Below are 56,353 nucleotides of genomic sequence, written 5' to 3'. Positions count from 1 at the left end.
GCGAGATGCGGGCGAGGAAGACCCCCATGAACGGAGCCCAGGTGACGGTCCACGCCCAGTAGAAGACCGTCCAGCTCGCCTGCCAGCCCCAGCCGTCCGGGTCCGTGTAGGCAGCGAGCGAGTCGTTCCAGAACGACAGCGGCAGGATGTTGCTGGCGTAGATGCCGACGCTCTCGACGAGCTGACGGAGCAGGAAGACCGTCTGCCCACCGAAGAACAGAACGAACAGCATCAGCCCGACGGCCAGACCGATGTTCAGGTTGGACACTCGCTTGATGCCCTTGTCCAGGCCGGCCGCCACCGACAGCGTCGCGATCAGCGCGACGAGGGCCACGATGCCCACCCGCAGGCCGGTCGAGTCGGCGATCCCGGTCAGGGAGCTGAGCCCGGCACTGATCTGCGACGTCCCGAGTCCCAGCGAGACCGCCAGCCCGAACAGTGTGCCGAGCACCGACGCGACGTCGATGGTGCGACCGATCGGGCCGTGGATCCGCTCGCCGAGCAGCGGGTAGAAGACCGAGGACACCCGCAGCGGCAGCTTGTAGCGGTAGATGAAGAACCCGAAGGCCAGCCCGGGCAGGGTGAAGATGGCCCAGGTGTGGAGGCTCAGGTGGTAGAGCGAGAACGCCATCGCGTCCTCGGCCGCCTGCGCGCTGAACGGGGCGACGCCCCCGAAGGGCGGATCGCTGAAGTGCGAGATCGGCTCTGCGACCCCCCAGAACATGAGGACGGTGCCGATCCCGCCGGCGAACAGCATCGCGAACCACGAGACGTTCGAGTACTCGGGCCGGTCGTCCTCGGCGCCCAGCTTGAAGTTCCCGTACCGCGACAACGCCGCCCAGGCGAGGAAGATCAACCAGGCCGTCACACCGAGTACGAAGAACCAGCCGAGGTTCGTCGTGATCCACTCCCGGCCGACGGTGAACACCGCACCGATCGGTCCGGGGAATATCAGCAGTAGGGCCAGGAGGAACAGCATCAACCCAGCCGACCAGAAGAAGATCTGCGGATTGGTCCGCAACCCCAGCTTGTTCGCGAGTTCCTGCACTCGGCTTCTCCTCCCCCATCCCGACGCCGCACCGCGATCACAGACGTGGGTCGCCGGGAGCGGCACGCAGCACGGCGTCGGCGCAGTCGCGCCAGGATGTCCGATATGGGTGGACGTGTCCACCCGCCCGGGTTCCGCGCAACGCCCCGGCGGCACCTCCGGGAGCCGCTGACCTGCGCCCATCTCAGCTCCGCAACGGTCCGCTCAGGGGGATCACCCGTCCGGTGCCGCGACTCGACACCTACCCTCTGCGGATGCGGCTCGGCTACCTCACCCACGTCACCGGGGACGACCCGGCGCGGGCCTACCGCGAGACCGTCGAACTGGCCGTGCGCGCCGAGGAGCTGGGCTACGACTCGTTCTGGGTCGCCCAGCACCACGACGGCCATCTCGGCGGACGCCTGCCGTCCCCGCTGGTGCTCCTCGCGGCGGTCGCCGAGCGGACCCGGCTGATCCGGCTCGGCACCGCCACCGTCGTCCTGCCGCTGGAGGAGCCGCGCCGGCTGGCCGAGGACGCGACCGTCCTCGACGCGCTGGCCGGCGGCCGGCTGGAGTTCGGCATCGGCGCCGGGGCCGATCCCGCCGCGTCGCACCGGTTCGGCCGCCGGCACGACGACCGGCGCACCGCCACACTCGCCTCGCTCGACATCCTGCTCGAACTGCTGCCGGCCGAGCTGGCCGAGCAGCGGATGTGGTGGGCCACGTCGTCCTCGGTGGACGCCGCCGCGGACCGCGGCCTCGGGGTGATCTCCGGGAAGCCCGCCGGGCCCGGGTCGGACGTCGTCCCCGATCTCGCCCGGTACTGGACCTACGCCCGCGGCCTCGCCCGGGTGGCGCTGTCCCGGCCGCTCCCCGCCGGGCACTCGCCGGGCCGGATCATCGACGACCTGCTCGCCGACCCGGCCCTGCGGTGGGCCGGGGAGCTGATCGTGCAGGCACAGCCGTCGACGGTGTCCGCCGACGTGCACCGGGAGACCATGCAGCGCTTCGCCCGGTACGTGCGGCCCTTCCTCGGGGTGGCCGGGCCGGCCCATCCGGCACCGGTGCCGCAGGCCCCCGAGCCGGACGAGGAGATCGCGCCGCTGCTGCGGCCGCGGCCGGTGGTGCGGTCGCACCGGTAACCGGACGGATCGGCGGCCACCCACTGCACGCCCGACCCGACGGCGACGTACGGTGACCCCGAGCGGACCGCCGGGCACCGGATCCTTCCGTCGCTGCCTCCACACCCGCACGCCGATGACGCGTGTCCTGTGGAGGTCTCCCCGTGGCCCTGGTGCGCCACAGTGCAGCCACCCTCCGCGCCAAGGCCGATGCAGGTGAGCTGGACGATCTGCTCGTGAGGCAGGCGCGGATCGTGTTCGACAGCGCCGTCGGGGCGGGCGAGGTCCGAGCCTGGCGGGAGAGCCTGCCTGCGCTGCTCGCCGACGTCCACGACGCCGGGCTCGATCACGTCGAGGTCCTGCTCGAGCACAAGCTGCCCTTCTCCCCGAAGCGGGTGGACGCCGTGCTCTGTGGCAACAGCCCGTCCACGGGGCGCCCGAGCTATGTCGTCGTCGAGCTCAAGCAGTGGACGAACGCGGTCCAGCGCGAGGACGGACTCGTCGACCTCCCGCAGTACGGCGAGCCGGTGCTGCACCCGGTCGCCCAGGTGAAGGGCTACTGCGACTATCTCGTGGACTTCGTCCCGACCCTCGCGCCCGAGCACAGCGATGTCCACGGCATCGCCTACCTGCACAACGCCTCGGCGGCCGGCTGGACGCTCGACAGGTTCGAGGTCGACGCGCACGGCCGGCTGTTCCGGGGCGACCAGCGAGGCGGGCTCGTGCGGGAGCTCCGCCGCCTGCTCGATCCCGATCCCGGCTCCGCCGACGCGGCCCGGCTCGCGGCCGACCACCTCCTCGATGCCGCCCCGCGTCCGTCGAAGCCGCTGCTGGCGGTGGCCGCCGACGAGGTCCGCAGGCGGGAACAGTTCGTGCTCGTCGACGAGCAGCAGGTGGCCTACACGCTGGTCGAGCATGCGGTGGACCGGGCGCACCGGCACAACACGAAGACGGCCGTGATCGTCCTCGGCGGCCCGGGCTCCGGGAAGAGCGTGCTGGCGCTCAGCCTGCTCGGCGAACTGTCCCGCAAGGGCCGAGAGGTCATGCACGCCACCGGGTCCAGCGCCTTCACCCAGACCCTCCGCAAGATCGTCGTCGGCTCCCGGTCCCAGCGTTCGCAGAAGGTCTTCCAGTACTTCAACAGCTTCGTCGGCGTCGAACCCAACACCCTCGACGTCGTGATCTGCGACGAGGCACACCGGATCCGGGAGACCAGCGTCAACCGCTTCACGAAGGCGGACAAGCGTGCCCGGGCCCGGCCCCAGGTCGACGAGCTGATCAACGTCGCCCGGGTGCCGGTGTTCCTGCTCGACGAACACCAGGTGGTGCGTCCCGGCGAGATGGGCACCGAGGCCGAGATCCGCGCGGCCGCCGAGCGGGCCGGGTGCCGGGTGGAGGTCGTCCGGCTCGCCGGCCAGTACCGGTGCGGCGGGTCCGAGTTCTACGAGCAGTGGGTGCTGCGGCTCCTCGGGCTCGACCCGCGACCGCCGATCCGCTGGTCCGATCTCGTCGGGTCGGCGCCGGACGAGACCTACCGGGTCGCGGCCCTGCCCTCCCCCACGGCGCTGGAGGGCTGGCTCCTCGCGCGGACCGACGGGACGTCGACGAGCGCGCGGCTGGCCGCCGGATACTGCTGGCGCTGGAGCGACCCGGTGACCGGGGACGGCGGCCGCCGGCTCGTCGACGACGTCGTCGTCGGCGACTGGTCGCGGCCGTGGAACGCGAAACCCGAGAAGGCCGTGCCGGGCGCACCGCCGTCGCACTTCTGGGCGAGCGATCCGCGCGGTTTCGGCCAGGTCGGATGCATCTACACCGCGCAGGGCTTCGAGTACGACTGGTCCGGCGTGATCATGGGACCGGACCTGGTCCGGCGGGACGACCGGTGGGTGGCGGACCGGTCACGCTCCTTCGACGGGCCGGTGAAGAAGGCGGGCGACGAGTTCGCCGCGCTGGTCCGCAACACCTACAAGGTGCTGCTGACCCGGGGCATGCGGGGCACCGGTGTCTTCTCCACCGATCCCGAGACCCAGGCGTTCCTCGAGGACGTGTGCCGCTGAGCGCCGACCCCGGGAACCGTGTCCGGTCCGGACTCGTTCACCCCGCATGTACGAGTACACGGTGGTCGAGCTCCGCGAGGGTCTCATCGGCGGCAAGATGTCCGGCGACAAGCTGGAGCGGATCCTCAACGATCACGCGGCCAAGGGCTGGCAGCTCAAGGCGATCACCTCGGTCGAGGTGAAGGGCCGGATCGGCCCGGGCGGCGTCGACGGCATCCTGGTCACCTTCGAGCGGCAGCGCTGAGGCCCCTCACCACGCCCAGGACCCGGTCACCAATCCGACCCCGGTCACCGCGAGCAGCGCGACGACGACGTGCTCGCCGCGCCCGCCGGTGCGGAACCGCAGCACGTCCGGCCAGCGGATCCGGGCCAGCGGCCAGAACGCGAACCGGTTCCCGGCCGACGTCAGCTCGTCGCCGATCGCGCCGATCCAGCATCCGGCGCCTGCGGCGATCCCGGTCCACACCGCGGTGCCGCCCGGCAGCACGAAGCCGGTCGCCCACCAGGCGAGCAGCCCGATCCCGGCGGCGAACACCGGCGAGTGCGAGAACCCGCGGTGCGAGACGCCGGTGAGCAGCCGCGACAGCCACCGGATCAGCCGGCACAGCAGCCAGGTGACCGGGGGCAGCGCCCGGGTCGCCGTGCTGTTCGGGTGGTCGAGATCGGGTGCGAACGCGGCCAGCGCGCACACCAGCACGACGACCGGGACCAGCGCGGGCGGCGGCGGCACCGCCGCGCAGACGGCGAGCCCCAGCACGGCCCCGGACAGCGCGTGCGTCCGGCCCATCACCTGGTCATCACGGTGTCGCGCTCCCCGGCGGTGTCGTCGAACGGCGGTCCCGGGGACGGCCGGGCCGGTGCCGATCCTATCGGCGGGCCGGGCCCGGACCCGGCCGTCGACACGCGTCGCGGACGGGATGATTCGACCGCCGCCGGCGAGGTACCCGGGGGCCGTGACCGACGGGCTTCCGATACCGGGCCACGGCCGTGTCCCGGGGAACGGGCCGGCCCGCCGGATCCGCTGAACGACACCCGGCCGAACCGGACAGGAGGGTTCCGATGACCTACCGCGACGATCTCCGCGTCGACAAGTCCCTGCAGGGCGCCGACTTCCCGCGCACCCGGCAGCAGGTGCTCGACTACGCCCGGGAGCGCGACGCCGACGACAAGACGCTGGAGGCGCTGCGCGCCCTCCCCGAGGGCACCTACGACAACGGTGCGCAGGTCGTGCGCGCCGTGCCGCAGGAGCCCGAGGGCGACCGGCCGGGCGGCTCCGACCGCTGAGCCGGGCTCAGAGCTCCGCGCGGACCTGGGCGGTGCCCCCGACGAGGGCCCGCAGCTTGCCCTCCGCCGTCGCCCGCGGGAGGTACTTCATCCCGCAGTCGGTGGAGGGCACGATGCGGTCCGGGGTGGTGTGGCCGAACGCCCGGCGCACCCGCTCGGCGACCACCTCGGCCGTCTCCACCTCCGGATCCGACAGGTCGATCACCCCCAGGATGATCGTCTTCCCGGACAGGTCCGCCAGCACACCCAGATCCAGCCCCGACTGCGCCGTCTCGATCGACACCTGGTCCACCGGACAGTCCGCCAGCTCCGGCAGGAACGAATACCCCTCCGGCCGCTCGTGGATGATCGCCGCATACCCGAAACAGATGTGCACCGCCGTCGTCCCCGACACACCCTCGAGCGCCGCGTTCAACGCCGCCAACCCGTACGCCCGCGCCGCATCCGGCCGCGCCTGCATGTACGGCTCGTCGATCTGCACCACGTCCGCACCCGCCGCGTGCAGGTCCCGGATCTCCGCGTTCACCGCCGCCGCATAGTCCATCGCGGCCGCCTCGGCGTCCGGGTAGTGGTCGTTCTGCGCCTGCTGGCTCATCGTGAACGGCCCCGGCACGGTGATCTTGACCGTCCGGTCGGTGTGCGCGCGCAGGAACCGCGCGTCCGCCACCTGCACCGGCGCCGGGCGCCGGATCGGGCCGGTGATCCGCGGCACCGGGTTCGGGTGCCCGCTGCGGTCCAGCGCGGTGCCCGGGTTGTCCACGTCCACCCCCTCCAGCGCCGTGGCGAAGTGGTTGGAGTAGCTCTCCCGGCGGATCTCCCCGTCGGTCAGGATGTCCAGGCCGGCCTCTTCCTGGGCCCGGATCGCCAATAGGGTCGCGTCGTCCTGCGCCTCCGCGAGGTGCTCCGGCGCCGGTCGCCACAGCTCCTTCGCCCGCACCCGCGGCGGGAACCGGTCGGCCAGCCGGGCACGGTCGATCAGCCACTCGGGCTGGGCGTAGCTCCCGACCAGCGACGTGGGCAGCACGGGAAGCGGCACGGGTTCTCCTTCGCGACGGGCCACGGTGGGGCATGCACCCCACCGCATATCGGACAGGTGTCCGATCCTCAGGCACCGTCGGGGACGGGTCAACCCGCCGGCAGGCCCAGCTCCACCTGCGCGAGCCGGCGGTACATCGGCTCCCGGAACCCGGTGTTGCGGTGACCGGCGATCGTCGACAGGTCCCGCCACACCCGTTCGAAACGCTCGCCGGCCCGCAGCGCGCTGGAGCCGACGACCGGGACCAGGCCGCCGACCGCCTCCCACGCGGCGACGATCGCCTCCCGGGCGACGACGGTGAGCCGCAGCTCGTCGTGCTCGCCGTAGGGCTTCCCGCCTGCAGCGCCCCGCGCGCTCAGCTCGGCGTGCTCCTCGGCGCAGCGCAGGACGACGGCGTCGGCGACCGCCAGCCGGCTCAGCGCGGTGCCGTACCAGCGCTGGAAGTCCGGGTCGTCGATCCGCGGCCGGACCGGTGGCACCGACGTTCCCCGGCTGCGCATCAGGCGTCCGAACTCGTCGAGCGCGCCGAGTCCCGCTCCGACGGCGAGCGCCGCCAGCGACACGGTGAAGGGGGCGAGGGCCCGTCCGGCGTAGAGCGGGTTGCCGTGCAGCTCCAGGCCGGGCGTGCCGCCCCCGACGTCGACCGAGACCAGCCCGGCACCCTCGACGACCTGATCGGCGGGCACCACGGCGCCGTCCAGAACGATCCCGTTGGATCCGCTGCCGCGCAGGCCGAGCGCGTCGCCCCAGTCGTCCAGCACGGTCCACGCCGACCGCGGCGCGACGAACACCAGCGGCCGCTCCGGGTCCCCGTCGGCGAACGCCTGGCCCATGAAGTGGGTCGAGTACCCGATCCCGGAGCAGTACCGGACCGTCCCGTCGAGCCGCCACCCGCCGTCCGCCCGGACCGCCCGCACCTCCCCCGACGCCGACGAGGCGCACCGGACGTCGCCGCCGGCGAAGATCCGCTGCTGCGCGGACTCCGGGAGGTACGAGCCGAGTTGCATCGCGTGGCTGGTGGCGAGCGCCCACGACCACGCCGTCGACGCGCACCCGCGGGCCATCTCCCGTTGCAGCCGGACGAACGTCGGCAGGTCCAGCTCCAGCCCGCCGAACCGGCGCGGCTGCAGCACCCGGTACAGGCCCGCGGCACGGAACCGCTCGTGCAGCTCGGGCGCGTAGCGGGTGCGCCGCTCGGTGGCGGCCTGCTCGGCGAGCAGCGTCGGCCGTAGGTCGACGACGGTGCGCAGCAGGTCGTCGGCGGTGCAGGTGGTCCCGGTCATCGGCGTCCCCGTTTCGCGTCGACGCGGACGCTAGGAGCCGGGACCGGTCCGGCGCGAGACCCGTCCCACCGGGCGGAAGCCGCCGGACGGACAGATGTCCGCGGTACCGGGGTGGTGTCGGACGATCTCCTCCGGCGAGGATGTGAGCGTGAACGGCTCCTGGCGCAACTGGGCGGGCAACCAGCGGACCCGGCCGGTCCGCACGGTGCACGCCCGGGACACCGGCGAGGTCGCCGACGCCGTCCGCGCCGCCGCCGAGGACGGCCTGCGGGTCAAGGCGATCGGCAGCGGCCACTCGTTCACCGGCGTCGGGGTCGCCGACGGGGTCGCGATCGCGGCGCCGTCCGATCCGGCCGGCATCCGGCTGGACGGCGAGATCGCGCACGTCCCCGCCGGGGTCACCCTGCGCGCGCTGAACCGGCGGCTCTGGGGGCTGGGCCGGGCCCTGCCGAACCTGGGTGACATCGACGCGCAGACCGTCGCCGGGGCGATCTCCACCGGCACGCACGGCACCGGCGCCGGGTACCGCGGCATCGCCGCGCAGGTCGAGGGCGTGCAGCTGGTGCTCGCCGACGGAACCGTCCGGCATCCGGGCGGCGACGAGCTCGCCGCCGCCCGGATCGGGCTGGGTGCGCTCGGCGTGCTGACCGGGGTGAGCCTGCGGACCGTGCCCGCGTTCCGGCTGCACGCCGTCGAGTCGGTGCGGCCGCTGCCGGAGGTGCTCGACGGGCTCGACGCGCTCGCCGCCGCGCACGACCACGTCGAGTTCTACTGGTTCCCGCACACCGACCTCGCCGTGCTCAAGACCAACGACCGCACCGACGCCGAGGGTCCCCGGCGCGGCCGCGCGGCCGGCTGGATCGGCGACGAGCTGCTCGGCAACGGCGGGTTCGGCCTCGCCTGCCGGGCCGGTGAGCTGGCCCCGCCGCTGGTCCCCCGGCTGAACGGCTTCATCGCCCGCCGGATGCCGGCGGGCGGGTACGTCGGCCGGTCCTACGAGGTGTTCTGCAGCCCGCGCCGGGTCCGGTTCCTGGAGATGGAGTACGCCGTGCCGCGCGCCGCCCTGCCGGAGGCGTTCGCCGGGCTGCGCGCCGCCGCCGACCGGCACGGTCACGGCGTCACCTTCCCGGTCGAGGTCCGGGTGCTCGGCGCCGACGACGTCCCGCTGTCCACCGCGTACGGCCGCGACACCGCGTACCTGGCCGTGCACGTGCGGACCGGACGGCCGCACGAGACGTACTTCGGCGCCGTCGAACCGGTGCTGTCCGCGCTGGACGGGCGCCCGCACTGGGGCAAGCTGCACACCATGACCGCGGCGACCCTGCGGTCCCGCTACCCGGCGTACGACGATGTCGTCGCCGTCCGCGACCGGCTCGACCCGGAGGGCCGGTTCCGCAACCCCTACCTGGACCGGGTCCTGGGAGTGCCGTGCGCGTCGCCGACCTGACCACCCCCGCGCTGCTCGTCGATGCGGGTGCGCTGGAGGCGAACCTGACCGACATGGCCGCCGTCCTGCCCGGACCGCGGTTGCGACCGCACGTCAAGGCGCACAAGACGACCGCGCTCGCCGCCCGGCAGGCCGCACACGGCCACCACGGATTCACCTGCGCCACCGTGCGCGAGGTGGAGGGCATGGCGGCGGCCGGCCTGGGTGCGGACCTGCTGCTCGCCAACGAGGTGCTCGACGCCCGCAGGCTGGGCGCCGTCGTCGACACCGGTGCCCGGGTGACCCTGGCGATCGACTCGGCGGACACGCTGCGGGCGGCCGTCGACGGCGGGGTGCGCGAGGTGCTCGTCGACGTCAACATCGGGCTCCCGCGCTGCGGGATCGCACCGGGCCGGGCCGGGGAGCTCGCCGACGCCGCCCGCGCCGCCGGACTGACCGTGCGCGGCGTGATGGGCTACGAGGGGCACCTGCAGATGCTCGCCGACCCGGCCGAACGCGCCCGGCTCACCATCGAGTGCACCGACCGGCTGCAGGCCGCGCACGCCGACGTCGGCGGCGAGGTGATCTCCGGCGGCGGGACCGGCACGCACACGATGAACACCGCCTGCACCGAGATCCAGGCCGGCTCGTACGCGCTGATGGACACCGCCTACACCGCCGCCGGGCTGACCTTCCGGCAGGCGCTGACCGTGCTGTCCACCGTGCTCTCGACGACCGCGCCGGCCGGCGACATGCCCAGCTGGGCCGTCGCCGACGCCGGGCTGAAAGCGTTCGGCATGGACCACGGCAACCCGACCGTGCCCGGCGGCGACGTCTGGTTCTGCTCCGACGAGCACCTGACCTTCGCCGCGACCCCGCTGCCCCGGCCCGGGGACCGGATCAGGATCGTGCCCGCGCACGTCGACCCGACCGTCGCGTTGCACGAGCGGATGCACGTGGTGGACGGCGACGGCCCGGACGCCGAGGTCCTCGACACCTGGGCGGTCGATCTCCGAGGCTGGTGAGCTGCGCCCGGGCCGACGCCCGCCGCCGGGCCGCGCCGGGCCGCACCGCACCGGGCCACGCCGCACCGGGCCACGCCGGGCCGCACCGCACCGGACCGGGCCACACCGGACCGGGCCATGCCGGACCGGGCCGCACCGGGCCGGATCGCGTCGCGCCGGACCAGGCCGCGTAGCGCCGGGCCGCGTCGCATCAGGCCGCGTCCCGCACCGCCCCGCCCCGTTCACACTTGCTCATCGTGGCCGCGGACCCAGCGCGTCCGCACCGGTCGCCACGTCCGCACGGGATTGCCACGTCCGCACGGGTTTGTGGCGTTCGCACGGGATCGGATCCCGTGCGAACGCAGTGAACCCGTGCGGGTGTGCCGGCTGCGCGGACACGCCCGCGAGCGCGGGCCCGGAACCGATCCGCTGCGTCGGGCTGAGGGATGCGCGTGCACCGCTGCCTCACGGCACACCGGTCATGCGTATGCACCCCAGCAGGCGTCGCGCCCCGGTAGCGACCCCGACGTCAACACCGACGCCGACACCGGCGCCGGAGCCGGAGCCGGAGCGGTGCCGGACCCGCGTTCGTGGCGGCGCACCGGACCGCGCTGGACAGCGGCCCGCCCCGGCGCACCGGGCCGAGCGCCGCACCGGACCCAGGCGACAGCACCACGCCGAGCGCAGCACCGGACCCGGGCTCGCCGATGCATCCGCACAGGTGCGACGCATTCGCACGCATTCGTCGCGTTCGCACGGGATCCGATCCCGTGCGAACGCCACAAACCCGTGCGAACGCCACAAACCCGTGCGAACGCCACAAACCCGTGCGAACGCCATGATCCCGTGCGGACGCCGGGCCCGGCGCGAGGCGCGCGGCCTCGCGCGGCGCGCACCTCCCGGTCCGGCCCGGGTCAGCCGTACCGCTGGGCCAGCGCGGTCAACCCGGTGGCGAACACCCCGTTCGCGAACAGCTCGACGAGGTCCCCCTCGGCGGCGGCGTCGGCGTCGAACTCGGTCCACCACTCGCCGAAGGTGTGCCCGGCCGTGGTGACCGGGGCCAGCCGCAGGGTGGAGATGTAGCGGCGCACCGGGAACGGCGACTCCAGGATCTCGTAGGTGACGGCATGCCCGCGTTCGTCGAGGGCGAGCAGCTCCTCGACGACGACGCCGCCGTCCCCCAGCACGAGCCGGCGCTGCGCCCCGATCTCGGTGCCGGACGCGCCGCGGATCAGCTCGCAGCCCTCGATCGCCGGGTGCCAGCGGTGGATGCCACCGAAGTCGCGCACGTGCGGCCAGACCTCGGCCAGCGGCGCACCGATCACGGCGCTGGAATAGGGACGGGGCATGGCGTCTCCTCCTCGGGAGTCGTCAGTTCTCGGTGCGCAGGTGGGGTGCCTGGGCGGCGAGCGTGTCGAGCTGGGCGCGCACCTCGGCGAACCCGGTGTCGGAACGCAGGTCGAGCGCGATCGACGCGGCCTGTTCGGTGGTCTGGCCGAACGCGGTGCGGGCCTCGTCGAGCCGTTCGGCGATCGTGACGGCGGTGGGCCCGCCCGGGGCATGCCCGGAGTCGAGGCTCTCCCCCAGCACGGCCAGCCGCAGCGCCTCGTCGAGCTGCCAGTCCAGCCGGCGTCCGACGTCGACCAACCAGCTGCGGGCCGGGCCGTCCGGGGTGGTCCGGACGACGGCGTGATAGGCGGTCACGGCGCGCACGCAGTCCTCGTAGGCGCCGGCCCACCAGCTGCCGGCGCGCAGGCCCGGCGGCAGCACCGGGCGGGCCTCGCCCTGCGCGAGGCGCATCGCGGCGAGCTCGTCCGCGCTGGGCGAGCGCAGCCAGGCGCGGGTGGCGAACTGCACCGGCAGCCCGACCAGCAGCCCGATCGGGATCCCGACGAACAGCACGGTCACCACGAGGATCGCCAGCATGCCCGGCACCCCGTCCAGGCCGCTGGACTCCTCCGACACCGCCACCCCGATCATGCCGAGGATCCCGAACCCGAGGGCCGCGAACCCCGCCGATGATCAGGGCACCGAACCTGGCCAGCGCGTGCTGCGGCCAGCGCCCGCGGACCCGCATCCGGCGCCGCCAGTCACCGCCCGGCGGCGGCGCGGGCCGCCTGGGTGCCATCACCGTTCGAGCGCGTTCTTGAAGGCGCGGGTCTGCGCGGTCAGCGCCTGCTCGGTCGGCAGCCGCTCCATCGACGACGCCCCGTAGAAGCCGTGGCAGGACGTCGCGCGGGAAAGCACGTAGGCGGCGTCCTCCGGCATCGCGATCGGGCCGCCGTGGCAGAGCACGAGCACGTCGTCGCGGACCTCGCGGGCGGCGGCGGCCCAGTCGTCGACCAGCTCGACGCAGTCGTCGAGGGTCTTCGAGGTCTCCGCGCCGATCGCGCCGCCGGTGGTCAGTCCCATGTGGCAGACGACGATGTCGGCGCCCGCCCGGGCCATCTCGCGGGCCTGCTCGGCGGAGAACACGTACGGCGTGGTCAGCAGCTCCTTCACCCGGGCCGCGGCGATCAGGTCGACCTCCAGGCCGAAGCCCATCCCGGTCTCCTCCAGGTTCGCCCGGAAGACGCCGTCGATCAGCCCGACGGTCGGGAAGTTCTGGATGCCGGCGAACCCGAGCGAGGCCAGCTCGTCGAGGAACCGGTCGGTGAGCAGGAACGGGTCGGTGCCGTTGACGCCGGCGAGCACCGGTGTCCGGCGGACCACCGGCAGCACCTCGGCGGCCATCTCGACGACGATCTCGTTGGCGTTGCCGTAGGCCAGCAGCCCGGCCAGCGAGCCGCGTCCGGCCATCCGGTAGCGGCCGGAGTTGTAGATGACGATCAGGTCGATCCCGCCGGCCTCCTCGCACTTGGCGGACAGCCCGGTGCCGGCGCCGCCGCCGACGATCGGCTCGCCGCGCGCCGCCATCCCGGCGAAGCGTTCCATCAGCTCGGAGCGGGTGAACCGCCTCATTCGTGCACCTCCCGCCACGCGGTGAGCACCGCGTCGGCGAACTCGGGGTCGTTGACGTGGTGCGGGATCCGCCGCACCCGGCCGGTGTCGGCCACACCGGACTCGATCGCGGCGAACAGCGCCGCGTCCGCCGCCGGATCGTGGAACGCCCGGCCCGGCGTGTCCAGCGCGGACACCCCGCCCAGCGGCAGCAGGAACAGCCAGCGGCCGGTGAAGGTGTTCAGCTTGCGTGCCAGCCACTCCCCGATCGCGCGGTTCTCCTCCACGGTGGTCCGCACGAGGGTGACGTTGGCGTTGTGCTCGTAGCGCAGCCGCCCGGCGAACCGCTCCGGCACGGTCGCGACCGCGCCGAAATTGACCATGTCGAGGGCCCCGCAGGACCCGACCCAGGGGATCCCGGTCCGGGCGACCGCGTCGAGCCGGTCCTCGCCGGCCGCCATCACGCCGCCGACGAGGAGATCCGCGATCTCGGTGGTGGTCAGGTCCAGCACCGAGTCGACCAGGCCGTCGTCGACCAGTTTCTCCAGCGACGCGCCGCCGGCGCCGGTGGCGTGGAAGACCAGCGCGTCGATCTCCTCGCCGAGCAGCTCACGGACCCGGGTGACGCACGGCGTCGTCACCCCGAACATGGTCAGGCCGACCGCGGGCAGGTCCGTCCCGGCCGGCGCGGCGGGGGCGGCGGCCGCACCGGCCAGCATGTGCGCGGCGTTGCCCAGCACCGCCCGGGAGATCCGGTTCAGCCCGGCGATGTCGGTGACGGCGTGCAGCATCGCGATGTCGCTCGCGCCGACGTAGGGCGCGGTGTCGCCGGACGCCACGGTGGACACCATCACCTTCGGCACGCCGACCGGCAGCGCCCGCATCGCCGGGGTGACCAGCGCCGTCCCGCCGGAACCGCCGAGCCCGAGCACCCCGGCGACGTCGCCGGCGCGGGCGAGCAGGAACGCGCGCAGCGCGACCGCCATCGCCCCCACCGCGGTCCCCCGGTCCCCGGTGAACACCGCGGCGGCGCCGTCCGGGTGGTGCGCGGCCACCTCGGCGGCGGACACCTCGCCGCCGGGCGCCAGGGCGGGCCCGGTGGACACGTCGACCCGGCACACCGGCACCCCCGCGGCGGCCACCGCGTCCGCCACGAAGTCGATCTCGGCGTGCTTGGTGTCGCGAGTCCCGATCACATACGCGCTCCGCACACCGGAGTTCTACCGGTACCCACCGCCCCGGGGCGAGGGCCGACGCCGGAACGACACAGGGCAGTATGGGTGGGCTCTCCCCGGAAGCCGGGCTCGTGACCTCGCGGCCCCCGACGTCGTTGGAGTGACATGCACGGTCAACCGGACGACCACCACGGCATCGTGCTCCCGCTCGAGGGGCGGCCCGGCGGCGCCGTTCCCGGCCCGCCGGAACGCAACGGCGGCCCCCGCCCCGGCCCGGCTGCGCCGCCGCCCGGGCCGGCCCTGCTGCTGAGCTGGGTACCGGCCGACGGCGCCGACGAGGCCCGGCACTGGGGCGAGCGGATCACCGCGTCCAGCGAACTGGCCCGCCATCTGGTGCGCCCGCGCGCGCCCCAGACCGATCTGGCGGTGCGGCTCGCGCTGCCCGAGGCGTTCGGCGCGGAACCGCTGCTGCGGGTGGTCGGCGCCGAGCCCCGGCCGGTCCGGCCCGGCCCGTCCACGCTGCTGCCGGTCGGCGCGCCCGGCTCCGGGCCCGCCCCGGGCGCCCCGCTCGGGGCGCTGGTCCTCTCGGTCGCCGTGGAGATCGCCGCCACCGGCACCCAGCACCGGGTGCTGGACGCGATCACCTCGGCGGCCGCCGCGCTCACCCGGTCCGGCGTCACCGGGCCGGACTCCCGGCTGCGGGCCGCCGAGGAGGCGCTGCGGGCCGCCCAGACCGACCTGCTGGAGCACGGCGGGGTGGGGGCGGGCTCCGGGCTGGAGACCGCCGTCGCGAACCTGTCGGTGCTGCGGCACCAGACGCACGCCCGGCTCTCGGGCTGGGAGCGGGTGGTCGCCGCCGCCGATCCGGCCGGGACCCCGGGGATCGCGCTGCGCGAGCAGCTCGGCGAGGTCGGCAGGCTCGGCTGGGACGGCTTCCCGGCCGCCGTGCACGGCGCCTACCAGGCGCTCGTCCTCGACGCGCGGCGGATCCTGCTCTCCGCAGGCGATCAGCTGCTGCGCTCGCCGAGCCGGCCGCTGGCCGCGCTGCGCCCGCTGGTCGAGCCGGACCTGGCCGGACGCGCGTCCGACATCGCCCGGCTGCACCGGCTGCTGACCACGCTGTCGGTGCTGCCGCTGACCGTGCGCAAGCGCTCCGGCGGGATGCTGCCGAACCTGATCGCCGAGCAGGCGACCACGAACGCGCGCACCCAGGCGCTGTTCACCAGGATGGCGAACGCGCTGCACCCGCCGTCGTGGTGCGGCCAGGTGGCGGTGGAGGTCCGGGCGCTGCCGACCGGCGAGCTGCAGATCCTGCGCCCGGCCTGAGCACCCGCACGAACGGGCCTCCGTGGCGGTCCGGCCCACGGAGGGCCCGTTCGTGCCGGTGCGGGTGGCTCAGTGCGCGGCGGCCTTGGCCCGCTTGCGGGCGTCCTTCGCGGCGCCCTTGGCCTGCTTCGCGGCGTCGGCACCGGCGCTCGACGCGCGATCGGCCAGGTCCGACCCGAAGCGGGCGGCCTGCGCCTGCGCCTGGCTCGCCAGGGTGCTCAGCCGGTCGGCGTACTCGGGGGCGCGCTTCTCGGCGCGGGCGACGGCCTTCTGGGCCTGCTTCTCCCAGCGGGCGCGCCGCTTCTCGGCCTCCTTGAGCCACCGGTCGCCGGTCTTGCCGGCCGCCTTGCGGTACTGCGCGCCGCGCTTGTCGACGGCCTTCTCCAGCTTGTCGCCCTGCTTCGCGGCGGCCTTGGCGAGCTTGGCGCCCTTCTTCTCGGCGGCCTGGGCCTTCTTCTCCGCCTTCTTCGCGGCCCGCTGGGCGGCCGCCGACAGCTGCTCGGACCAGGTGGAGGCGCGCTCGGAGGCGACCTCACCGAGGTGCGCGGCCTGCTCGGACGCCTTGCCGCTCCACTCGCTCGCCCGCTCCCGGACGACCGGGCCGTACTCCTCGGCGGCGTCGTGCAGCTTCTCCCGGGTGCCCGCGGCGGCGGCCGCGATCGAGGTCCCGGCACCGGCCAGGCCGGCCGCGAGCTGCGCCCCGGTGTCCGAGTCGGACGCGGACGACAGGCGGGCCTGGGCCTTCGCCGCGGCCTGGCGGGCGCGGTAGGCGTTCGACGGCTTGCCGTGCGTGTCGGACGCGGCGATCAGCAGCCCGCCCAGCAGCCCGACGTTCTTCAGGAAGTGGATCTGCTGCTCGGTGCGCTTCTGCTGGTCGGTCTCCTCCCAGAAGCGGTGCCCGGCGAGCGTGGTGGGGATCACGGTGGCGGCGAGCGCGGTCGACGCGAGCCGCGGGAACCTGCCCAGCGCGAGCAGCGATCCGGCGGCGATCTTCACGCCGGCGTCGACCTTCACCAGGGTCTCGTAGTCGGGTCGGCGGTCCAGCGGCGCGTTCTCGACGACCTTGTCGATCGCCGGTGCGGCCTGGTCCAGCACGGGCTTGGCGGCTTGCGCGTGGCCCTCGGACTGGCGGAGCGCGGTCACGCCGCCGTAGATGAAAACGGCCGCGAGCATCGGCCGGGCAACTCGTCGCAAGACTGGCATGGGTCACCTTTCCCCGGTTCACCGCGTCCGCAAACCCCGGGGTGCGCTGGCATCACAGCGGCTGTGCCGCAATCATGCCCGGGTGACGAACGGACGGCGGGCTATCGGGCTCGACATCGGAGGAACGAAGGTCGCCGGAGCGATCGTGGGCGAGGATGGCACGGTCCACGCGGAACTGCGGCGCAACACCCCGGACACGTCCGACGCGGGCACGATGAACGTCCTCCTCCAGGGGATGGTCGAGGAGCTGCGCTCCGGCGAGGCGGGCGAGGGCGTCTGCGCCATCGGCGTCGGCGCGGCCGGGACGGTCGAGTGGCCGGTCGGGCGGATCCGCTGGGCGCCGAACAACAACTACGAGAGCTGGGACGTCCGCGGCGACCTGGAGCGGACGACCGGGCTGCCGACCGTCGTCGACAACGACGGGAACGTCGCCGGGCTCGCCGAGGCCCGCCTCGGCGAGCGCCGCTACGACGACATGCTGCTGCTCACCGTCGGCACCGGGGTGGGCGCCGGGATCGTGCTCGGCGGCCGGATCTACCGGGGCGCGCACGGCCTGGGCGCCGAGGTCGGGCACATGAACGTCAACCCGGACGGCCCGCAGTGCGGCTGCGGCAACTTCGGCTGCCTGGAGTCGGTCGCGTCCGGCACCGCACTGACCCGGATGGGCCGCACCGCCGCCGCGCACGACCCGGACGGGATGCTCGCCGGCCTCGCCGCCGAGGACGGCGGCGAGGTCACCGGCCGGCACGTGACCACCGCGGCCACCGCGGGCGACCCGACCGCGCAGTCGCTGTTCCAGCGGCTCGGGCGGGCGCTGGGCACCGGGATCGCCGGCCTCAACGCGATCTTCGAGTTCGAGGTGGTGCTGATCGGCGGCGGCCTGGTCGACGCGGGCGAGCTGCTCCTCGGCCCGGCCCGGCGCGCCGCGCGCGAGTTCCACTACGGCCCGCCGCACGTCCGGCCGATCCCGCAGGTGCTGCCCGCCACCTACAAGGGCGACGCCGGGAAGATCGGCGCCGGGCTGCTCGCGCTGGAGGAGACCGTCGGCCCGGAGCGGGCAGGTCTACCCTCGATCGGGTGACCCTCCTGCTCGGGCCGGTTCTGCGGCACGTCGACGAGACCTCCGCCCTGGTCTGGGTGCAGACCGACCGGTCGTGCACGGTCGAGGTGCTGGGGTGCACCGCGCGCACCTTCGAGGTCGCGGGCCTGCACTACGCCGTCGTCGTCGTGACCGGTCTGGAGCCGGACACCCGGTACCCGTACGAGGTGCACCTGGACGGGACCGTCGTGTGGCCGCAGCCGCACTCCCCGTTCCCGGCGAGCGTGATCCCGACCCGCGGGCCGTCCACCGAGCGGCGGCAGCGGATCGTGTTCGGCTCCTGCCGCTACGTCAAGCTGTCCGACCCGAGGACCGCCCGCAGCTACGGGCTGGACGCGCTCGACGTCTACGCCGCCCGGATGGCCGGGCTGCCGCCCCAGGAGTGGCCGAGCGTCCTGCTGATGCTGGGCGACCAGGTGTACGCCGACGAGCTGACCCCGCAGACCCGGCGCCGGATCGCCGGGCGCGGGGACCGCCGTCCCGAGTGGCCGGACGACGAGATCGTGTCCTTCGAGGAGTACTCCGGGCTCTACCGCGACACCTGGTCCGATCCGGAGGTGCGGTGGCTGCTGTCCACCGTCCCCACCGCGATGATCTTCGACGACCACGACGTCCGGGACGACTGGAACACCTCCGGCGTCTGGCGGGCCCGGATGGCCGAGCTGCCCTGGTGGCGCGAGCGGATCCGGGCCGGTCTGGCCTCGTACTGGGTGCACCAGCACCTGGGCAACCTCACCCCGGCCGAGCTCGCCGCCGATCCGGACTGGCAGGCGGTGCAGGCGTCCGGCGGCGACGTGTGGCCGCTGCTCGCGGAGCGGGCCGACCGCTGGGACCGCGAGGTCGGCGACGGCGGGGACCGGCACAAGGACGAGCGGTTCTCCTTCTGCTGGGAGCTCGGCGGCACCCGGCTGATCGTGATCGACTCCCGGAACGGCCGGATCGTCGAGTCGCTGCCCCGCAAGATGGTCTCCGACGCGGAGTTCGACTGGGTGCGCGAGCGCGCGCTGGCGCCGGGCCGGATCGACCACCTGGTGCTGGGGTCGTCCATCCCGTGGCTGCTGCCCCAGGTCATCTCCGACCTGCAGGCCGGTGTGGAGACGAGCGCGAACCGGCCCGGCCGGATCGGGCGGGCCGCCGAGTTCCTCCGCCAGGAGGCCGACCTGGAGCACTGGCCCGCGTTCGGGCACTCCTTCGCGCGGCTGGCCGACCTGGTCCGCGACGCCTGCCTGCCGCGCGCCGGGGACCCGCCGCCGGCGACCGTGTCGGTGCTGTCCGGCGACGTGCACCACTCCTACGCGGCCGTCGCCGACGTGCACGCCGACGCGCCGGGCGACCGGCCGGGGCGCGGCGTCGACGGCACCCGGGTGCACCAGCTGACCTGCTCACCGGTGCACAACGTGGTGCCCGGCTTCATGCGGGTGCTGTTCCGCGTCACCTGGTCGCGGCTGATCGCCCGGGCCAGCAACCGGTGGGCCCGCGACCACGACACCGACCGGGCCGGGGTCTCCTGGGAGCGGACGGCGGGCCCGCTGTTCGGGAACCTGATCGCCACCCTGACCCTGGACGGGCGGCGCGCCGCGGTCCGCTTCGAGCGCCCGCGGTCGGCGTCCACACTGGACCTGGCCGCCGAGGTGGCGCTGACGCCACAGGCGCCGCCGGAGCGCTCGCCCGCGGAGGTCCCGCTGGGCGCGCGCCACTAGCCCCGGGCCGCCGCGCTCAGAAGTCCGTGCGGGACAGCCAGGTCGTCCAGACCGCCGGGTCGCCGAACACCTGCAGCCGGTCGTCGTCGGCGGGGATCCGGCGCAGCACCCCCTGGAGCAGGTCGACCGCGGTCCCACGGACGGCGGCCGCGCCCTTGCCGTGCCCGTTCTCCCAGACCACCCGGCCGCCGGAGGTCCGGATCATCCACTCCCCCGCGGCGCCCAGCTCGTCGTCCACCGCGTGCAGGTGCAGCGTCACGCCGTCGGGCAGCGGCGGCTCGGCGGCCGGCGGGCGGGCGGTCAGCAGGTCCAGCCACTCCGCGACGCCGTCCGCCGCGACCTCCGGCGCGATCTCGAACGGCGCGCCGAGCGCGATCGCCGCGTCGGCCCGGTGCACGGTCGCCTCGTGCAGCCGGCGCCGGATCCACCAGGCGGCGGGCCTCGGCCCGGTGAAGGTCCACACCGGAGCGTCCCGGCCGGCGGCCGTCACCGCGTCGAGCAGCTCGGTGACGCCGTCGCGCAGCCACTGAGCCCCGGCCTCCGGGCCGTCCTCGGCGGGCTTGCCGCCGGTGACGGCGCGCGGGTCCAGGATCTCGGTGGCCCCCGCGGCGATCATCTGCGCCGCCCAGCGGTGCCCGCGGCCGACGTGCCGCTCCAGCTGGAGCAGGCTCCATCCCGGGCAGGTCGGCACCGGGACGGACAGGTCGGCCGTCTCCAGCAGGTCGGCGAGCCGGTCGTTCTCCGAGATCAGGAGCCCGGCGTAGGGGTCGATGGTGCTGCCCTGGGATGTCCCCGGCATGAACTCGGGCCTCCACTCAAAGAACTGACGAGGTCGTACCGGCGAGTCGCGCATGACGATCTTGCCGGTCGGGTAGGTATAGATCATGCCTCCGCACCGCGACTGGACGCGACGGGGAGTCGGGCGCGCGCTGCTGTACTGGCCGCTGGTGGCCTTCCTGCTGGTGGCGGCCTTCCCTGCCGTCGCGGTGCCGCTCGTCATCGTATCCGGGTTCGCCCTGCTGTTCCTCGGCCTCGTCGGCGGATTCGCCGGGAAGCGCTGGCGCGCAAGGCGACTCGCGAAGGCGCGGCGTGCGCTGGCCGAGCTGGCCGACCAGGTGACCCCCGGGACCGACGAGCCGGCCGGACAGCCGGCCGATGCCGCGGCCGACGGCGCCGACCGGACCGGGGCCCGGCCGGATCCCTGCCCCGCGGCCTGGCCCACCGGCCGGCACGCCCGGCGCACCCGGCAGCCGCACACCCCGGCGCCCGCCCGTCCGGCCGCCGTCGCCGAGGAGCCGGCCGAACAAAGCGCCGCCTGACCGCCGCCACACCCCCTGGCCCCGCCACACACCTGTCGCAACGGGTGTGCGGCGGGGCCGTGGGGTGTGCGGCCGGCACGGGGAGTGATCGCAATGTGACCCGTGACCCGTTTCTTGTACGTCCAATACTAGGATGTCAAACTAAATGGGCCGGGGCCGTCGTCCGCACACCCGGCGGGAGGAGCGGGTCATGGCCGACAGCCGCGGAGCGAGCACCGACACCGAGCTGCACGTCCCCACCCATCCCGTCCGGTTCGTCACCGCGGCGAGCCTGTTCGACGGCCACGACGCCGCGATCAACATCATGCGGCGGATCCTGCAGAAGCAGGGCGCCGAGGTGATCCACCTGGGGCACAACCGGTCCGTCGACGAGGTCGTCACCGCGGCGATCCAGGAGGACGTCCAGGGCATCGCCATCTCGTCCTACCAGGGCGGGCACGTGGAGTACTTCTCCTACCTGGTCGAGCTGCTGCGCGAGCGCGGCGCCGGCCACGTCCGGGTCTACGGCGGGGGCGGCGGCGTGATCGTCCCCGAGGAGATCGAGCTGCTGCACTCGCGCGGCGTCTCCCGGATCTTCTCCCCGGAGGACGGTCAGCGCCTCGGCCTCCCCGGGATGATCAACATCATGATCCGGGAGTGCGACACGGACCTGGGCGAGCAGCCGCCCGCGTCGTACGACGGGCTGATCTCCGGGGAGACGGCGACGCTCGCCCGCGCGCTCACCCTCGCCGAGACCGGGCGGCTGCCGGCCGAGGTCCACCGGCGCATCGCCGCCCCCGAGCGGACGGTGCCGGTGCTCGGCATCACCGGCACCGGCGGCTCCGGCAAGTCGTCGCTGACCGACGAGCTGGTCCGCCGCTTCCGCCTCGACCAGGAGGACAAGCTGCGGATCGCGGTCCTCGCGGTCGACCCGACCCGGCGCCGGGGCGGCGGCGCGCTGCTCGGCGACCGGATCCGGATGAACGCGCTCTCCGGTCGCGGGCCGGCCGGCGGCGGGGGCCACGACAGCGTCTACTTCCGGTCGCTCGCCACCCGCGGCGGCGACGGCGGCTCGCTGCCCGAGCGGCTCGGCGACGCGATCGCGGTGCTGCGCAGCGCTGGGTTCGACCTGGTCATCGTCGAAACGCCGGGCATCGGCCAGGGCGACGCGGGCATCGTCGGGTTCGTCGACCACTCGCTCTACGTCATGACACCCGAGTTCGGCGCCGCGTCCCAGCTCGAGAAGATCGACATGCTGGACTTCGCCGACGTCGTCGCGATCAACAAGTTCGAGCGCCGCGGCGCCGAGGACGCCCGGCGCGACGTCGGCCGCCAGCTCGTCCGCAACCGCGAGGAGTTCGGCGCGAGCTGGGAGGACATGCCGGTCTTCGGCACCTCGGCCGCCACCTTCAACGACGACGGCGTCACCGCCCTCTACCAGCACCTGCGCGACCTGCTCGCGGCCGGCGGGCTGCCCGTCGGGGAGGGCAGGGTGCCCCGTGTCGACACGAAGACCTCGTCGCACCACGCCGCGGTGATCCCGCCGGAGCGCAGCCGCTACCTGGCCGACATCGCCGACACGGTGCGCGGGTACCACGCCGACACCGAGCGGCAGGCGCTCGCCGCGCGCACCCGCCAGCACCTGCGCACCGCCCGCGAGCTCGTCGGCGAGCAGGTCGCGCCGGCGCTGGAGAAGGCCGAGCGGGAGCTGCCCGCCGAGGGCGCCGCGCTGCTGGACGGCTGGCCGTCGGTGGTCGCGGACTACTCCGGCGACGAGTACGTCTACACCGTGCGGGACAAGGAGTTCCGCACCAGGCTGACCCGCGAGACGCTGTCCGGCAACAAGGTCCGCCGGGTCTCGCTGCCCCGCTACGATGACGACGCGCAGCTGCTGCGCTTCCTGCGCCGGGAGAACCTGCCGGGCCGGTTCCCCTTCACCGCCGGGGTGTTCCCGTTCAAGCGGGAGGGCGAGGACCCGGCCCGGATGTTCGCCGGCGAGGGCGACCCGTTCCGCACCAACCGCCGGTTCAAGTACCTGTCGCAGGACTCCGAGGCCAAGCGGCTCTCGACCGCGTTCGACTCGGTGACCCTCTACGGCCACGACCCGGACACCCGCCCCGACATCTACGGCAAGGTCGGCACCTCGGGCGTCTCGATCGCCACGCTGGAGGACCTGAAGGCGCTCTACGACGGCTTCGACCTCTGCTCGCCGACGACCTCGGTCTCGATGACCATCAACGGCCCGGCGCCGACGATCCTGGCCTACTTCCTGAACACCGCGATCGACCAGCAGACCGACCGCTTCCGCGAGGAGCACGACCGCGAGCCGGATGCCGCCGAGCGCGAGCAGATCACCGCCTACGCGCTGGCGAACGTGCGCGGCACGGTGCAGGCCGACATCCTCAAGGAGGACCAGGGGCAGAACACCTGCATCTTCTCCACCGAGTTCTCGCTGCGGATGATGGCCGACATCCAGGAGTGGTTCATCGCGCACCAGGTGCGCAACTTCTATTCGGTCTCGATCTCCGGCTACCACATCGCCGAGGCCGGGGCGAACCCCATCTCGCAGCTCGCGTTCACCCTCGCGAACGGCTTCACCTTCGTCGAGAGCTACCTGGCCCGCGGGATGAGCATCGACGACTTCGCGCCGAACCTGTCGTTCTTCTTCTCCAACGGGATGGACGCCGAGTACACCGTGATCGGCCGGGTCGCCCGCCGGATCTGGGCGGTCGCGATGAAGGAGCGTTACGGCGCGAACGAGCGCTCGCAGAAGCTGAAGTACCACGTCCAGACCTCTGGCCGCTCACTGCACGCGCAGGAGATGAACTTCAACGACATCCGGACCACGCTGCAGGCGCTGTGCGCGCTCTACGACAACGCGAACTCGCTGCACACCAACGCCTACGACGAGGCGATCACCACGCCGAGCCAGGAGTCGGTGCGCCGCGCGATGGCCATCCAGATGATCATCACCAAGGAGTGGGGCCTCTCGATGAACGAGAACCCGCTGCAGGGTTCGTTCGTCGTCGACGAGCTGACCGACCTGGTCGAGGAGGCCGTGCTCCGCGAGTTCGAGTCGATCGCCGAGCGCGGCGGCGTGCTCGGCGCGATGGAGACCGGCTACCAGCGCGGCAAGATCCAGGACGAGTCGATGCTCTACGAGCACCGCAAGCACTCGGGCGAGCTGCCGATCGTCGGTGTGAACACCTTCCTCAAGCCCGAGAACGACGACGAGCCGCAGGAGATCGAGCTCGCCCGCGCCACCGAGGAGGAGAAGCGCTCGCAGCTGGAGCGCCTGGCCGACTTCCAGTCCCGGCACCGCACCGAGGCCGAGCAGGCGCTGCGCCGGCTGCAGGACGTGGCGACCGGCGACGGCAACGTGTTCGACGAGCTGATGAAGGCCGCGCGGGTGTGTTCGCTGGGCCAGCTCACGACGGCGTTCTTCGAGGTCGGCGGGCAGTACCGGCGCAACATGTGACGGACCGGCCGGGCGGCGCGGCACCGGGTCCGGTGCCGCGCCCGTCCGCCGCGCCGGGGGCGTCCCGGCGCCCCAGTCGTTTTGCTTGCTTCAAGATAACTACCATGGTGGGCGACCCCGACGAAGGGCACGCCGACCGTGACCGAGAGCGTCCGCGACACGCCGCACACCGCCGCCGAGCCGCTCCCCCGCCGGCACGCCGTGTTCGCCGTCGTCGCGCTGGCGCTGCTGATGGCCGCCCAGGACCAGACCGCCGTCGCCACCGCGCTGACCACGGTCAGCGCCGACCTGCGGACCGACCTGGCCTGGACCGGCTGGATCATCACCGGGTACGCGGTCGGCCAGATCCTGGCGCTGCCGCTGGGCGGGCGGCTCTCCGCCCGGTTCGGCGCCCGCCGGGTGTTCCTGCTGGCGATCGCCGCGTTCACCGTCCTGACCTGCCTATGCGCGCTCAGCCCCGGGATCGGCCCGCTGATCGCCTGCCGGTTCCTGCAGGGCGTCGCGGGCGGGGTGATGCTCCCGGCCGCGAACGCGATCGTCGCCCACCACTACGGCCGCGACCGCGACCGCGCGCTCGCACTGTTCACCAGCGTGCTCCCGATCGGCGCGATCCTCGGCCCGCTGCTCGGCGGCCTGGTCCTGACGATCTGGTCCTGGCACGCGATCTTCCTGATGAACGCCCCGCTCGGGATCGTCGTCGTGGTCGCCGGGGCGTTCCTGGTCCTCGACCCGCCGCGGTCCGCACCCGGGCGGCTCGACGTGCGCGGCATCGCCCTGCTGCTCGGCACGCTGGTCACCGGGATGGTCGCGATCACCGTGCTCGGCGCGGCCGGGCTCGAGCCGGCCGGGATCGCGGTCGTGGTGCCCGCCGCGCTGCTCGCCGTCGCCGCCGGGTACCTGTTCGTCCGGCACGCCCGGCGGCGGACCGACGCGGTGGTGCCATGGCGGCTGATCGCCGGTCGCGGGCTGGGCATCATGAACTCGACGAACCTGCTGCTGGGCGCCGCGATGATCGGTTTCGGCGCGCTGCTGCCGCTCTACGCCCAGACCCGGTACGGGATGGCGCCGCTGGCCGCCGGTGCGCTGCTGGCCGGGCGCGCGGCCGGCTCGGTCGTCTCGTCCGGCGTGTCGGTCGCGCTGCTGCGCCGCACCGGGCACCGGCCGCTGCTGCTCTGCGGGATGGGGATCGTGGTGACCGGGCTGCTGCTGGCCGCCGCACCGCCGGTGGGGACGACGCCGGAGATCTGGCTGCTCGTCGCCGCCACGCTGCTCGGGATCGGCACCGGCCTGACCGCCCCGGCGGCGAACAACGCCGGCATGCACCTGGTGCCCGGCGACGTCGCGGCCATGTCCGGGCTGCGGATCATGTTCCGGCAGGTGGGCGGCATCGCCGCGGTGTCGGCGACCACGGCGGCGGTCGCCGCGGCGAGCTCGCCCGGGATCGCGGGCGCGGTCGCGCTGGTCGTGCTCGCGGCGCTGCTCGCCGGGATCACGCTGGTCGCGGCCCGCCTGCCCAACCGGCGCGGCCGCTGGTGAGGGTGCCCGCCCCGACCCGGGCGGGCACCGGCGGATCAGCGGCGGGACCGGGACCTGCTGCCGCGACGGCCGCGGTTCCAGCCGCCCAGGATGCCGATGGCCTCGACGAACGACTCGGCAGCCTTGGAGAGCTTTCGACCGGCCTTCTTCATCGGGTGTCCTCCACGCGGGTTCGGTACTGCTCGGGGTGGTGCTCGGGAGCGGGGTCCACCGTCTCAGAGCGCCGGACCGGACTTGGCGAGGGGGCATTGCTCCATCTCGGTGACACCGGCCGGGCCGGTTCGTTCCGGATCGGAAGCACCTCACCCGGCTGCCGCACCGGGCCCCGGCGTGTCCGCGCGACGACCGCCGTCCGGAGCAGCCGCTGCGTCCGCGCCGGGGCCGATCACCCTCGCCCGGGTGACACCGCCGCCGTGTGTGACACGTGCCGTGCGGTGGTACTCCGGCCGGGTCACCCGGCGGAGTGACGCAGGAATCGCCGCCGGGCACGACGGAACGAGGGGGCTCAGGTGACACCGGACGTACTGATGTGGGTCGTGATCGCGGCGGTCGTGCTGCTCGTGCTGGGCGCGGTGCTGGTGATCGGCGCACGGTTGCGGGGGCGGCGCCGCACCGCGGCGCTGCGCAGGCACTTCGGCCCGGAGTACGACCACGTGGTCGAGGTCTCCGGCAGCCGCACCCAGGGCGAGGCCGAGCTGCGGCGCAGGCTGTCCCGGCGCAACGAGCTCGACGTGCGCGAGCTCGACGCCGACGAGCGGGAGCAGTTCGCGGCCCGGTTCCAGCAGGCCCAGAACTCCTTCGTGGAGACGCCGCGTACCGGCCTGCGCGACACCGACCTGCTGGTGCAGCAGGTGATGCGCAGCCGCGGGTTCCCGGTCGAGCACTTCTCCGAGCGCGAGGCGATGGTGTCGGTCGACCATCCCGATCTGGTCGCGCACTACCGGGCCGCGCACGCGATCGCCGTCGCCGACACCCAGGAGGAGGCCGACACCGAGCAGCTGCGGCAGGCGATGGTCGACTACCGGTACCTGTTCGACGAGCTCATCGGGGCCGGGCACCCGGAGAGCACGCACCGCGATCTCCGGGCGTCGTGACCGGACCGGGCGAGCCGACGACCCGGTTCCCGGCCGTCGAGGGCGACCTGCTCGGCGGCCGCTACGAGCTGCGCGGGGTGCTCGGCGAGGGCGGCATGTCCCGGGTGCACCTCGGGCACGACCGTGAGCTGGACCGGCCGGTCGCGGTCAAGCTGCTGCACTCCACCGATCCCGACGACATCGCCCGGATCGGCGACGAGGCCCGCGCCGCCGCGGCGGTCGACCATCCGGGCGTGGTGACCGTGCACGACGTCGGTGGCACCGCCGACGGCGTCTACCTGGTCATGTCGCTGATCGAGGGCGAGACGCTCGGGCAGCGGATCGAGCGCGACGGCCCGCTCGACCCGGCCGAGGTGGTGCGGATCGGCGTCGCGGTGTGCGACGCGCTCGGTGCCGCGCACCGGGCCGGGGTGGTGCACCGCGACGTGACGCCCGGCAACATCGTCCTCGGCCCGGACGGCCGGGTGACCGTCACCGACTTCGGCATCGCGCGGCTCGGCGAGGGCGCCGGGCGCACCCGCACCGGGTACGTGATCGGCACCCCGCTGCACATGGCCCCCGAGCAGGGCCGCGCGACCGGCCGGGTGGACGGCCGGGCCGACCTCTACGCGCTGGCCTGCTGCCTGTTCACCGCGCTCACCGGACGCCCGCCGTTCACCGACCCGGACGCGTTCAGCGTGGTGCTGGCACACCTGCGCGACGCCCCGCCGCGCCCCTCCACGCTGCGCGCGGGGATCCCGCCCGCGCTGGAGGAGACACTGCTGTGGACCCTGGCCAAGGACCCGGACCGGCGCCCGCCGGACGCGGCCGCGCTGGCCGCCGCGCTGACCGCCGGGACCGGGGCGACCGTCCCGGTCCCGCAGCCGCGCCGCGGGTCCGGCTCGACGGTGGCCTCGACGGTGGCGCTGCCCGGCGACGGCGGGCCGGTCGCGTCGCACGCGCTGCACAGCACGCTCGACGACGTCGAGCACGACGACGTGGCCGCCGCCGACCGGCGGCGCCGGGTCGGCCTGGCGCTGATCGTGCTGGCCGCGCTGCTGGTCCTCGGGGTGCTCGCCGCGGCCCTGCCGCTCTGACCCGGCCGCTCCGACCCGGCCGCTCCGACCCGGCCGCCCGGCTCGGCCCCGCCCGGGCGGCACGGTCACGGGGTGGGCGGGGCGCCGGGCAGCCGGGTGTCGAGGGCGATGCCCGCCCGCAGGACCGGGCCGAGCAGGGCGGGTGCCCCGCGCCTGGGCAGCGCGGCGAGCCGCCCCGCCAGCCCGGGCAGGGCCCGGTGCGCGCCGGCCTCCACGATGTGCGCGACGTTCAGCGCGGCCAGCCGGTGGGTGTCCAGCGCGCTGTGGCCGTGCGCCGCGAGCGGGACCAGCACGGCGTCGGGCAGCAGCTCGGCGACCCGCTCGGCCACCGGTGGTGGCGTGCGCAGGTCCCGGTCGCCGGACACCACCGCCACCGGCCAGGTGAAGCGGCCCAGCTCGGCCGGGATGTCGTAGGGCGGGGTGCGCGACTCCGCGGCCGGGGCGAGCGCGAACAGCTGCTGGGGGTCGAGCGGGTGCCCGTCCGGCGGGGCGTCGAAGCCGAGCTCGCCCTGCCCGATCGGCCGGACCAGGTCGGGTTCGAACACCAGCGGCTGCCCGGTCGGCGACTCGACCTCGGCCCGGCCGAGCCCGGCGATCCGCGCCCAGCTGCGCCGGCCCCGGCCACGCAGCCGCGCCGTCAGCAGCCGCTCCAGCGGCGCGCTGCCCGCGAACTCGTACACGTGCTGGACCACGCCGGACAGCTCCAGCGGGTCCTCCCCCGCGGCGGCGAGCTCGCGGACCAGCGCCGCGCACCGGGCCGTCGCCGGATGGTGCCCGTCCCAGAACAGCGCGCGCAGGTGCGCCCGGACGTCGGCGACGTCGCCGGCGTCCAGGCCCGGCGAGTCGAGCACCATCGCCGCGATCCGGTCCGGGTGCCGGACCGCGAACACCTGGGCCAGGTAGCTGCCGTACGAGGTGCCGTAGACGATCGCCCGCGGCACCCCCGCCGCGTCCAGCACCGCGGCCAGGTCGTCGGCGGCGGAGGTGCTGGTGACGTCGTCGACGGTGAGGTCCGCGCCGGTCGAGTCGTGCCGGGACAGCCCGACACCGCGGTGCTCCACCATGATCACGTCGAGGCCACGGCGGGCCGCCGCCCGGCGCAGGCCGCGGTAGGGCAGCACCGAGGCCAGGCCGGGCCCGCCGGGGACGGCGAGCACCGGCGTCCGCTCGCCGGGCCCGTCCCGCACCCAGGCCAGCGGCAGCTCGCGGCCGCCGGACAGCGGGCGCGGCACCCATCCGCCGGACCGCTGCACCTCGGCGCGGCCCATCGCGGTCCACGCCGCCGCCGGGTCCCCCATCGTCGTCACCTCCCGGCCCGGTCCACGAACGGGGGACCCTGCGGGTTCCCGCCCCGGCCGTGACCCGGCGCGCCGATCCGGCGCAGCACCAGTGCCAGCGCGAGTGCGGCGAGCAGCAGGCCACTGACGTAGCCGGCCAGCGCGGGCCAGCCGCCGTGGTCGAAGGCGATCCCGCCGATCGCGCCGCCGACGCTGGAGCCCGCGTAGTAGCCGACCAGGTAGAGCGACGACGCCTGCGCGGGCACCGCGCCGGGGAGCAGCCGGGAGCGGCGGCCGACCCAGCTGCTGGCCACCGAATGCGCGCCGAAGAAGCCGACCGTGATCATCAGCAGCCCGGCGAGGACGGAGCCGAGGACGTCCGGCACGGTCACCCAGACCCCGGCCAGCGCGAGCAGGGTGGCCGACCACAGCACCGGACGGCGGCCGAACCGGTCGCCCAGCCGGCCGGCCCGGGTGGACGCCCAGCTGCCCGCCAGGTAGCCGAGGAACACCAGGCCGACCAGCGTGCCGGGCAGCGAGAACGGCGCGGCGAGCAGCCGGAACCCGAGGTAGTTGTAGACCGTCACGAAGGCGCCCATCAGCAGGAACGCCATCCCGAACAGGCACAGCAGGCCGGGATCGGTGAGATGGCGGCGCAGCGGGCCGCCGAGATCGCGCAGCCGGGTCCGCGGCGGGGCGGGCGCGGTCGGTGCCGGCAGCAGCAGCCGGAACGCGACGGTCGCCAGCACCGACAGCCCGCCGACGGCGGCGAGCCCGGCCCGCCAGCCGCCGAGCTCGGCCACCCAGGACGCGACCAGCCGGCCGGACAGCCCGCCGAGCGTGTTGCCCGCGATCAGCAGCCCGACCGCGCCGCCGAGGTGCCGCCCGGCGACCTCGTGGGTCAGGTGCGCCATGGACAGCGCGGGCAGCGCGGCGAGCGCGATCCCCTGCATCGCCCGGACCGCGACGAGGGTCTCGAAGGTCGGTGCCAGCGGAGCCAGCAGCGCGAGCACGGCCGACGCCGCGAGCGCCCAGGTCATCACCCGGGCGCGGCCCCACGCCTCGGTGACGGCGGACAGCGGGAGCACGGCGAGCGCCAGCGCCCCGGTCGTCGCGGACAGCACCAGGCTGGCCGTGGACGATCCGACGCCGAACTCGGCGGACAGCGCGGGCAGCAGCCCCTGCACGCTGTAGACCAGCACGAACGTCGCCATCCCGGACAGCCACAGTGCAGCGCCGAGCCGCCGGTAGCCGGGCGAGCCGCGCTCGTGCGGCGGGGCGGCGAGCGCGGCGGGACGTTCGGTCGTTGTCATCGCACACGACCGTAGGCGCGACCGTTGCCATGCGTCCAATGCATGTGATGACCGATTAGCATGCAGATGTGCATGAGTCTCTGGCGCCCGCGCTGCACCGCTTCGTCGCCGTCGCGCAGGACGGGCACCTCACCCGGGCCGCCGAGCGGATCGGCGTGCCGCAGCCGACGCTGTCCCGCTCGATCGCCCGGCTGGAGGACGAGCTGGGCGTCGCGCTGTTCCGCCGCGTCGGCCGCGGCCTGCGGCTCACCCCGGCCGGCCGGACGCTGCAGGCCCGGGCGGAGGCGGCGCTGGCCGAGCTGGCGGCGGCCACCGCCCAGCTGGCTGGCGACGCGGACCCGGTCACCGGGCTGGTCACCTTCGGCTTCCTCGGCACGCTCGGCCCCGAGGTGGTGCCCCGGATCCTGCGCGGCTTCCGCGACGCGCACCCGGCGATCCGGATCGATCTCGTCCAGACCCTCCACACCGCGCTGCTCGACCGGGTCCGCGACGGCACCGTCGACCTGGCCCTGACCTCGCCGATGCCGGACGAGCCGGGCCTGGTCGCGACCGCGCTGGCCGAGGAGGAGCTGCGGCTCGCGGTGCCGTCCGGGCACCGCCTGGCGAACGGGCCGGGCGCCGATCTCGCCGAGGTGGCGGGCGAGCCGTTCCTGCAGTTCGCCCGCGGCTACGGACTGCACGGCATCGTCCGCGCCTGGTGCGAGCAGGCCGGGTTCCGGCCCCGGGTGGCGTTCGAGGGCGGCGAGACGGCGACCCTGCGCGGGCTGGTCGGGGCCGGGCTCGGGGTGGCGCTGCTGCCGCTCGGGCCGGACGTCCCCGGCGTCGTCCAGCTGCCGGTGCGCGCCCCCCGCACCGTCCGCACGCTCGGGATGGTGCACGCCGCGGGCGGCCGCCGGACCGCACCGGTCCGCGACCTGTGCGACTTCGTCGCCGAGCACGGTCCGGGGCTGCTGGGCCACACCGACCCCCGGTGACCCGGAGCGGGTCCTCGGCGTCGGCGGCACCGGGCCCCGGAGGCTACCGTCGGAGGATGACCCCGGTGATCGACGACGAGGGCCGCACGGTGCCCGTCCCCGGCGAGGTGCGGCGGGTGGTCTCGCTGGTCCCGTCACTGACCGAGGCGGTGGAGGCCACCGCCCCCGGCCTGGTGGTCGGTGCGACCGACTGGTGCACCCATCCGGAGGGGCTGGCCGCCGAGCGGGTGCGCGGCACGAAGAACCCGGACGTCGAGCGGGTCCTCGCGCTCGCCCCCGATCTGGTGCTCGCCAACCAGGAGGAGAACCGGCTGCCCGACCTGGACGCGCTGCGCGCCGCCGGTCTCGCCGTGTACGTCACCGACATCCGCGACGTGGACGGCGGGCTGGTCTCGCTCGGCCGGATGCTCGACGCCTGCCGGCTGACCGAGCCGGCCTGGCTGCGCGAGGCCCGCGAGCTGTGGGCCGCGGTCCGGCCCGCCTCGCCGCGGCGCCGGGTGGTCGTCCCGATCTGGCGCAGGCCGTGGATGGCGGTCGGCTCGGACACCTTCACCGGCGCCGTGCTGGACCGGCTCGGGTTCGACAACGTGCTCGCCGGCTCCGCCGAGCGCTACCCGCGCATCGACCCGGCCGAGCTGCCCCCGCACGATCTGGTGGTGCTGCCCGACGAGCCGTACCTGTTCACAGCCGACGACGGCCCGGAGGCGTTCGGCGCACCGTCCGCCCTGGTCAGCGGGCGACTTCTGACCTGGTACGGCCCCAGCCTGGTGGAGGCGGCGCGGGAGCTGCCCGGCGCGCTGGGCCTGCCGGCCCGCACCTGAGGCCCGGCGGGGCCCCGGCGCGGGCCCGGCTCAGGACCGGAGCAGGTCGGCGCACTTCTCGCCGATCATCATGGTGGTGATGTTCGGGTTGATCGCCGGCAGGAACGGCATCGCCGAGGCGTCCGCGACCCGCAGGTTCCGCACGCCGCGCACCCGCAGCTGCGGGTCGAGCACGGCGTCCGGGTCGCCGTCGACACCCATCTTCGCCGTGCACGCCGGGTGGTAGACGGTGTTGTGGGTCTTGGAGATGTAGTCGGCCAGCTCGTCGTCGGTGACGGCGTCCGGGCCGGGTGCCAGCTCCGCGGCGATCCACTCCTTGAGCACGGGCTGCTCGGCGATCCGCCGGGCCAGCCGGATGCCCTCGGTCATGATCCGCATGTCGTGGCCGTCCGGGTCGGTGAAGTACCGCGGATCGACGCGCGCCCGGTCCCGGAAGTCCCGGGTGCGCAGCCGCACCGTGCCGCGGGACCGGCCGCGGGTGACGTTCGGGGTCAGGCAGAACCCGTTGTCGGTGGTCGGGTAGCCCCAGCGCAGCGTGTTCATGTCGAACGGCACCGAGCCGTAGTGCATCATCAGGTCCGGCCGGTCCAGCCGCGGGTCGGTGCGGTGGAACAGGCCGATCTCCCACCACTGGGTGGACTCGGTGACCATCGGCCGGGCCGCGTCCCAGAAGACCAGGCCCTCCACGTGGTCGTCCAGGTTGGACCCGACGCCCGGCGCGTCCACCCGCACGTCGATGCCGAACTCGCGCAGGTGCCCGGCCGGCCCGATGCCGGAGAGCATGAGCAGCTTCGGGGTGTCGATCGCGCCCGCCGAGAGGACCACCTCGCGATCGGCGTGCACCGTCTCCCGGCCGGGCCCGATCCCGCGCTGGTACTCGACGCCGGTCGCCCGGTCGCCGTCGAACAGCACCTGGGACGCCCAGCAGTCGGTCCGGACCTCCAGGTTCGGCCGCGAGTCCAGGATCGGGTGCAGGTAGGACGCCGACGACGAGGCCCGCGTCCCGTCCGGGAAGGAGTTGATCTGGAAGTAGCCGGCGCCGTCGGTGACCGTGCTGCCCTCGTTGAACCGCACCGTCGGCATGCCGACCGCGGCGGCGGCCTCCAGCACGGCGTTGCCGCAGGGATCGTGCGGCGGGATCTGCATGAGGTTGACCGGGCCGGAGCGGCCGTGGCCCGACCACTCGCCGTCGTTGGTCTCCAGGCGGGCGATCAGCGGCCAGCACTCGTCGGCCGACCAGCCGGTGAGCCCGGACGCGGCCCACTCGTCGAGGTCCTCGCGCGGCGTCCAGAACGCGATGCACGAGTTGTGCGACGAGCAGCCGCCGAGCACCTTCGCGCGGGCGTGCCGCATGTGCGAGTTGCCGCGCTCCTGCGGCTCGACCGGGTAGTCCCAGTCGTAGCCGGAGTCGAGCAGGTTCATCCAGTCGGCGAGCCGCAGGACGGCCTGGTCGCCGACGTCGGACGGGCCGGCCTCCAGCAGCAGCACCCGGGTCGACGGGTCCTCGGACAGTCGCGCGGCGACCGCGCAGCCCGCCGAGCCGCCGCCGACGACGACGTAGTCGAAGCGGTCGCTCACTTCTGCTCCCCCTCGGTGCTCCCGGCGAACCAGCGCTGCGGCTCCGGCGCGGTGTTGTGCCAGACGTGCTTGATCTCCTGGTACTCGGCCAGCCCGGTCGGGCCCAGCTCGCGACCGTTGCCGGAGCGGCCCATGCCGCCCCACTCCGCACCCGGGAAGTACGGGTGGAAGTCGTTGATCCAGACGGTGCCGTGGCGCAGCGCGTTCGCGACCCGGTTGGCCCGCCCCATGTCCTGGGTGAACACGGCGCCGGCCAGGCCGTACTCGGTGTCGTTGCCGAGCCGGATCGCCTCCTCCTCGGTGCTGAAGCGCTCCACGGTCAGCAGCGGCCCGAAGGTCTCCTCCTTGATCAGCCGGGAGCCCGGGGCCAGGTCGGTGATCACGGTCGGCAGGTAGAAGTAGCCGTCCTTGAGCTCCGGGGCGTCCGGCCGGGCGCCGCCGCAGCGGATCGTGGCGCCCTCGGCGCGGGCGGCCGCGACGAAGTCCTCGATCTTGGCCAGGTGCGCGGCGGAGACCAGCGGGCCGACCTCGACGCCGTCGGCGAGCCCGTTGCCCAGCCGGATCCGCCGGGCCCGGCGGACGATCTCGTCGACCACGGCGTCCGCGATCGGGTCCTCGATGATCAGCCGGGCACCGGCCGAGCAGACCTGCCCGGAGTGCAGGAACACCGCGAGCATCGCGTAGTCCACGGCCAGCTCGAAGTCGGTGTCGGCGAAGACGATGTTCGGGTTCTTCCCGCCGAGCTCGACGGCGGTGCGCTTCACCGTCTCCGCCGACGCCCGGATGATCGCCCGGCCGGTGTTCAGCCCGCCGGTGAACGACACCATGTCGACGTCGTCGTGCTCGGTCAGCGGGGCGCCCACGGACGGGCCGTCGCCGAGCACGATGTTGACGACGCCGGGCGGGATCCCGGCCTCGGCGCACAGCTCGACCAGCTTCACCGACGTCAGCGGGGTCACCTCGCTGGGCTTGATCACCATCGTGTTCCCGGCGGCGATCGCCGGGGCGACCTTCCAGGACAGCTGCAGCAGCGGGTAGTTCCACGGCGTGATCAGCGCGCAGACGCCGACCGGCTCGTGCACGATCCGGGACACCACGGTGGCGCTGCCGGTGTCCACGATCCGCCCGGCGTCCTTGTCGGCCAGCCCGGCGTAGTAGCGGAAGACGGCGGTGACGTCGTCGACGTCCTGCCTGCCCTCGGCGATCGTCTTCCCGGTGTCCAGGGTCTCGGTGCGGGCGATCTCCTCCCGGTCGCGGACCAGCAGGTCCGCGATCGTGGCGAGGATCGCGCCGCGCTCGGCGGTGGACGTGGCGCGCCACGGCCCGGTGTCGAACGCGCGGCGGGCGGCGGCGACCGCCCGGTCGACGTCGTCCGGCCCGGCCTGGTCGACCTCGGTCACGGTGGACGCGTCGTACGGGTTGATCACCGGAGCGGTCCCGGCGGAGCCGCCGGTCCAGGTTCCGTCAATGTAGAGGCTCGGCACGGGGGGCAGCGTTCACCTGCGGATGAGCGAACGCAAGCCGGGGTCGGAACCGGATGACATCCTCACCGGGCGGGTGGGGGTCACGCTTTCCCGGACCGTCCGGGCAGGCATCCCGGCGGCCGCGCAGTTAGGGTTGCGCCATGGGCAACCCGGTGCGGAGTCGCGAGTCCGGGGTGCAGTCCGTCGACCGCGCGATCACCGTCCTGGAGCTCATCGCCGGGCTCGGCGAGGCCGGGGTCAGCGAGCTCGCCGCTGCGCTCGAGGTGCACAAGTCAACGGCGTTCCGGCTGCTCGGGGCGCTGGAGGAGCACGGCCTGGTCGAGCAGATCGGGGACCGCGGCAAGTACCGCCTTGGCTTCGGCCTGATCCCGCTGGCCGGCCGGGTCGCCGAACGGCTGGAGGTCACCACCCAGGGCCGCCCGGTGTGCGACGAGCTGGCGGCCCGGCTCGGCGAGACGGTGAACATCGCGATCCCGGACCGCGGCTTCGCGGTCAACGTCGACCAGGCGCGCGGCCCGGCGATGGTCACGACCTACAACTGGCTCGGCCGGATCACCCCGATGCACAACACCTCCAGCGGCAAGGTGCTGCTCGCGGCCGCCGTCGCCGACGACCCGAGGGCGCTGCCCGAGGAGGTCCGGCCGGCCGACCGGAACGCGCTGTCCCGGGAGCTCGCCGAGGTCGCCGCGGCCGGCTACGCATGGTCGCTGGAGGAGCTGGAGACCGGTTTGAACGCGGTCGCCGCGCCGGTGCGCGACCACAGCGGGAGCGTCGTGGCGGCGCTGTCGGTGTCCGGGCCGTCGTACCGGCTCCCGGTCGAGCGGATCGAGGAGATCACCCCGGAGGTGGTCGCCGCCGGGCGCGAGATCAGCCGCCGGATGGGCTTCTGGGAGCCGGTCTAGAGCCGCTCGAGCACCGTCGGGAGATTGCGTTCGATCTCGTCGCCGAGCCGCTCGAACTCCCGGCGCAGGAACGGCACGGCCAGCTTGAGCAGGCCCTTGAAGCGCAGGTCCGCCGTGTAGGTGACGACGCTGCCGCCGTCCGGTGCCGGATCGGTGGGCTCCGCGACGATGTCCACGGTCGCGGTGACCGTGCTGTTCTCCCCGACGAACTCCAGCCGGGAGTCGCTGCGGCCGGCCAGCGTGTAGGTCAGCTCGGTCTCCCGGCCGTTGTACACCGCGACCGCCTGCCAGGTGGACCCGACGTCGATCGGGCCGCCGTCGTCGGACCGGGTGCACGTCTTGGTACCGGGGTTCCAGGTCTCGCTGTGCCCGAGATCGGCCAGGTAACCGAGCACGGCACCGGCTGGGGTGGACACCGTCATCACCCGCTGGAAGCCGACCACGTCGCTCCTCTCACCCCGACTCGGACGGCAAAGATGGTCTCACGTCGCGGAACCTTGATCGAGAGTGCCGCCCGGTGCCTGCTCGGCGATCGCGGGCGCGACCCGGTTCCGGCGTTCCGCCGCGCCGACGGGGCCGTCCGGCGCACACTGCGGAACCTCAGCGGGTCGTACCGGACGCCCGCGCCGCGCCCGGGAGGCCGACCGGTGGTACCGATGGACCCGACCGTCACGACCGGGACGGTGTGCGTCGAGCCCGACCTGCTGATCGCCTCCGCGGAGCGGCTGACCGTGCTCGCCGATGCGCTGGCCGACGCCGCCGACGCGGTGCCCGCGCTGCCGGCGGATCCCGGTTTCGGCTCCGGCACCGCGGCCGCCGAGCTGGAGGCCGACCTGCTCGACGCCGTCCGCGGGCACGCCGAGCGGGCCCGGCACACCGCCGGGGCGGTGCGCGCCGCCGCCGCGGGCTGGCGCGAGGCCGACGAGTCCGCCGCCGCGTCGTTCGCCGGCTGATCCGGTGCCGACGCTCACCGAACTGCTGGCCGCCGATCCCGGTGCCTGGCTGCGCCGCAGCCGCTCCTGGGACGCGCTCGCCGACCGGCTCGCGGCCCACGCCGACGACCTCGGCCGGGCCGGGACCGCCGCGCTGCCCGGCCGCTGGGCCGGCGCGGACGCCGATCGCGCCCGCGAGCAGCAGGACGCGCTGCGCAGCAGGCTGGTCGCCGGCTCCGCGGTCGCCACCCGGGCCGGCGACGTGCTGGGCAGGCACGCCGGCGAGGTGCTCGCCGCGCAGCGCCGGATCGTGGTGGCCGCGCTGGCGGTGCATCCGCTGCTCGACGTCGATCTCGGCTCCGGCACGGTCTCGGTGCCGTCGGTGGTGCGCGGTGCCGCGACCGCGCTGCCGGCCGGGGTGGCCGCGACGGCCGGGCTGCTCATGGTGGACAGCCTGCGGTTCGGCGCCGCGGTGCGGGCGGCGCTGGCCGACGCGGCCCGCTCGGACGCCGTCGCCAACGCCGCGCTGCACGCGCTGCGCCCGGCGCCCGGCGGCGCACCGGCCGTCGCACCCGCCGGGGTGGGTGCCGCCCGCGCCTGGTGGACCGGCCTGCCCGACGGCGAGCGCGACCGGCTCACCCGGACCCGGCCGGAGCTGGTCGGCGGCACCGACGGGATCCCCCCGGCGGCCCGGGACCGGGCCAACCGGATCCGGCTGGACGCCGAGCGCAGCAGGCTCCGGGCGCACGCCGACCGGCTGCGGCTGCTCGGCGACGACCGCGGGGCGGCCCGCGCGGAGGCCGACCTGGCCGGGCTGGCGGCGGTGCACCACAGGCTGGCCGCGGGCGACGCGCTGCTCCTCGATCTCGCAGGCGGCACCGGGAACGGGCAGGTGGTGCTGGCCGTCGGCGACCCGGAGCGGGCCGCGCACGTCGTCACGCACGTGCCGGGCACCGGGGCGGGCTGGGCCTCTGCCGGGGAGGACCTGCGCCGGATCGACGCCACCCGGGACGCGGCCCGCGCCGCCGGACCGGACGGCGAGGTGGCCGCGGTGCTGTGGACCGGCTACCGCACCCCGGCCGACCTGATGGCCGCCACCGACCCGCGGGAGGCCGGCCGGGCCGCCGCGGACCTGCGCCGGTTCCAGGAGGGGCTGCGCTCCGGGCACGACGGGCCGGTGCACCTGACCGCCGTCGGGCACTCGTACGGCTCGCTGGTGCTGGGCCGGGCCGCCGGGCCCGGGATCGCGGTGGACGACGTGGTGTTCGTCGGCAGCCCCGGGGTCGGGGCCGGGAAGGCCGGCGAGCTCGGGGTGCCGGACGGCCGGGTCTGGGCGACGACCGCGGCCAACGACCCGATCCGGCTGGCTCCCGGCCCCGAGCTGTTCGGCACCTCGCGCGGGTTCGGACCGACCGGGCCGGTGCACGGCGCGGACCCGGCCGGCCCCGGCTTCGGCGCGACGGTCTTCGAGTCGGTACCGGGGCCGCTGGGCCGGAGCCTGCACGACGACCCCGCGACACCGACCGACGAGTCGGAATGGGCGTCCGCGCACAGCGCCTACTGGGATCCGGGGACGCCGGCTCTGCGCACCATCGGGCGGATCGTCGCGGGCACTGCGAGGGGATGACGCTGAGTGATCGACACGGCGCTCTCAGGGACGCCGATCCGTCCGTCCGGCCGAATGAGCGACCGCTCAAGGAACCAGTAATGGCGCAGGTCACAGATAGTCGTCAGATAGACGGCGACTACCCTCCCACCGGACCGGGCACGGGCAGTAGCATGCGGACGTGACCGAGACCGAGAGCAGACCGGCGCGGCGCACCGGACGCCCCCCGTTGACCGACCGGGCCACGCTGCTCGCAGCCGCCCGTGAGCTCGGCTTCTCCGACCTGACGGTCGGCGCGGTGACCGCCCGGGTCGGCGTCAAGTACTCCACGTTCTACCGGCACTTCCCCAGCCTGGAGTCGCTGGTGGCCGCGCTGGTCGACGACGTCGTGACCGAGGACGTCTTCCCGGACGCGGAGGGCCGCTGGCAGGAGCAGCTGCTCGCGTTCGCCGCGGCGACCTTCGACATCATGGCCGCGCATCCCGGCCTCGCACCGGCGATGGTCCGGCTGCCCGAGGCGCCCGAGGCGCTGATGTCGGTGATGCAGCGGCTCACCGACCGGCTGCTCGCCGCCGGGCTCAGCGCGGAGGACGCGGTGCTGGCCGCCAGCACCGTGTTCCAGATGGGCATGCACCCCTGGCTCAGCGCGAACGGTCAGGGCGTGGGCGACGTGCGGCGCCGCGACCAGGTGATCGAGTCGACGCAGCCGTTCGACCCGCAGATCCGCGCGGTCTTCCGCGACCAGATCGACGACCCGCCCCGCAGCTGGACGCTGCGCCGGACCGAGCTGTTCATCGCCGGGCTCGAGACCCGGCTCGCCGACTGACCGATCCTCCGACACGGGAACGCCCGGGGTGCGCGATGCACCCCGGGCGTTTCCGTCGGTGGGAGGTTCTCCCGCTCAGGTGGGCACGACCTGGTCCGCCTGCGGACCCTTCTGCCCCTGCGTGACCTCGAAGGTCACGGCCTGCCCCTCGTCGAGGGTGCGGTATCCGGAGGACTGGATCGCGCTGAAGTGGACGAACAGGTCCTGCCCGCCTCCGTCCGGCGTGATGAACCCGTACCCCTTCTCCGCGTTGAACCACTTGACGGTTCCCTGTGGCATCCGGATGTCTCCTCGCGTCTTGCCGGTACCTACGAGGTGGACCCTAGCCGCCAACACGCCCGAGGGGCACCGGGCGAGAGCATCAAACTCGGGCGCGTCGCGGAGCGATGTCCGCTTCGTCCTGATCTTGACCTGGATGTCAGCCGATCTCCACGTGCGCGCGCACCATCGCACCGTCGTCGGTCAGCCAGCCCTTCCGGTCGGCGTAGGCCAGCATCCCGGCGAAGCCCTCCGCCCAGTCCGCGCCGACCCGGCCCTCGGCCATCCTGCGGACCGCGTCGACCCGGACCAGGACGTCGTCGCCGTCGGGCCGTCCCACCTCGTGCCCGGCCAGCGCCGCGGCCAGCGCGTCCGGGCTCATTCCGGCCGGCCGGACCACGTGGAAGGCGGTGAACACCTCCGGCTCGGCCAGCCGGACGTCGGACTCGGTGACTTCTACGAACACGGGACTCCTCAGAGGCGGTAGCTGCGGATCTTGGCGTAGAGCGCGGTCCGGGAGATCCCCAGCTCGCGGGCGGCGGTCGACTTGTTGCCCCCGTGCGCACCGAGCACGGTGCGGATCACCTGCGCCTCGGCCCGTTCGAGCGGGGTCAGCGCGCGGCGGGCGGCGGCGGCGCGGATCCCGTCCGGCAGCGCGGCGGCGGGCAGCACCGGCCCGGGATCCTCGGCGACGGCGTCCCGGACCGCCCTGGCGAGCTCGGCGAGGTTGCCGGGCCAGTCGTGCCGGCGCAGCGCGGCGAGCGCGTCCGGCGCGAACGACAGGCCCTCGCCGTGCCGGCGCAGCAGCGTGCGGGCCAGTACGGCGATGTCGTCGGGCCTGCTGCGCAGCGACGGCAGCGTGACGGTGCCCGCGCCGATCGCGTCGAGCAGCAGGGCCGCGGCCGGGCCGGGCGGCTCACCGTCGGCGACGGTGGCGGTCAGTCCGACCGGTGACCGGCCGGCGAGCACCGCGGCGACCACGCGTGCCGCGGCCTCGTCGAGCAGCTCGACGTGCCGCAGCAGCACCGCGCCGTCGGCGAGCGCGGCCCGCAGCCGCCCGATCCAGGCCGCCGTCCCGTCGACGGCGTGCGTGGCGGCGTCCAGCACGGTGTGCGGACCGAGCGCGCCGGCCAGCACGGTCGCCTTCCCGGTCCCGCTCCCGCCGCGCACGACGACCGGGCCGGTGCCGATCAGCCGGGCGGCGCGGGTGGCCGCGGCCGACCACGGATCGGCCTCCGGTGCGGGGCGGCGGCGCGGCCCGGGGACCGCGGCGTCGGGCTCCCGGCCGGCCACGGTCAGCAGGGCGCCCGCCGTGGTGCCGCCGGAGCGCACCAGGCGCACCCGGGCGGTGAGGTCGGCGGGCAGCTCGATCGAGGTCCCGTCCACCACGTCGCTGTGCGGTGAGCGGAGCTCGTCCCAGACGTCGAGCCGGTCCAGGCCGATGTCGGCCGCCTCCGAGTTGGTGATCAGGACGCCGTCGCCGACCACCGCGACCGGGCCGCTCCCCCGGCGCTGCTCGGCCAGGAAGGCGTCGAGCAGCAGCCGCTCGCGGACGCTCGCCTGGTCGAGCAGGGCGGCCCGGATCTCCTCGACCAGCTTGCGCACCACCACGGCGAGCAGGTGGTTCGCGTCGCCCGCCCGGCAGGTCACGTTGACCGCGCCGACGGTGCGCCGGGTGACCGGGTGCCGGACCGGGGCGGCGACGCACGTGACGTCGTGGAAGCGCTGCACGTAGTGCTCGGTGCCGTGCACGACGGCGAGCGTGCCGGTCTCCAGCGCGGTGCCGAGGCCGTTGGTGCCGACGTACTCCTCGCCGAAGCAGAAGCCCTCGATCACCGACAGCTCGTCGAGCGTGCCGCGCAGCATCGGCTCGGACACCCAGCGCCAGATCACGCTGCCGTGCTCGTCGGACAACGCCAGGCAGGACCGGTCACCGACCAGCAGCCCGGCCATCCCGGTCATGATCGGGACGGCGACCCGGGCGAACGGCGAGTCCGCGTCGGTCTCGACGTAGGGGACGTCGACGTACTCCGGATCGACGCCGCTGAACCGGGAGCGGCGCCAGGACGTGAGGAGGTCGCCGCGCAGCTCCCGCGGTTCCTCGCCGGACTGGAACAGCTCCCAGACGCTCCTGGTCGTCATCGACCCTCCCTTCACCGCTGATCCTCACCCGTACACCGCCGGGACGCCAGGGCCGGGCCCCTCGGCGGAGGGCCCGGCCCCGGCGCGGGGAGGCCGGTCAGCTCCCGGCCTTCTCCTGCTCGTAGCGCTTGGTCATGATGTCGACGGCGTCGAGCTGGGTCTTCGCGTGCTGCTCACGCGTCGAGGTGGCCCGGTCCTTCGCGGCGAGGGTGCCGGCGGCCTGGCCCTGGAACTCCGGCATCACGTGCTGGGCGATCAGCTCGTAGGACCGCTTGGTGGCCTCCGGGTTCGCCCACTCGTGACCCAGCAGCAGGAAGGCCCCGAAGCCGCCGGACTGGTCGACGAGCTTCTGCACCTGCGCCTTCGCGTCCTCGACCGTGCCGATCGCACCGATCCCGGCCTCGTTGATGAAGTCGATCATCTCCTTGATGTCGCCGCCCTCCACCGCCATCTGCGGGAACGCGGCGACCTTCTGGAAGTACCGGAACCAGTGCTCGATCCCGTACTCGACCTCCCGGTAGGCCTGCTCGCGGGTCTCGGCGATGTGCATCAGCCCGACCAGGCGCCACTTCGACCGGTCCGGGGCCGGCTGCCCGAAGTGCGCGGCCCGCTCCTCCACCACGCTCCAGTGGTGGGCGAGCGCGTCGAAGCCGTCCTGGGTGAGGGTCGCACCGATCGAGAGCAGCCCGACGCCGTGCTGCCCGGCCATCCGCGGGCCGGTCGGCGAGGCGACCGCCGCGACCGCGACGTCGAAGCACGGCTGGGTGTAGGGGGCGAGCTGCAGCTGGGCGTCGATCAGCGTGTGCGTGCGGGTCTCGGCGTTGACGACCTCGCCGCGCAGCAGCCGCATGATGATGTCGAGGTTCACCTCGAGCAGCTCGCGGGTGTCGGTCGGGTTCAGCCCGATCATCGCCGAGTCGGTGGGCAGCGAGCCGGGCCCGCAGCCGAGCATCGCGCGGCCGCGGGTGAGGTGGTCGAGCATCACCATGCGGTCGGCCACCCAGAGCGGGTTGTGGTATGAGATCGAGGTGACGCCGGTGCCCAGCCTGATGTTGCGGGTCCGCTCGGCGGCGGCCGCGATGAAGATCTCCGGCGACGCGATGATCTCCGAGCCGGCCGAGTGGTGCTCGCCGAACCACGCCTCGTCGTAGCCGAGCCGGTCCAGGTGCTCGACCAGCTCGAGATCGCGCTGCAGGGCGAGCGTCGGGTTCTGACCGGGCTGGTGGAACGGGGCCAGGAACGAGCCGAATCGGATTCGGGTCACGGGGTCCTCCTGAGGAGCTCTCGGGTGCGGCCGTGATCCCGACCGCGCTGTCCGGAGCCTCAGGATGACCCCGGTCACTCCCGCCGAGGTGTACGAAAAGTTGACACCGGGGCGACGGCGCGGGACGCCGCCGTCACCTGCCGCGCTCGCGGATCTCGATCCCGGCCGGCGTCGTCGCACCGGCGAGCCCGCACACCAGGTCCAGCTCGGCGACCACGTTCGCGATCACCTGCGCGACGCCGCGGGCGCCGTCGAGTGCCAGGCCGTGCACGAACGGCCGCCCGAGCAGCACCGCGCGGGCGCCGAGCCGCACCGCGGTCGCGACGTCCGCGCCGGTCCGCACCCCGCTGTCGAGCAGCACCGGCGCGCGGTCCGCGACCGCGCCGACGACGCCGGGCAGCGCGTCCAGCGAGGCGATCGCGTGATCGACCTGCCGCCCGCCGTGGTTGGACACGATCACCCCGTCGGCGCCGGAGTCGAGTGCGCGGCGGGCGTCGTCGGGGTGCAGGACGCCCTTGACCAGGATCGGCAGCCGGGTGCGTGCGCGCAGCCCGGCCAGGTCGTCCCAGGACAGCCGGGGCCGCGAGTAGACCTGCAGGAACGTCTCGACCGCCGCCCGCGGGACCGGTGAGCGCAGGTTCTCCCAGAACCGGCCGGGCGCGTTGCGGGTGATCTCGAGGAGCGTCCGCACGGCCTGCGGGGTGACCTTCGGCGCCGGCCCGGACCGGGGCCTCGACAGCCGCTCCTGCACCAGCCCGCGGAACACCGGATCGGAGGTGTACTGGGCGATGCCGATCCCGCGGGCGAACGGCAGGTGCCCCAGGTCGAGATCGCGCGGCCGCCAGCCGAGCATCGTGGTGTCCAGGGTGACGACGACGGCCTCGCAGCCGGCCGCCTCGGCCCGGCCCAGGAAGCTGTCGACGAGCTCGTCGGAGGTCGACCAGTACAGCTGGAACCAGGTGGGGCCGCCGCCGGCCCGGACGATCTCCTCGGTCGGCGTCCCGGCCTGGTTGCTGATCACCATCGGGACGCCCGCGGCGGCCGCGCCCGCGGCGACCGCCCGGTCGGCGCCGCGCCGGACCAGGTCGAGCGCGCCGATCGGGGCGAGCAGCAGCGGGGCGGGCAGCGTGCGGCCGAACAGCTCGACCGACAGGTCCCGGTCGCCGACGTCGCGCAGCACCCGCGGCACGATCTCCCGGCGGGTGAACGCCTCCCGGTTCGCGCGCACCGTCGTGCCGCCACCCGCGCCGCCGGTGACGTAGGCGTCGGCGCGCCGGCTCATCGCCCGCCGGCCGCGGCGTTCCAGCTCGTCCGGGCCGGTGGGGACGCGGGACCGGATGCCGACGACGCCGTCGGAGTAGATCCGTTCCTGCCGCGCCCGTCCCGGTGCCTGCTCCGCCATGTGGCCCCTCCCGCTGATCCGGACGCCCACGTTACGGTCCGGCGGCGGCCGGGGCGCCGAGCCGGACCGGGAGCCGGGTGCGGCCGTGGATGAGCGTGCTGATCCGGTGCGGGCCGGGTGTGCCGGCCGGCGCGAGATCCGGGAAGCGGGACAGCAGGGTGCGGAACGCGATCTCGCCCTCCAGCCGGGCCAGCGGTGCGCCGAGGCAGTGGTGGATGCCGAAGCCGAAGGCCAGGTGGCCGGACGGGTCGCGGCCGACGTCGAGCCGGTCGGCGTCCGGCCAGCGGTCCGGGTCGCGGTTCGCCCCGATCAGCGAGACGAGCACGAACGCCTCCGCCGGGATCGTCGTGCCGGAGTACTCGACCGGCTCGGTGGTGAACCGGAAGGTCGCCAGGTTGACCGGCCCGTCGTAGCGCAGCAGCTCCTCGACGGCGGCGGGCACCCGGTCCGGCTCGGCCCGCAGCAGGGCCAGCTGGTCCGGGGCGCGCAGCAGCGCGAGCACCCCGTTGCCGATCAGGTTGACCGTCGTCTCGTGCCCGGCGACCAGCAGCAGGAACGCCATCGCCGTGGTCTCGCCGGGGCTCAGCGAGTCGCCGTCCTCGGCGGCGCGGACGATCTCCGACAGCATGTCGTCGGCGGGGTGCGCCGCCTTGTCCGCGACCAGCTCGGCGAGGTAGGCGGCGGTCGCCGCGCCCGCGGCGGCGCGCTCGTCGTCCCCGGCGTCGGAGAGCAGGGTGTTCGACCAGCCGCGGAACTCGTCCCGGCGGTCCTCGGGGACGCCGAGGATCTCGCAGATGACGGTCATCGGCAGCGGATAGGCGAACTCGTCGAGCAGGTCGACCTCGGGGCCGGCGGCCGCCATCGAGTCGGCGAGCCCGGCGGCGATCTGCTCGATCCGCGGCCGCAGCCGGGCGATCGCGCGCCCGGTGAACGCCCGGCCGACCAGCCGGCGCAGCCGGGTGTGGTCCGGCGGGTCGGCGTTGAGCATGTGCCCGACCAGCGACTCGGCGATCGCCCGGGCGGGCGGGCCGGACTCCTGGCGGCTCAGCAGCTCGGGGATCCGGCGGGCGTCCTTGGCCAGCCGCGGATCGTTGAGCGCGGCCCGGGCGTCGGCGTAGCGGGTGATCATCCAGAACGGCAGGCCGTTCGGGCCGACCGCCCGGGCGACCGGCCGCTCGGCGCGCAGCTCGCGGTAGAGCCGGTCCGGGTCCTCGAAGAAGGTCTCGTCGAGCACCAGCGGCTCGCCGGCGTCGGTCTCGGTGGCGTGTGTCATCTCGGTCCCCCCCGGCTGTCGCGGCGGACCGCCGGCGCGGGCCGCACCCCCGAGCGTGGCACAGCGCGCGGCGCGCGTCCTCCGGGTTCGGCGCGCGGGTCCGGCGCGGGCCGTGCGGGGGTTCAGCGACCGACGGCGGCCGGGCGCACCCGGACCAGCTGGGCGATCAGCGCCAGCACCGGCAGCTCCAGCAGCGGCCCGACGACGAGCGCGACCGCGATCAGCGGCCGGTCCGGGAACGCGGCGACCGCGACCGCCAGCGCGATCGGCGAGTTCCGCGCGGTGGTCACCATCGTGAGGGTGACCCGCTGGTCGGCGGGCAGCCGCAGCAGCCGGGCGGCGCCGGTCGCGAGCAGCGGCAGCAGCATGAAGAAGACCGCCAGCGGCGCGAGCAGGGCGAGCAGGTCGCCGGCGTGCGCGACGACGGTGCGCGCCTGCCAGGCGAACATCGCCAGCACCGCCAGGTACAGCATCGGCAGCACCAGCCGGGACGCCGGCGCGACCACCACCCGGTCCCGCCAGGCGGCGCCCCGGCGGCGGGTGGCGAGCACCCGCAGTCCGGTCGCCAGCAGCAGCGGGACGACGAGCACCAGCAGCACCGACTCGGCCAGCGTGCCGGCGTCGACCATCGCCGCCTGCCCGCCGAGCAGCAGCACGTACACCGGCAGCAGCGCGAGCTGCAGCACCAGGTTCACCGGGAGCAGCGCCGCGGCGATCCCGGTGTGCCCGCGGGCCATCGCGGTGAAGATCAGGTACCAGTCGGTGCACGGGGTCACCAGGAGCAGCAGCAGGCCGATCCGCAGGTCCGGCTGGTCCCCGAGCAGCCCGGCGCCGAGCGCCCAGGCCAGCAGCGGGGTGACCACGAAGTTGAGCAGCAGGCTGACCGCGACCACCGATCTGGCCCGGCGCACCTCCCCGACGTGGCCGGCGTCCATCTGCACGAAGACGGCGGTGACCATGACCAGCAGCGCGGGCAGCACGACGTGCCCGGCGACGTCGCCGACCGGGAGCAGCAGGCCCAGCCCGAGCCCGGCCAGCGCGGCGAGCGTGACCAGCACGCTCTGCAGCCGCTCGGCGAGTGACACCGGTTGCTACTCCTCTGGTCAGCGGGGCGGGTGGCGCTGCGGGACGGTCCCGAGGGCCAGTCCGGCGGCGAGCAGGGCGGCGGCGCCGAGCAGCACGAAGACCTGAGGGTAACCGCCGAGCGGTCCGGCGAGCGCCGAGCCGGCCCACGGCGAGACCGCGACGGCGACCATCACCGGCGCCGACGCGATCCCGTTGAGCCGGCCGTAGACCCGCGGGTGCCAGCGGTCGGCCAGCGCGGTGGCCTGCAGCAGGGTGAACATCCCGCGGGCGGCACCGGCGAGCACCGCCGCGGCGACGAGCGCCCAGGCCGGGCCGGGCAGGGCGGCGAGCAGAACGGTGGTCGCGGCCAGCACGGCCATCAGCCAGGACGTCCGGCCGCGGACGCCACTGTGCCGCGCCAGCAGCGGGTAGCCGAGGCGGCCCAGCACCTGCCCCAGGCCGCCGAGGCCCAGCGCCCAGGCCGCGAGCCCGGTGGACAGGTCGCGGTCGAGCAGCAGCGGGACCTGGTTGACCGCGACCGCGAACGAGGTGAAGGCGCCGAGCGTCACCGTGACCGTGGTCAGCACGAACGCCCTGCTGCGCAGGATCCGGGACGGGTCGTCGTCGGGCGGGGCGACGGCGGCGCCGGGCGGCGCGGGATCGGCGACCGGATCGGGCCACTGCCCGCGCAGCCCGAACAGGTGCGCCGGGACGCACACCGCGGCCAGGATCGCGGCCAGCACCAGGTAGCTGCCGCGCCAGCCGAACGGCTCCAGCAGCGCCGCGGACAGCGGGGCGAACACGGTGCTGGCCAGCCCGGCGACCAGGGTGAGCCCGGTCAGCGCACGCACCCGGTCCGGGCCCCACCAGCGGGTCAGCGCCGCGAACGCGGGCGGGTAGAGCGTCGCGGCCTGGGCGATCCCGGCGAGCAGCCAGGCCGCGACGAAGGCCGGGTACGACCCGGCGGTGGCGATCAGCGCCACCGCGGGGACGCCGACGACCGAGCCGGCGGTCATCACCCAGCGGGGGCCGTGCCGGTCCAGCAGCCGCCCGACCGGGATCCCGACCGCCGCCGACACGAGCAGGCCGGCGGAGAACGCCGCGGTGACCGCCGGGACCGACCAGCCGGTGTCCGCGGCGATCGACGGTGCGAGCACCGGGAAGGCGTAATACAGCACCCCCCAGCTGGTGATCTCGGTGACGCACAGGACCAGCAGCACGCGTCGTCGCCCGCGCCGGGACAGCCCGTCCATCCGGGCCACGATGCCCGGGCAGCGCACGGACCGCACGACCGGCGCCGATCCCGCGCCGAGATGCGGCTCAGCGCCGTTCCGCGCCTCGGCGCCCCGTGTGCTGCATCTCGGCGGTCGCGGAGTGGCGGCCGATAGGCTCCGCGGGCGCTCGGGTACGACGCGACGCTGCCGCACCGCCCGCGCCGGGTGGCCGTCGCCGGACCCGCCGGCGCCGCACCGTGTTGTGGAACGGGAATGTCGAGCTACCGCTGCGGGCGCTGTTCACCGATTCCGAGCACATTCTCCGCTGGGCCGTCTCGACCCGGGGGAATTACACCGACCAGGTCCCGGGCGGCGCGGGGCCTGCCGTCGCTCACCGTCGTCCGCCTGCGTTCGGCGGGGCAGGTGGAGCGGTGGGTCGAAGGCCCGCTCCGGAATGCAGTGAATGGGCACCGGGAATGAACCCGTGAATGCCGGACGCCCCACAGCCGTCGGGCAGGGTGAGGGCCGCATCGGAGACGGTCAGCGGGACGTCGCCGGTGTTGGTGACGTCGATCCCGGTGCGGCGGAGCTTGACCGTGCCGTAGCGGCATCCTGTCTGCTGTCGCCGAGCAACGAGCTCGACAGAGGAGCGACAGATGGACGACATCATCGTCGTCGGAGCGGGATCCGCCGGAGCGGCGGTCGCAGCACGACTCACCGAGGACCCCGACCGGCGGGTGCTGCTGCTGGAGGCGGGCCCGGACTACCGGTCGGCCGAGGCGTCGGCGGAGCTGCGCAGCGTCGAACCGGGCAAGATCGGGCTGACGGTCCAGCTGGCGGCCACCCACACCTTCCCGGACCTGACGGCCACCCGGTCGTCGGCGCAGGAACCGCGGCCCTACATCCGGGGGCGCGGGGTGGGCGGGAGCTCCGCGGTCAACGGCCTGTTCGCGATCCGCGGCACCGTAGAGGACTTCGACGGCTGGGCCGCGCACGGCGCCACCGGCTGGGGCTACGACGACGTCCTCCCGCTGCTCAACCGGCTGGAGAACGACCAGGACTTCGCCGGCGAGCGCTACCACGGCGGCGACGGGCCGATCCCGGTCGTCCGGCCGAAGCGGGAGAACCTCGCCACCGTGGAGGCCGCCGTCGACCGGATCACCGAGCGGCTCGGTCACCCGTGGGCGCCGGACCACAACGCCCCCGGCTCGACCGGCGTGTCCCCGTACGCCTACAACAGCTTCGGCACCGAGCGCGTCTCGACCAACGACGGGTACCTCGAACCGGCCCGCGACCGGCCCGGCCTGCACGTCCTGGGCGACGCGCTGGTCGACCGGGTGCTGTTCGACGGCGGTCGCGCCGTCGGCGTGCGCGCGATCGTCGGCGGCGAGCCGACCGAGTTCCGGGCCGCCGAGGTCGTGCTGTCCGCCGGGGCGATCCACTCCCCCGCGATCCTGCAGCGCTCCGGCATCGGACCGGCGGCGGAGCTGCGGGAACTGGGCATCGACGTCGTCGCGGACCTCCCGGTCGGGCACGGCCTGCAGGACCATCCCGGCATCACGCTGGCGCTCGGGCTGAACGAGGAGGCCGACTACCGGGGCCTGCCCGAGCGCGGCCAGCTCTGCGTGCGGTTCACCACCGGGATCGGCGACGAGCCCAACGACGCCATGCTGGCCACGCCGGGCGCGCTCGGCATCGGGCTCCCGATGGCCGGGATCCTCGGCTGGGCGAACCGGGTCACCTCGACCGGCCGCGTGCGGATCACCGGCACCGATCCGGCGCTCGACCCGGCGGTCGCTCTCGACATGCTGTCCGATCCGGACGACCTGCGCCGGTTCCGGGCCGTCGTCGACGAGCTGCGGACCATCGCCGCCCAGCCGGAGCTGCAGAAGATCGCCGGCTTCATCGCGCTCGGGACCGAGCTCGTCGCACCCGACACGGTCATGTCCGACGCCGAGTTCGCCCGGTTCGCGCTCGCCAACGTGACCGACACCGTGCACGCGTCCGGCTCCTGCCGGATGGGCGCCCCGGACGATCCGGACGTCGTCGTCGACCCGGACGGCCGGGTGCTCGGCGTCGACGGCCTGCGGGTCGCCGACGCGTCGATCTTCCCCTGGGTGACCCGGGCCAACACGCACCTGACCGCCGTCCTCGTCGGCGAGAAGATCGCCGACTCGATCCGCCACGGGAGCGCCGCATGACCGGCACCGTCCGCGAGCTCGTCGGCGGCACGATCGCGGTGCCCGGGGTGGAGCTGACGCCCGTCCTCACTGACCCGGACACCGGCGCGTCGCTGTACCCGCAGCGGGCCAGCACGCCGGAGCGCGTCGAGGAGGCGATCGCGACGGCGTGGGCCGTGCACACCGACGGCGCCTGGTCGGAGCTGCCCCGCAAGGAGCGCGCCGACGCGGTACGCGCCCTGCAGGCCGAGCTCGCCGCGCGGGCCCCCGATCTGGGACTCGCCGACAGCCTGGACACCGGGGTGCCGCAGGCGGTCACGCCGCTGTTCATCGGTGCGGTGACCGGCCTGCTGGAGTCCGCCGCGAGCCGGATCGAGGATGGTTTCGGGCACGTCGAGCTGACGTCCTCGGCCGGTGGCTGGGACCGCTGGCAGCTGCCGTGGGGGCCGGCGGCGATCTTCCTGCCGTGGAACGCGCCGACCGCCACCGCGATCCTGAAGATCGCCGAGGCGCTGGTCGCCGGCTGCCCGGTCGTGCTCAAGCCCTCGGAGTGGGCGCCGCACTTCTCCGGTCCGTTCGCCGAGGCGGTGCTCGCCACGCTGCCGGCGGGGGTCGTGCAGATCGTGCACGGCGACCGCGTGGTCGGCGCCTCGATCGTCGAGGACGTGCGGATCGCCGCCGTCTCCTACACCGGCGGCGTCGAGGGCGGGCGGGCCGTCGGGCAGGCGTGCGCCCGGAACTTCACCCCGGCCGATCTGGAACTGTCCGGCAACAACCCGGTCGTCGCGCTGCCCGACGCGCAGCCGGCCACCGTCGTCGAGCACGTCGTGCCGGGCATGCTGCTGCTGAACGGCCAGTGGTGTGCCGGGCCGCGCCGGCTCGTCGTCCCGCAGTCCCGGCTCGACGACAATCTCGCCGCGCTCGCGGCCGCCCTCGACGAGCTGCCGATCGGCCCGACCACCGACCCGGCGACCGTGCTGGGCCCGCTCGGCCACGAGTCGCACCGCCGCCGGGTCGAGGAGCAGCTCGACGCGTTCGCCACCCGCGGCTGCGAGGTGCGGCGCTACGGCGCCCTCCCGGAGGCGGGCGGGCACTTCGCGGCGGCCGCCGTCGTGCTCGCCGACGACGCGCCGGAGCTGACCGAGGAGGTGTTCGGGCCGGTGCTCGTGGTGCGGACCTACCGCGACGTCGACGAGGCGGTCCGGATCGCAAACGACCACCCGTACGGCCTGAGCGGCTACGTCTTCGGCGACGACCGGGACGCCGCCCGGGCGGTCGGGCGCCGCGTGCGCGCCGGGCTGGTGACGCTGAACGCGGTGCTCGCCGGGCCGCCCGACATCTCCCGGGTGGGGAGCATGTGGGGCTCGAGCGGCATCGGGATCGCGGGGCTCGGGCAGGGCGCCTCGTTCTTCAGCGGTCACCGATCCGTCGGCTGAGCGCCCGGCGCCGACGCCGTGCCGCATCAGCGCGGGCGCCGTGCCCGGTCGGCGCAGGCCCCGTGCCGGGTCGGCGCGGGTCCGTCGCCGGCGCACCGGATCGGCGCGCGTACGCAACGGGTTCGGCGCGTCCGCACGGGTTTCGTCGTTCGCACGGGATTGCCACGCCCGCACGGGTTCGGCGCGTTCGCACGGGTTCGGATCCCGTGCGGATGCGACGATCCCCTGCGGACAGCGACGGACGGACCGGCCGGTGCGGCCGGGGACCGGCGGCGCAGGCGGGAGCACCTCGTGACCGGCACACCTGACGTCCGCCCGGTGGGTGATCTGCCCGACCGGATCGGCCGGACCGCGGCGCGGGAGCTCGCCGTGCAGGGCATCACGAGCCTGCAGCTGGTGGCCGGTCACTCGCGGGAGGAGCTGCTGGCGATCCACGGCGTGGGACCGAAGGCGGTCGCCGTGCTCGCCGAGGCCCTCGCCGGGCGGGGGCTGGACTTCCGGGCGCCCTGAGCGGGGCGCGTCATCCCCCGAGAGCGGCGGGGTGTCCGCGGCGAGCCCGAGGTACGCGGCGAGCATCGGGTGGATCCGGAACTCCTCGGCGCGCCGCACCCCCGCGTGGGGGAACGTGGGCCTGCTGATGAACTCCTGGTTCGATGCGCCCGAGCGGCGCACACCGGCCTGCAGGAAGCCAACGTGCCGGAGGACCTCCACGATCCCCTGCTCGTCGAAGCGTTCGACCCATGCCTCGGCACGCCGGTCGACACCGACGTCGCCGTCGGCGATCCGGAGGCAGGTGTACTTCAGCTCCTCGCGTGACAGCCGCTGCGGCCCGCCCCGGAATCTCGAAGACCGACGCGGGTCCGGGATGGGAGAACCGGAACTCGGCGGCGGTGTCCTGCAGCCGTTCGTGCGAGTACCGGTGCTCGACCTGCTCGATCATCTCGTGGTCGATGCAGGTCGTCGTCCCGCTGCGGTGGGCCTCCTGGATCACCTCGCCCAGAACTGGATGACCTCTCGCGGGCGGTGGAACGTCCGGGCGAGGACGTCGTCGAACATCGTGGTCCCGTCGGGCAGACGGCACTCGAAGAGCTCGCGCTCGCCCCAGGCGATCTTCTCGACGACGTCCCGGTGCCTCTGGACGGGATTCACCCGATGCCGGCGAGGAAGGCCCGGACGCGCCGGTTCAGCAGGGCCGCGGCGTCGTGGTCGTAGGCGGCCAGGCTGCTGTCGGTGAACAGGTGCCGGTCGCCGGGATACAGGAACAGCTCGGCGTCGTCGTTCGACGCTACGATGTCGCGCGCCGCGTCGAGGTCGCCTTCGGAGCGGAACAGCTCGTCGCCCTCCATCGCGTGAATCTGGACCGGGACGCCCTGCCGCCACGGGACGTCGAACTCGGCGGTCGGGATGCAGGAATGGCACAACAGGGCCCCCTGCGCTCCGGGCCGGGTCTGGGCCAGCATCTGTGCCGGAAGCACCCCGAGGGAGAACCCGAGGTAGACGACCTCGGCCGGACCGCCGTCGACGGCGTCGCGACCGCGTCCGACGAGGGTGCCGAAGCCGATCTGCCCGGCGTGCGCCACCCCGGCGTCGAGGCTGTCGAACGTCGCCCCGTCGTAGAGGTCGGGCACCGTGACGTCGTGTCCGTCGGCACGCAGCTCGTCGGCGAACGACCGGATGCCGTCGGTGAGCCCCTGGGCGTGGTGGAACACGACGACATGAGCCATCGGGGCACGGTAGCGGACCAGGTGCGGCCCGTCCCCGACGACGGGATGGTGGTTGTCCTGGGCTCGCCCGACGGCGGGACCCCTCCTACTTCACGAACCGGGAGACGAACTCCAGGCAGGACTGTGCGACGGTCTGCCAGCCCGACTCGATGGTCAGCGAGTGGCCACGGCCCGGGATCTCGACGAACTCGGTGACGAAGTGTTCGTTCTTCTTCTGCGCGTTGTAGGTCGCCCAGGCGATGGCGTGCGGGCCTGGTGGTCGAGCTCGCCGGAGACGACGAGCATCGGGCCGCGATCGGCGCCGGTCTTCTCGGCCTTGACCTCGGTGGCCGGGTTGAGGTTCGCGAACGCGGCCTGGAACAGCGGGATGCCCGAGCCGGCGACATGGAACTGCTCGTACAGCTCGTGCGCCTCCTCCTCGCCGACGGCGTTGGCGAAGCCGTACCGGAACTGGTCGAAGGTGAGTGTGACGGCGCGGGGCCGGTTGGCCGGGTTGACCAGCACGGGAGAGGCGGCCTTCAGCGCGGCCACCGGCAGCGGCAGGACCCCGCGCGACGGCGCCGGATCGATGGCGCAGGGTGGCGACGGACCCCCCGCCCGGCGACGATCTGCCGAGCACCCCGCCGAACGTATGGCCGATGATCGCGGGCGTGCGATCCAGCTCGATGATCATCTGCTGGTACCCGGCGCCGTCGCCGACGCTCTTGCCCGCGAACACCTCCGGATGCGCGTGCGCCTCCGCGACCGACGCCGGTCGTCCAGCCGGCCGGGCGTGACGGCCACGTAGCCGGCGTCCTCGAAGAAGGCCGCCCACCGGTCCCAGCTGGAGTCCAGCAGCCACAGCCCGTGTGCCGGCGAGAACTGTGTGATCCGCGGTTCGCCCATCTCGCCGTCGCGACGATCGGCAGCCGGTGGGGAACCGTCGCCCCGTCGCACTTCGGCCGGTTGTTCAAGGCCGCCTACGGCACGACGCCCAACGAGTGGCGGCGAGGCGGGGCGCGGGCGGCCGACGCCCCGGACGCGTAACCGACGACTGCCCGTACGTCCCCGGCGCCGAACGACACCGCAGTCAGCCAGCGTTGACTTATATAAGTTCCGTTTGGCATTCTCCTGCGCGTGCACGCGTTCGACGTTCTCGGCGACCCGGTGCGCCGACGCATCCTGGAGCTCCTCGCCGACGGCGAGCGGACCTCCGGCGCGATCACGGAGGCGATCCGGGCCGAGTTCGGGATCTCCCAGCCGGCCGTCTCCCAGCATCTGCGCGTGCTGCGTGACGCCGGGTTCACGTCCGTGCGGGCCGCCGGCACCCGCCGGTTCTACGCCGTCGAGTCCGCGCCGCTGAGCGAGATCGACGCGTGGCTGGACCGGTTCCGCCGATTGTGGGACCAACGCCTGGACGCCCTGGGAACCGAGCTGGCCCGGGGCCGGCGTGCAGCCCGGCGCCCGGCGGGCGACGGGCCCGCCCCACCGGCCGGGCCCGGTGATGCGGCCGCCGATCCATCAGCGAAGGGGACATGACGATGAAGGACGTACTCGACGAACTGGCCGCCACACGCCGCACGATGGGGAGGGCGGAGCTGCCCGCCGGCGACGCCTACACCATCGAGCTGAGGCGTCACTACGACGCGCATCCCGACGACGTCTGGGACGCCCTCACCAGCCCCGAGCGGCTCAGCCGCTGGCTGGGACCGGTCTCCGGCGATCTCCGCCCCGGCGGGACGTTCGCGCTGGACGGCGGCGAACACGGCGCCATCCTCCGCTGCGAGCCGCCGCACCTGCTGCGGGTGTCCTGGATGTTCGACCCCGAGGCCGACGAGTGGCCAGGGACCAGCGAGGTCGAGGTGCGCCTGTCCCCCGGCCCGGCCGGCGGCACCGCGTTCGAGCTGGTCCACGCCGCGGCCGTCGGGGAGCCCATGTTCCCCACCTACGGCCCCGGCGCCGGCGGCGTCGGCTGGGACCTGCACCTGCTCGCCCTCGCGACGCTCCTGGGCGGCGCCGGGACCCTCGACCACGAGGAGTTCCAGGCGTCGCCCGACGGACGCGAGTTCAGCCGGCGCAGCGCCGCGGCCTGGGGCGAGGCCCATCTGGCCGGTGGCGGCGATCCGGACCAGGTCGCGGCCGCGGTCGGGGCCACCACCGCCTTCTACCTGCCCGACCCGAACGCGCCGACCCGCGGGACTGTCGACCTTCCCGTGTAACTGAGGTTGGTCGAGCTATCGGCGTCCGGCGGACAGTCGTCCGTCGAAGGCCATGTCGAAGGCGTTGAGGGCGGGCTTCCAGCGGATCGCCCACCGCTTCTGCCCGGCTCCGCTCGGGTCCAGGCTCATGATCGCCATGCAGACGCACTTCAGCGCGGCGGCCTCGGTCGGGAGGTGCCCACGGGCCTTGATCGCCCGCCGGATCCGGGCGTTGACGCTCCCGATGGTTATCTGGAGTCGCTCGGCGGCCGTCCGCGACGTCGTCGACGGGCACGTGAGGTCCCGGATCTTGCCTGGTGGACGTGGTTATCTCCCGCGGTC

General features: G+C 74.5%; 53 protein-coding genes and 1 pseudogene (1 of these 54 cut by a window edge). 27 read left to right on the top strand and 27 right to left on the bottom strand.

Features of this window, described 5'->3' with window-relative positions; translation table 11 throughout:
- Window positions 1–1,048, bottom strand: the 5' portion of a protein-coding gene (locus ACVJO7_RS27500; RefSeq protein ID WP_491675286.1) for a BCCT family transporter. The gene continues 683 nt to the left of window position 1, outside the view; the window shows 1,048 of its 1,731 coding nt (coding positions 1–1,048); the start codon lies at window positions 1,046–1,048; the stop codon falls past the left edge of the window.
- Window positions 1,049–1,302: 254 nt separating this feature from the next.
- Here ACVJO7_RS27500 and ACVJO7_RS27495 point away from each other — a divergent pair, with 254 nt between their 5' ends.
- The 3 genes from ACVJO7_RS27495 to ACVJO7_RS27485 all read left to right on the top strand — a co-directional run bounded on the left by ACVJO7_RS27495 (window position 1,303) and on the right by ACVJO7_RS27485 (window position 4,449).
- The gene (locus tag ACVJO7_RS27495; RefSeq protein WP_491675285.1) at window positions 1,303–2,169 is read left to right on the top strand and encodes an LLM class flavin-dependent oxidoreductase; all 867 of its coding nucleotides are present in this window, start codon (window positions 1,303–1,305) and stop codon (window positions 2,167–2,169) included.
- A gap of 143 nt (window positions 2,170–2,312) precedes the next feature.
- Window positions 2,313–4,205: a DNA/RNA helicase domain-containing protein gene (locus ACVJO7_RS27490; RefSeq protein ID WP_491675284.1), complete on the top strand. Its 1,893-nt coding sequence runs from the start codon at window positions 2,313–2,315 to the stop codon at window positions 4,203–4,205.
- Window positions 4,206–4,251: 46 nt separating this feature from the next.
- Window positions 4,252–4,449 carry a DUF4177 domain-containing protein gene (locus ACVJO7_RS27485; RefSeq protein ID WP_344020017.1) on the top strand — a complete coding sequence of 66 codons (198 nt, stop codon included), beginning with the start codon at window positions 4,252–4,254 and terminating at the stop codon, window positions 4,447–4,449.
- 6 nt (window positions 4,450–4,455) lie between these two features.
- Here the strand turns inward: ACVJO7_RS27485 and ACVJO7_RS27480 are convergent, their stop codons facing one another.
- Entirely contained in the window at window positions 4,456–4,992 is a 537-nt protein-coding gene (locus ACVJO7_RS27480) for a metal-dependent hydrolase (protein WP_491675283.1), read from the bottom strand.
- A gap of 272 nt (window positions 4,993–5,264) precedes the next feature.
- Here ACVJO7_RS27480 and ACVJO7_RS27475 point away from each other — a divergent pair, with 272 nt between their 5' ends.
- A complete protein-coding gene (locus tag ACVJO7_RS27475) occupies window positions 5,265–5,489 on the top strand; it encodes a DUF2795 domain-containing protein (RefSeq protein WP_491675282.1) in 225 nt (74 codons plus the stop codon).
- A 7-nt stretch (window positions 5,490–5,496) separates the two neighbouring features.
- Here the strand turns inward: ACVJO7_RS27475 and ACVJO7_RS27470 are convergent, their stop codons facing one another.
- Window positions 5,497–6,525 (bottom strand): 5-methyltetrahydropteroyltriglutamate--homocysteine methyltransferase, encoded by a 1,029-nt coding sequence (locus tag ACVJO7_RS27470; RefSeq protein WP_491675281.1) that lies wholly within the window; start codon window positions 6,523–6,525, stop codon window positions 5,497–5,499.
- 89 nt (window positions 6,526–6,614) lie between these two features.
- Window positions 6,615–7,808, bottom strand: a complete 1,194-nt coding sequence (locus ACVJO7_RS27465; protein WP_491675280.1) for an acyl-CoA dehydrogenase family protein — start codon at window positions 7,806–7,808, stop codon at window positions 6,615–6,617.
- Window positions 7,809–7,956: 148 nt separating this feature from the next.
- On the opposite strand from ACVJO7_RS27465, the gene ACVJO7_RS27460 reads away from it, so the two are divergent.
- Window positions 7,957–9,255 (top strand): D-arabinono-1,4-lactone oxidase, encoded by a 1,299-nt coding sequence (locus ACVJO7_RS27460; RefSeq protein ID WP_491675279.1) that lies wholly within the window; start codon window positions 7,957–7,959, stop codon window positions 9,253–9,255.
- The gene (locus tag ACVJO7_RS27455) at window positions 9,237–10,259 is read left to right on the top strand and encodes an alanine racemase (protein WP_491675278.1); all 1,023 of its coding nucleotides are present in this window, start codon (window positions 9,237–9,239) and stop codon (window positions 10,257–10,259) included. The genes ACVJO7_RS27460 and ACVJO7_RS27455 overlap by 19 nt, the downstream gene beginning before the upstream one ends.
- Before the next feature lie 893 nt (window positions 10,260–11,152).
- Here ACVJO7_RS27455 and ACVJO7_RS27450 read toward each other — a convergent pair.
- From ACVJO7_RS27450 to ACVJO7_RS27435, 4 genes are all read right to left on the bottom strand, one after another.
- Complete coding sequence (locus ACVJO7_RS27450) at window positions 11,153–11,587, bottom strand: SRPBCC family protein (RefSeq protein WP_344020028.1); 435 nt, start codon at window positions 11,585–11,587, stop codon at window positions 11,153–11,155.
- A gap of 22 nt (window positions 11,588–11,609) precedes the next feature.
- On the bottom strand, window positions 11,610–12,218 hold the full coding sequence (locus tag ACVJO7_RS27445) for a hypothetical protein (protein WP_491675277.1): 609 nt from the start codon (window positions 12,216–12,218) through the stop codon (window positions 11,610–11,612).
- A gap of 147 nt (window positions 12,219–12,365) precedes the next feature.
- Window positions 12,366–13,199: a phosphoenolpyruvate hydrolase family protein gene (locus tag ACVJO7_RS27440; RefSeq protein ID WP_491675276.1), complete on the bottom strand. Its 834-nt coding sequence runs from the start codon at window positions 13,197–13,199 to the stop codon at window positions 12,366–12,368.
- Window positions 13,196–14,389 carry a Tm-1-like ATP-binding domain-containing protein gene (locus ACVJO7_RS27435; protein WP_491675275.1) on the bottom strand — a complete coding sequence of 398 codons (1,194 nt, stop codon included), beginning with the start codon at window positions 14,387–14,389 and terminating at the stop codon, window positions 13,196–13,198. The genes ACVJO7_RS27440 and ACVJO7_RS27435 overlap by 4 nt, the downstream gene beginning before the upstream one ends.
- A 129-nt stretch (window positions 14,390–14,518) precedes the next feature.
- Here ACVJO7_RS27435 and ACVJO7_RS27430 point away from each other — a divergent pair, with 129 nt between their 5' ends.
- Window positions 14,519–15,679: a hypothetical protein gene (locus ACVJO7_RS27430; RefSeq protein WP_491675274.1), complete on the top strand. Its 1,161-nt coding sequence runs from the start codon at window positions 14,519–14,521 to the stop codon at window positions 15,677–15,679.
- 69 nt (window positions 15,680–15,748) lie between these two features.
- Here the strand turns inward: ACVJO7_RS27430 and ACVJO7_RS27425 are convergent, their stop codons facing one another.
- Window positions 15,749–16,852: a DoxX family protein gene (locus ACVJO7_RS27425; protein WP_491675273.1), complete on the bottom strand. Its 1,104-nt coding sequence runs from the start codon at window positions 16,850–16,852 to the stop codon at window positions 15,749–15,751.
- Between the two features lie 112 nt (window positions 16,853–16,964).
- Between ACVJO7_RS27425 and ACVJO7_RS27420 the strand changes: the two genes are divergently transcribed.
- Together ACVJO7_RS27420 and ACVJO7_RS27415 are read left to right on the top strand one after the other, a co-directional pair.
- A complete protein-coding gene (locus ACVJO7_RS27420; RefSeq protein WP_491675272.1) occupies window positions 16,965–17,963 on the top strand; it encodes an ROK family protein in 999 nt (332 codons plus the stop codon).
- Entirely contained in the window at window positions 17,960–19,681 is a 1,722-nt protein-coding gene (locus ACVJO7_RS27415) for an alkaline phosphatase D family protein (protein ID WP_491675271.1), read from the top strand. The genes ACVJO7_RS27420 and ACVJO7_RS27415 overlap by 4 nt, the downstream gene beginning before the upstream one ends.
- Window positions 19,682–19,697: 16 nt before the next feature.
- On the opposite strand, the gene ACVJO7_RS27410 is transcribed toward ACVJO7_RS27415, so the two are convergent.
- A complete protein-coding gene (locus ACVJO7_RS27410) occupies window positions 19,698–20,567 on the bottom strand; it encodes a maleylpyruvate isomerase family mycothiol-dependent enzyme (RefSeq protein ID WP_491675270.1) in 870 nt (289 codons plus the stop codon).
- On the opposite strand from ACVJO7_RS27410, the gene ACVJO7_RS27405 reads away from it, so the two are divergent.
- The 5 genes from ACVJO7_RS27405 (at window position 20,566) to ACVJO7_RS27385 (ending at window position 28,163) form a co-directional block, all read left to right on the top strand.
- Window positions 20,566–21,000 carry a hypothetical protein gene (locus tag ACVJO7_RS27405; protein ID WP_491675269.1) on the top strand — a complete coding sequence of 145 codons (435 nt, stop codon included), beginning with the start codon at window positions 20,566–20,568 and terminating at the stop codon, window positions 20,998–21,000. The genes ACVJO7_RS27410 and ACVJO7_RS27405 overlap by 2 nt on opposite strands.
- Window positions 21,001–21,190: 190 nt before the next feature.
- Entirely contained in the window at window positions 21,191–24,457 is a 3,267-nt protein-coding gene (gene icmF, locus ACVJO7_RS27400; RefSeq protein WP_491675268.1) for a fused isobutyryl-CoA mutase/GTPase IcmF, read from the top strand.
- Window positions 24,458–24,595: 138 nt separating this feature from the next.
- Window positions 24,596–25,993, top strand: coding sequence for an MFS transporter (locus ACVJO7_RS27395; protein ID WP_358482807.1), 1,398 nt, complete (start codon window positions 24,596–24,598; stop codon window positions 25,991–25,993).
- A gap of 509 nt (window positions 25,994–26,502) precedes the next feature.
- Entirely contained in the window at window positions 26,503–27,087 is a 585-nt protein-coding gene (locus tag ACVJO7_RS27390; RefSeq protein ID WP_491675267.1) for a hypothetical protein, read from the top strand.
- Entirely contained in the window at window positions 27,084–28,163 is a 1,080-nt protein-coding gene (locus tag ACVJO7_RS27385; protein ID WP_491675266.1) for a serine/threonine-protein kinase, read from the top strand. Before ACVJO7_RS27390 ends, ACVJO7_RS27385 begins: the two co-directional genes overlap by 4 nt.
- 65 nt (window positions 28,164–28,228) lie before the next feature.
- Here the strand turns inward: ACVJO7_RS27385 and ACVJO7_RS27380 are convergent, their stop codons facing one another.
- Window positions 28,229–29,461: an alpha/beta fold hydrolase gene (locus ACVJO7_RS27380; RefSeq protein WP_491675265.1), complete on the bottom strand. Its 1,233-nt coding sequence runs from the start codon at window positions 29,459–29,461 to the stop codon at window positions 28,229–28,231.
- Window positions 29,462–29,466: 5 nt separating this feature from the next.
- Complete coding sequence (locus tag ACVJO7_RS27375; RefSeq protein WP_491675264.1) at window positions 29,467–30,753, bottom strand: MFS transporter; 1,287 nt, start codon at window positions 30,751–30,753, stop codon at window positions 29,467–29,469.
- Between the two features lie 68 nt (window positions 30,754–30,821).
- Here ACVJO7_RS27375 and ACVJO7_RS27370 point away from each other — a divergent pair, with 68 nt between their 5' ends.
- Window positions 30,822–31,727: a LysR family transcriptional regulator gene (locus tag ACVJO7_RS27370; RefSeq protein WP_344020057.1), complete on the top strand. Its 906-nt coding sequence runs from the start codon at window positions 30,822–30,824 to the stop codon at window positions 31,725–31,727.
- A 56-nt stretch (window positions 31,728–31,783) separates the two neighbouring features.
- Window positions 31,784–32,548, top strand: a complete 765-nt coding sequence (locus ACVJO7_RS27365; RefSeq protein ID WP_491675263.1) for a helical backbone metal receptor — start codon at window positions 31,784–31,786, stop codon at window positions 32,546–32,548.
- Window positions 32,549–32,578: 30 nt separating this feature from the next.
- On the opposite strand, the gene ACVJO7_RS27360 is transcribed toward ACVJO7_RS27365, so the two are convergent.
- Both ACVJO7_RS27360 and ACVJO7_RS27355 read right to left on the bottom strand, forming a co-directional pair.
- A complete protein-coding gene (locus ACVJO7_RS27360) occupies window positions 32,579–34,126 on the bottom strand; it encodes a GMC family oxidoreductase (protein ID WP_491675262.1) in 1,548 nt (515 codons plus the stop codon).
- Window positions 34,123–35,610, bottom strand: a complete 1,488-nt coding sequence (locus tag ACVJO7_RS27355; RefSeq protein WP_491675261.1) for an aldehyde dehydrogenase family protein — start codon at window positions 35,608–35,610, stop codon at window positions 34,123–34,125. The genes ACVJO7_RS27360 and ACVJO7_RS27355 overlap by 4 nt, the downstream gene beginning before the upstream one ends.
- Before the next feature lie 140 nt (window positions 35,611–35,750).
- Between ACVJO7_RS27355 and ACVJO7_RS27350 the strand changes: the two genes are divergently transcribed.
- The gene (locus ACVJO7_RS27350) at window positions 35,751–36,512 is read left to right on the top strand and encodes an IclR family transcriptional regulator (protein ID WP_491675260.1); all 762 of its coding nucleotides are present in this window, start codon (window positions 35,751–35,753) and stop codon (window positions 36,510–36,512) included.
- Here ACVJO7_RS27350 and ACVJO7_RS27345 read toward each other — a convergent pair.
- The gene (locus ACVJO7_RS27345) at window positions 36,509–36,955 is read right to left on the bottom strand and encodes an SRPBCC family protein (protein ID WP_491675259.1); all 447 of its coding nucleotides are present in this window, start codon (window positions 36,953–36,955) and stop codon (window positions 36,509–36,511) included. The genes ACVJO7_RS27350 and ACVJO7_RS27345 overlap by 4 nt on opposite strands.
- 213 nt (window positions 36,956–37,168) lie before the next feature.
- On the opposite strand from ACVJO7_RS27345, the gene ACVJO7_RS27340 reads away from it, so the two are divergent.
- The 3 genes from ACVJO7_RS27340 (at window position 37,169) to ACVJO7_RS27330 (ending at window position 39,876) form a co-directional block, all read left to right on the top strand.
- Entirely contained in the window at window positions 37,169–37,465 is a 297-nt protein-coding gene (locus ACVJO7_RS27340; protein ID WP_491675258.1) for a hypothetical protein, read from the top strand.
- Between the two features lie 4 nt (window positions 37,466–37,469).
- The gene (locus ACVJO7_RS27335; protein WP_491675257.1) at window positions 37,470–39,071 is read left to right on the top strand and encodes an alpha/beta hydrolase; all 1,602 of its coding nucleotides are present in this window, start codon (window positions 37,470–37,472) and stop codon (window positions 39,069–39,071) included.
- A gap of 160 nt (window positions 39,072–39,231) precedes the next feature.
- Window positions 39,232–39,876, top strand: a complete 645-nt coding sequence (locus ACVJO7_RS27330) for a TetR/AcrR family transcriptional regulator (protein ID WP_344020077.1) — start codon at window positions 39,232–39,234, stop codon at window positions 39,874–39,876.
- A 75-nt stretch (window positions 39,877–39,951) separates the two neighbouring features.
- On the opposite strand, the gene ACVJO7_RS27325 is transcribed toward ACVJO7_RS27330, so the two are convergent.
- The 8 genes from ACVJO7_RS27325 to ACVJO7_RS27290 all read right to left on the bottom strand — a co-directional run bounded on the left by ACVJO7_RS27325 (window position 39,952) and on the right by ACVJO7_RS27290 (window position 48,533).
- On the bottom strand, window positions 39,952–40,155 hold the full coding sequence (locus tag ACVJO7_RS27325) for a cold-shock protein (RefSeq protein ID WP_344020079.1): 204 nt from the start codon (window positions 40,153–40,155) through the stop codon (window positions 39,952–39,954).
- Between the two features lie 139 nt (window positions 40,156–40,294).
- The gene (locus ACVJO7_RS27320; protein WP_344020081.1) at window positions 40,295–40,600 is read right to left on the bottom strand and encodes a hypothetical protein; all 306 of its coding nucleotides are present in this window, start codon (window positions 40,598–40,600) and stop codon (window positions 40,295–40,297) included.
- A gap of 8 nt (window positions 40,601–40,608) precedes the next feature.
- Window positions 40,609–42,276 carry a sigma-54-dependent Fis family transcriptional regulator gene (locus ACVJO7_RS27315; RefSeq protein WP_344020083.1) on the bottom strand — a complete coding sequence of 556 codons (1,668 nt, stop codon included), beginning with the start codon at window positions 42,274–42,276 and terminating at the stop codon, window positions 40,609–40,611.
- A gap of 97 nt (window positions 42,277–42,373) precedes the next feature.
- The gene (locus ACVJO7_RS27310; protein ID WP_491675256.1) at window positions 42,374–43,540 is read right to left on the bottom strand and encodes an LLM class flavin-dependent oxidoreductase; all 1,167 of its coding nucleotides are present in this window, start codon (window positions 43,538–43,540) and stop codon (window positions 42,374–42,376) included.
- A gap of 133 nt (window positions 43,541–43,673) precedes the next feature.
- Window positions 43,674–44,942: an alpha-hydroxy-acid oxidizing protein gene (locus ACVJO7_RS27305; RefSeq protein ID WP_344020087.1), complete on the bottom strand. Its 1,269-nt coding sequence runs from the start codon at window positions 44,940–44,942 to the stop codon at window positions 43,674–43,676.
- Window positions 44,943–44,973: 31 nt separating this feature from the next.
- Window positions 44,974–46,215 (bottom strand): cytochrome P450 family protein, encoded by a 1,242-nt coding sequence (locus tag ACVJO7_RS27300; RefSeq protein ID WP_491675255.1) that lies wholly within the window; start codon window positions 46,213–46,215, stop codon window positions 44,974–44,976.
- 122 nt (window positions 46,216–46,337) lie between these two features.
- A complete protein-coding gene (locus ACVJO7_RS27295; RefSeq protein ID WP_491675254.1) occupies window positions 46,338–47,300 on the bottom strand; it encodes an arsenic resistance protein in 963 nt (320 codons plus the stop codon).
- Window positions 47,301–47,318: 18 nt separating this feature from the next.
- Window positions 47,319–48,533, bottom strand: a complete 1,215-nt coding sequence (locus ACVJO7_RS27290; protein ID WP_491675253.1) for an MFS transporter — start codon at window positions 48,531–48,533, stop codon at window positions 47,319–47,321.
- Window positions 48,534–49,150: 617 nt separating this feature from the next.
- Between ACVJO7_RS27290 and ACVJO7_RS27285 the strand changes: the two genes are divergently transcribed.
- The 4 genes from ACVJO7_RS27285 to ACVJO7_RS27270 all read left to right on the top strand — a co-directional run bounded on the left by ACVJO7_RS27285 (window position 49,151) and on the right by ACVJO7_RS27270 (window position 52,926).
- Window positions 49,151–50,695, top strand: a complete 1,545-nt coding sequence (locus ACVJO7_RS27285) for a GMC family oxidoreductase (RefSeq protein WP_491675252.1) — start codon at window positions 49,151–49,153, stop codon at window positions 50,693–50,695.
- Entirely contained in the window at window positions 50,692–52,110 is a 1,419-nt protein-coding gene (locus tag ACVJO7_RS27280; protein ID WP_491675251.1) for an aldehyde dehydrogenase family protein, read from the top strand. Before ACVJO7_RS27285 ends, ACVJO7_RS27280 begins: the two co-directional genes overlap by 4 nt.
- A 291-nt stretch (window positions 52,111–52,401) precedes the next feature.
- Window positions 52,402–52,620, top strand: coding sequence for a helix-hairpin-helix domain-containing protein (locus tag ACVJO7_RS27275; protein WP_491675250.1), 219 nt, complete (start codon window positions 52,402–52,404; stop codon window positions 52,618–52,620).
- A gap of 69 nt (window positions 52,621–52,689) precedes the next feature.
- A complete protein-coding gene (locus ACVJO7_RS27270) occupies window positions 52,690–52,926 on the top strand; it encodes a hypothetical protein (RefSeq protein ID WP_491675249.1) in 237 nt (78 codons plus the stop codon).
- 171 nt (window positions 52,927–53,097) lie between these two features.
- Here ACVJO7_RS27270 and ACVJO7_RS27265 read toward each other — a convergent pair whose 3' ends face one another.
- The 3 genes from ACVJO7_RS27265 to ACVJO7_RS27255 form a co-directional block, all read right to left on the bottom strand.
- A complete protein-coding gene (locus ACVJO7_RS27265) occupies window positions 53,098–53,259 on the bottom strand; it encodes a hypothetical protein (protein WP_491675248.1) in 162 nt (53 codons plus the stop codon).
- Window positions 53,256–53,834: a dienelactone hydrolase family protein gene (locus tag ACVJO7_RS27260; protein ID WP_491675247.1), complete on the bottom strand. Its 579-nt coding sequence runs from the start codon at window positions 53,832–53,834 to the stop codon at window positions 53,256–53,258. Before ACVJO7_RS27260 ends, ACVJO7_RS27265 begins: the two co-directional genes overlap by 4 nt.
- Before the next feature lie 153 nt (window positions 53,835–53,987).
- Window positions 53,988–54,365: a hypothetical protein gene (locus ACVJO7_RS27255; protein ID WP_491675246.1), complete on the bottom strand. Its 378-nt coding sequence runs from the start codon at window positions 54,363–54,365 to the stop codon at window positions 53,988–53,990.
- Window positions 54,366–54,680: 315 nt separating this feature from the next.
- Here ACVJO7_RS27255 and ACVJO7_RS27250 point away from each other — a divergent pair, with 315 nt between their 5' ends.
- The 3 genes from ACVJO7_RS27250 (at window position 54,681) to ACVJO7_RS27240 (ending at window position 56,032) form a co-directional block, all read left to right on the top strand.
- Window positions 54,681–54,860, top strand: coding sequence for an AraC family transcriptional regulator (locus ACVJO7_RS27250; RefSeq protein ID WP_491675245.1), 180 nt, complete (start codon window positions 54,681–54,683; stop codon window positions 54,858–54,860).
- A gap of 90 nt (window positions 54,861–54,950) precedes the next feature.
- On the top strand, window positions 54,951–55,352 hold the full coding sequence (locus ACVJO7_RS27245; RefSeq protein ID WP_491675244.1) for an ArsR/SmtB family transcription factor: 402 nt from the start codon (window positions 54,951–54,953) through the stop codon (window positions 55,350–55,352).
- Complete coding sequence (locus ACVJO7_RS27240) at window positions 55,349–56,032, top strand: SRPBCC domain-containing protein (RefSeq protein WP_491675243.1); 684 nt, start codon at window positions 55,349–55,351, stop codon at window positions 56,030–56,032. Before ACVJO7_RS27245 ends, ACVJO7_RS27240 begins: the two co-directional genes overlap by 4 nt.
- 15 nt (window positions 56,033–56,047) lie before the next feature.
- Here the strand turns inward: ACVJO7_RS27240 and ACVJO7_RS27235 are convergent.
- Window positions 56,048–56,257: pseudogene (locus ACVJO7_RS27235) on the bottom strand (IS256 family transposase); the annotation flags it as partial.
- Between the last annotated feature and the right edge of the window lie 96 nt (window positions 56,258–56,353).

Source organism: Pseudonocardia sp. DxW (genome assembly GCF_058448985.1).
The sequence above is the reverse complement of the archived record's forward strand: the minus strand, read 5'-3'. Positions and strand labels throughout refer to the sequence as shown.

Bases quoted from the DNA above. Each gene is read 5' to 3' on its own strand.
- ACVJO7_RS27375 (WP_491675264.1), bottom strand. From the start codon at position 30,753: ATGACAACGACCGAACGTCCCGCCGCGCTCGCCGCCCCGCCGCACGAG.
- ACVJO7_RS27290 (WP_491675253.1), bottom strand. From the start codon at position 48,533: ATGGACGGGCTGTCCCGGCGCGGGCGACGACGCGTGCTGCTGGTCCTG.
- ACVJO7_RS27440 (WP_491675276.1), bottom strand. From the start codon at position 13,199: ATGAGGCGGTTCACCCGCTCCGAGCTGATGGAACGCTTCGCCGGGATG.
- ACVJO7_RS27450 (WP_344020028.1), bottom strand. From the start codon at position 11,587: ATGCCCCGTCCCTATTCCAGCGCCGTGATCGGTGCGCCGCTGGCCGAG.
- ACVJO7_RS27280 (WP_491675251.1), top strand. From the start codon at position 50,692: ATGACCGGCACCGTCCGCGAGCTCGTCGGCGGCACGATCGCGGTGCCC.
- ACVJO7_RS27325 (WP_344020079.1), bottom strand. From the start codon at position 40,155: ATGCCACAGGGAACCGTCAAGTGGTTCAACGCGGAGAAGGGGTACGGG.
- ACVJO7_RS27445 (WP_491675277.1), bottom strand. From the start codon at position 12,218: ATGATCGGGGTGGCGGTGTCGGAGGAGTCCAGCGGCCTGGACGGGGTG.
- ACVJO7_RS27405 (WP_491675269.1), top strand. From the start codon at position 20,566: ATGCCTCCGCACCGCGACTGGACGCGACGGGGAGTCGGGCGCGCGCTG.
- ACVJO7_RS27430 (WP_491675274.1), top strand. From the start codon at position 14,519: ATGCACGGTCAACCGGACGACCACCACGGCATCGTGCTCCCGCTCGAG.
- ACVJO7_RS27425 (WP_491675273.1), bottom strand. From the start codon at position 16,852: ATGCTCGCGGCCGTTTTCATCTACGGCGGCGTGACCGCGCTCCGCCAG.
- ACVJO7_RS27365 (WP_491675263.1), top strand. From the start codon at position 31,784: ATGACCCCGGTGATCGACGACGAGGGCCGCACGGTGCCCGTCCCCGGC.
- ACVJO7_RS27380 (WP_491675265.1), bottom strand. From the start codon at position 29,461: ATGGGGGACCCGGCGGCGGCGTGGACCGCGATGGGCCGCGCCGAGGTG.
- ACVJO7_RS27300 (WP_491675255.1), bottom strand. From the start codon at position 46,215: ATGACACACGCCACCGAGACCGACGCCGGCGAGCCGCTGGTGCTCGAC.
- ACVJO7_RS27285 (WP_491675252.1), top strand. From the start codon at position 49,151: ATGGACGACATCATCGTCGTCGGAGCGGGATCCGCCGGAGCGGCGGTC.
- ACVJO7_RS27240 (WP_491675243.1), top strand. From the start codon at position 55,349: ATGACGATGAAGGACGTACTCGACGAACTGGCCGCCACACGCCGCACG.
- ACVJO7_RS27305 (WP_344020087.1), bottom strand. From the start codon at position 44,942: ATGGCGGAGCAGGCACCGGGACGGGCGCGGCAGGAACGGATCTACTCC.
- ACVJO7_RS27350 (WP_491675260.1), top strand. From the start codon at position 35,751: ATGGGCAACCCGGTGCGGAGTCGCGAGTCCGGGGTGCAGTCCGTCGAC.
- ACVJO7_RS27465 (WP_491675280.1), bottom strand. From the start codon at position 7,808: ATGACCGGGACCACCTGCACCGCCGACGACCTGCTGCGCACCGTCGTC.
- ACVJO7_RS27260 (WP_491675247.1), bottom strand. From the start codon at position 53,834: ATGGCTCATGTCGTCGTGTTCCACCACGCCCAGGGGCTCACCGACGGC.
- ACVJO7_RS27340 (WP_491675258.1), top strand. From the start codon at position 37,169: ATGGACCCGACCGTCACGACCGGGACGGTGTGCGTCGAGCCCGACCTG.
- ACVJO7_RS27495 (WP_491675285.1), top strand. From the start codon at position 1,303: ATGCGGCTCGGCTACCTCACCCACGTCACCGGGGACGACCCGGCGCGG.
- ACVJO7_RS27475 (WP_491675282.1), top strand. From the start codon at position 5,265: ATGACCTACCGCGACGATCTCCGCGTCGACAAGTCCCTGCAGGGCGCC.
- ACVJO7_RS27485 (WP_344020017.1), top strand. From the start codon at position 4,252: ATGTACGAGTACACGGTGGTCGAGCTCCGCGAGGGTCTCATCGGCGGC.
- ACVJO7_RS27480 (WP_491675283.1), bottom strand. From the start codon at position 4,992: ATGGGCCGGACGCACGCGCTGTCCGGGGCCGTGCTGGGGCTCGCCGTC.
- ACVJO7_RS27315 (WP_344020083.1), bottom strand. From the start codon at position 42,276: ATGACGACCAGGAGCGTCTGGGAGCTGTTCCAGTCCGGCGAGGAACCG.
- icmF (WP_491675268.1), top strand. From the start codon at position 21,191: ATGGCCGACAGCCGCGGAGCGAGCACCGACACCGAGCTGCACGTCCCC.
- ACVJO7_RS27410 (WP_491675270.1), bottom strand. From the start codon at position 20,567: ATGATCTATACCTACCCGACCGGCAAGATCGTCATGCGCGACTCGCCG.